Raw genomic sequence first — 57,671 nt, 5'->3', positions numbered from 1 at the left:
GTGGTTGGTCTAAAAGTATCAAAATCGGAGCAGTGGTTTTAGTGGCTGTGGTTATCTTGGCAGCTGGTTATTGGTTTTCTATTAAAGCCAAACAAGAAAATCTCAAAAGCCTACAACGCACTGAAGTTGATCTGAAAAACACCTATGAAGTTAAATATCAAAAAGCCGCGCAATTAGAAGCCTATGAAGCGCAATTGAAGGAGATGGAAATTATTTTGCAATCCATGTTACGTCAGTTGCCAAGTAAAAATGAAATGTCCGATCTGATAGTTGATGTTTCTCAGACGGCGTTAGCCAGCGGCATTGAAAATGAATTATTTGAACCCGGTGCTGAAACCTTAAAGGGGTTTTATGCAGAAAAGCCCATTACTTTGAGAATGAAAGGTAATTACCACCAGTTCGGTAACTTTGTCAGTGGCGTCGCTTCATTACCTCGTGTGGTTATTTTAACCATGCACGACATTTCATTAAAGCCCATTGGAGAAGCAACACAAGGTGGACGACTGATTTTAGAAGGTACTGCCAAAACCTACCGTTACTTAGATGACAATGAAATGCAAACCCAGACAGATTCAACGGGGGGTGGCCAATGAAAATAGTTTATTTATTAATTATGGTGACATTTTTGGCAGGCTGTCAAAATAGTTTGGATGACTTAAATGAGTTCATTGACAGACAAAAATCTAAACCTGTTAAACCCATAGAGCCATTACCCGAGATAAAGCCACAGGTGGTGTTTGAATACCATGAAAATGGTTTGCGAGACCCTTTTAGCAATGACTTAGAAGTGGCTGATAATAATGAAGGTGATCAGCAGATTATGCAATCTGAAGATGGCGAGGGTCCAGATTTAACACGGCGTAAAGAGTATTTAGAAACATATCCTTTGGATAGTTTAGTAATGGTCGGAACCTACCAACAGAAAGAAGATTATTGGGCGTTGGTTGAAGATCCAGATGGCACCATACATCGGGTTTCCGTCGGTCATTATTTGGGCCATAATTATGGTGAAGTTGTTGCCATCAGTGAGAGTGAAATCCAAATAAAAGAATGGATTAATGATGGGTTAGGGGCATGGCGTGAACAATCTGCAGCTATTGCTTTAAAAGAAGAGTAATTGAGAGTAATTTTATGAATATGCAAATTTTTAACTCAACCACGACAAAATTTTTAATTGTGTGTTTGGTTATGTGTTTTCTTGTAAGCCAAGCCAATGCCCAATCTGCCATAGAAGACGTCAGTCTTAGCTCCGGTGAAAATGGTGTGGTAGAAATCAGTTTTGAGTTTTCCGGTCCGGTTGCTGAGCCCAAAGTGTTTAGTACCAATCTGCCGCCGAGGCTCGCTTTGGATTTTGAAAACACCAAAAACAACAGTGATATGGATAATCAAAGTATTGGCATTGGACAAGCCAAAGGTTTACGGATTGTTTCTGCAGGCAGTAAGACCCGTGCAGTTATTGATTTAACGGGCCCTTCTGAGCATTCCATCAAAACAGAAAACAATGTTGTCGTTGTTACGGTGATGCCAGGTGATCGTTATGTTCAACAAAGCCGTCAACAAGCAGTTGTGATTAATGACATTGATTTTCGGCGAGGAGAAGATGGTCAGGCGGTTGTGCAATTAGGTTTAACTGATCCCAATGCCATCATTAATATCTCTGAGAACATGGATAAAGTCGTTATTGAAATTGCCAATGCCAATTTAGAAGAATCATTGGATCTAAAAATGGATGTCATCGATTTTGCAACCCCCGTTAAATATGTTGATGCCAGGCAGCGTGGTAGTGATGTCAAAATTGAACTGGAAGCAAAAGGTGCTTTCGATAAAATGGCTTATCAAACCGGCAACAGATACACGGTTGAAATTTCTGAAAAACAAGTCGATACAGAAAGTAAGTCACGTTTATTAGAGGATGAAATTGAATACAACGGTCATTTGGTTTCATTTAATTTCCAAGATATCGCTGTGAGATCACTGTTACAATTGATCGCGGATGCTTCACAGCTTAATATTGTTGTTGCAGATAGTGTGCAAGGCAGTGTGACCTTACGTCTTAATAATGTGCCATGGGATCAGGCTCTTGATATTGTATTGCGCAGTAAACAATTAGATCAAAGGCGCCGTGGTGATGTTATATGGGTGGCTCCAGCCAGTGAAATTGCTGAATTAGAGCAAAAGAAAATGGAAGCTTTTAGCAAAAAACAAGAATTAGAGCCCTTAGATAATATTTTCATTCAAGTCAATTACGCTAAGGCGGAAGATTTAGCTAATTTGATTAATGGAGAATCAGCCGGTCAAGGTGGCGGTGGATCAGGTGGTAATAAGCTCTTATCTGACCGTGGCTCTGTGGCTTTTGATGAGCGTACAAACACCTTGTTAGTTACTGATGTTCCTGATCGTTTGCGTGTCATTCAAAACCTTGTTGAAACCTTGGATCGGTCAGTGCAACAGGTGCAAATTGAATCACGTATCGTGGTTGCCTCGGAGAAATTTGGTGATGAATTGGGTGTACGCTTCGGTGTCACAGGCTCTCATGAAGATCGTTACGGTAATATTATTAGTACCGGAGGCAGTGCAGCTGCCTTAGATCGTATGAACAATGCAGCTTTAGTCAATCGTTATAATTCACCAAGTGGATCTGGCTTACCGACGGTTACACCTGATGACGAGTTATCTTCCCCCATTGCCGGTCCACCGATGGGAGAACGCTTAAACGTTAATTTGCCGGCAGCGGCTTCATCTGCAGGCCGTTGGGCCATGAGTATCTTAGCAGCTGATTATTTATTAGATCTTGAATTATCAGCTTTGGAATCAGAAGATCGTGGTGAAGTAATTTCATCTCCACGTGTGATTACTGCCAATCAAACCCAAGCAGTCATTCAACAGGGTGTTCAGATTCCTTATGAAGAGGCAACATCAAGTGGTGCCACCTCGATTCAATTTAAAGATGCCACTTTATCTTTAGAAGTGACACCGTTAATTACGCCGGATGATCGGGTTGATTTAACACTGAGTGTTAAGCAAGATGCCATTGGTCAAGAAGTTTCCACAGCCTTGGGTGGCAGTGTACCGTCCATAGATACCCGTTCAGTTCAGACCCGTGTTTTGGTTAGTAATGGCCAAACTGTCGTGCTTGGTGGTATTTATGAGCAAGTAAGAAGAACCACGCGTTCTAAAGTACCGGTATTAGGTGATATTCCGGGGTTAGGGGCTTTATTTAGAAATAAAGCAGTCCAAGATGATAAGGCTGAGTTACTGATTTTTGTAACGCCAACAATCATTAAAGAAAGTTTATAATTTAAAAATAATAGGTTAATTATGTTTAGATATACCAAACAGTTTTTACTTCTCGCGTGGTTTGCTTTTGTGTTAAGCGCTTGTGGTGGCAGTAGTAATAGCGGCGGAACGTCCACCGGACCTGCGGCTAAGAATTTGAAAATCACATTAACTCCGGTTAAAAATTCAATACCGGCCAATACAAATAATTTCCCAATCATGTCTGGTTCGCCGTTTATGACGCAGCTAAATGTTCGGGTTACTTATGACAATGGTACAGCGATTCCAAACGGAACTGAAATACAGCTCAGAACATCTAATGTTAATGTGGCGCCAATTTCTACTTTGGATGACCCTGAAACCACAGATGTTAATGAGTTCACCACCATGTTTGGTTCAATTTTTAACGAATCTGCAGGTGGTGAAGCCACATTTTTTATTCATGGTGGTTCTGAAAGTGGCACAGTCAGTTTATCAGCATCTGCTGTTGACCCGCAAACCAACAGAACATCCAATGCGTCTATTCAGTTTACAGTGACAGAAGGGCCTGAACCTTTTGATCGGTTAACCGTGGAAGCGGCAAAAACCACCTTGCCGGCCAATGTTTTCAATTTAAGTCCTGAGCAAGCTTTCGGAACTGCCTATATGACTGAAGCTGTTATTAGTTTTAGAGATCCTTTAGGTCATTTCACAAATCCCGGTGGTGAAGAATCCACAGTGGGTGTTTCCATCAATCCCGTCACGGTAGCCGCTTTCTCAACATTGGATGATCCAGAAACAGAAGATGTTAACGAGATTTTTGTGTTAATGGGCAGTGCACCTGTTGATATGGTTGCCGGCAAGGGTACCATATTTATCTGGGCCGACCAACCTGGAATCGCCACAGTAACGGTTAGTGCCTTAGATCCTTTTACCGGCGCTGAAATCACTCAACAATTAGAAATTGAAGTTCGATCTGGTGGTGTTGAATTCCCTGACTCCATACAATTACAAGGATCAGGTAGTAACTACATTAATGGTTCAGGTGGACCACAATCTCAAATCATTCAAGTTAATGTGTCCTCCTCGGGTCAGCCCGTTCCTGACCCCAATGGCTTTAATAATGTCATGATTGACATTTCCACAGATGGTAATAACAGTGGTGAGTTTGTATCTGGCGTTGATGTTAACGGCAACACAGTTCAAGGTCAGTCCATCAAGATTGATACCAGCAATGGTATCGCATCCTTGAAATTACACAGTGGCAATCAATCCAATACGGTGATTGTTACTGCCACAAGTGATCGTGCTGATAATAATGTCGATAATGGTATTCAAGATCCAATCTCAGCCACGCGAAGTTTTGTTATCAGTGATGGCGTTTTATTTGGTTTGGACATCACGACACCTAATCTTAATAGTTTATTTATTAACCATGTAGATGGCAGTGTCGTCAATGAATCTGGTATTGCTAATTTAGATGGTTCGTATTCTATCACTGTCAGTGCCATTGCGACTGATAAAGGCGGAAATCCTGCCTTACCTCAAACCATTCAATTTGGTTTGATTGATAGTCCGATTACAGGCTACCCTGACAATGGTCCGGGTGTGTTTGTTATTTCTGGTGATGATGGTGACCCGCAAGAAGGTGGCAGCCAATTTAATGCACCGACTGGCCAGTTTTTAACTGCCGCTGGTGGCGTTCAACCCAATGATACCTTATTGGTATTCGGTGAAGAAATTTTGGGTAATGAAGATTTGGAAAGTTCTGAAACCGTGTTATCCGTTCAGTCACAATCCAACTTAACTATTCGCGAACGTTTTAATAGAAATGATTTAACCGGAAATATTGTCAATGACTTGGATATTTTCCCATATATTATTGGACGTGCAGTAGATGGTAATATTCATGCCACAGCAACCATCGACAGTAATGGTGTGGCCAGTACAGAATTAAATTATCCGGTATCAAAATTAGGTAAGATAGCGGCCATTTATGCCAAGGGTAAAGGTGCCGTTAATAATGGCTATGTTCGCGATGTGACTGATGTGGAGTTAATGCTGTATGCTGGTGCGGCTAGTGTACCTGGTACTGATTTAGCACCCATATTACAAGCATCTCCGGGAATAATACCTGCTAACCAACCAACTCAGATATCTGTGTGCTTTTATGATGCGGCCTTACATCCGATACAGGGTGCAGCTATTGATTGGGCCTATGTAGGTGGGAATGGTACCGGTTCTATTGATGGATCTAATGGTTCAGGAACCATGACAAACCGCACCGGTGCAGATGGATGTGCAATTGGTATTGCTGAAGCATCCGGGGTGGTATCAGCAAGTGATGATAATGGTTTTATTTTCACATCTGGTAATACATCATGCTTAGTTGATGATATTGACTCATCTGTTTGTATTGCTATAGGAAATCCAGGAGTAACCTATCTAACAGCCACACCAAATAGTCATCGTGGTAGTGGAAGAAGATTTAGCACACTATCTATTTTTGATGGAAATGGAACTCCGCTTCCGAATGTACTGTTTTTTGGTGAATGCTCAACAAGTGGAGGAGGTAATTTGTCAATAGTTAAGGGTATAACTCCGAGTGATAATAATGGTAATTCAGAAGTAGAATTTAATGTTAATCTTGATGGATATGGTAATGCATATACTGGTCAATGTACCATTTCAACATCTGAAGGTTCACCATCCGTAATTATCAATTTCGTAGGTGTTGATCTTTGTTCTTTCCCAACTTCTCCTACACCACCAGGTTGCTGACCTTAAACATTTTAACCATATTTCAAAAACCCCGGATTTTCCGGGGTTTTTTATTGAAATCACAAAATTCATAACCATATTCATTAAGCGTGTTAATGATTAAAAGTCAGATCATTAAACTAACTTAAACTTATACAACAGGAGAACATTATGGGCGTATTAGTCGGTAAAAAAGCACCCAATCTAAAAGGTGCAGCCGTATTGGGAGACGGGACAATTGTTGATGATTATAATTTTAGAAAGGCCACTGAGGGTAAAGTAAAGGTGGTATTCTTTTATCCTCTAGATTTCACCTTTGTTTGTCCCTCTGAATTAATTGCTTTTGATAAGCGCATGGATGAATTTAAAAAACGAGGTGTTGAGGTTGTTTCTGTATCAATTGATTCACAATTTACACACAATGCCTGGAGAAATACGCCCATAAATAAAGGTGGCATTGGTCCAGTCAGATACACCATGTTTGCTGACGTTACACACAAAGCATGTCGTGCTTATGACGTTGAAACCCCTGATGGAGCAGTTGCTTATCGTGGTTCATTTTTGATTGATAAAAATAATATTGTGCGACATCAGGTTGTCAATGATTTACCTTTAGGTCGTAATGTCGATGAAATGTTGCGTATGGTTGATGCTTTGGCTTTCCATGAAGAGCATGGTGAAGTTTGCCCGGCTGGCTGGCAAGAAGGACAAAAAGGTATGAAGGATTCACCTGAAGGTGTGGCTGATTATTTGTCAAAAGAAGCTGATAATCTGTAACTTTGTAATACTTAATGAAGGCTTTATGATTCGTTCCTAAAGCCTTCTTCTATCATGACTCATATTACAAATACCTATATTAATGAATCTTTTCATCGAATACTAAATGAATTGTTCTTATTGGTTCCATCAAATGAATGGAAAATTTTACCGAGAGGCCATCGATTAACCCGTTCTAAAACAAAATATGGAATGGCTGATTCAACAGGTATCATTCATATCAATCAGTTATTTATAAATACTGATTATCGCCAACTATTCGAAGCCGTTTTACGTCATGAATTTGCACATCTTTGTATTGGTTTAAATGAAGGTCATAATGAGATTTTTAAAAATTGTGAACTGCTTTTCAAAGGCCATTTAACTGTAACATGCCGAGAACAGGCAAAACTATATTCACAACTGATTGCATATAAGTATCAGTTGCTTGCGGTGCTAGATAACGGTCGAGAAGTTGCTGTTAAAAATGCCCACAGAAAGCATCGTAAATACACGCATTACGCTCTTCAAAACCGCATTAAGTATTATTACCAAAAAAGTCAGGTACAAGCCTTTAAGTACATTATTATAAATAAATCTTTATAAGAGACCTTTTAATTATTCGTGAATCGAGTTAAAACAAAAAAGTAGATGCTTTGGTAGGCAGTCAAAATTTCACCACTCGGCGTTAGAAAGCTTGCTTTTAACGGCATATCAGACTACATTTTCTACCTCGTCTCGTGGTGCCTACTGTTGGTGACTGCTGAAATTTTAGCTGCTTTAGAAAGTGTTACAGTTGGCTTTGCCCACCGACCCATATTAATTCAAGGGTCTTTATAATGCGGATGTAAAATCTTTTCTCGAGATTAGGTGGGCACCCATTGTCTTTAAGTGTGGGTTATATAACTGACAGTCGAGATACGTAATGCCTATGGATTCAAGGTAAGCGCATAATGCCACCATGGCTAATTTAGACCCATTTTTTTCTACGGAGAACATCGATTCACCACAGTAAACTCGTCTGGTTTTGACGCCATACAGGCCACCAACTAGCTGGCCATTTATCTCAACTTCGATAGAAAACGCGAAACCTAAATTAAATAAGTTCTGATAAGCATCAATCATTTCGTCATGAATCCATCTTCCGGGTGTTTTCCTGGTGATGTGAGCGCAAGTTTTAATGACTTTGTCAAAGTGTCTATTTAAATAAAAATGGGGTTTGTTTTTTTCAATGGTTTTAACGAGACTTCTACTTATATGTATCTCATTTGGCTTTAATACCATGCGATTGGTAGGTGACCACCAAAGGATTGGTTCATCTTCGTTATACCAAGGAAAAATACCCTGTTGGTAGGCTGTTATTAATCTTTTGGGGGATAAGTCACCTCCCATACAGATTAGACCATCCGGTTCGCTCAAAGCATTATTAACGGAAGGGAATTCTTCGCACTGTGATAAATCTGGTAAAAAGATGGGCATTTTAATCATAGAGCCGGTTAATAACCGGCTCTATATTTGAGATTACATAGATGCCAATGAATCTATATACTTTTCGGCATCCAAAGCAGCCATACATCCTGTTCCGGCTGAAGTAATGGCTTGACGATAAATATGATCCATAACGTCACCGGCAGCAAATACACCCGGAATTGAAGTTTGGGTTGCATTACCTTGCTGCCCTGAGTTAACAGTAATATAACCGCCAATCATATCTAACTGACCGTTAAAAATTTGGGTGTTAGGAGAATGGCCAATGGCAATAAATACACCTTGTACATCTAAGGTTTGAATGGTTTCATTTTTTACGTTCTTAATACGTAAACCATTTACGCCACTCGCATCACCAATTACTTCATCGACTTGATGATCCCACATCAATTCCACGTTGCCATTTTTAGCTTTCTCGAATAAGCGATCTTGCAGAATCTTTTCGGAGCGTAAAGTGTCGCGACGATGAACCAGATATACTTTAGATGCAATATTAGAAAGATACAGTGCTTCTTCAACAGCAGTATTGCCACCACCAACAACCGCTACCGGTTGATCACGATAGAAAAATCCATCACAAGTGGCACATGCTGAAACGCCCTTACCCTTAAATTTTTGTTCAGATTCAAGCCCTAAATACTTAGCACTGGCTCCTGTAGCAATAATCAATGAGTCACACGTGTATGTTCCTTGATCACCACTTAGTGTTAAAGGCTTTTGTTTTAAATTAACTTCATTGATGTGATCAAAGATGATTTCGGTGTTAAATTTCTCAGCATGTTTTAACATTCTGGCCATTAACTCCGGGCCTTGTAAATCGCCCGGATCACCTGGCCAATTTTCAACTTCGGTTGTGGTCATTAGCTGTCCACCTTGCTCAAGGCCGGTAATTAAAACCGGATGTAGATTAGCCCGAGCGGCATAAACCGCAGCGGAATATCCGGCAGGACCTGAACCTAAAATAATGACTTTATGGTGTTGTGAGTTCATGGTAAAGTAAATTGTAAATGGTTTATTATAGTGATTGATAAGTTATTGTAAATGATTATAAATTGTATACATTAATCGATTGAATGAATGGATAATTAGGTATAATTATATTATTCTTGAAATACGACAAATAATAAAAATAATATGTTCGTCCAGGTTTTATTAAAAGAGAGGATATTTCATTACTTGAAAATGTCACAAGCACCCGGACCGGTGCTTGTATGATTATATCCTCTGTGCATCGCTGGATTTTATTTTTTGCTCTGTGTTTAATTAATAACACCTGTTATTCAGTTGCATCCAAATCTGTGGATCTGCAACTGAGGTGGACGCCCAGTTTTCAGTTTGCCGGCTTTTATGCCGCTCAACAACAAAATTTATATCAGCAAAATGGCTTACAGGTTTCCATTCATTCAGGTTTTAATGAAGACGGGGAATTTGTATCTCCGATAGACTCAGTCAGGTCCGGTGAAGCTGTATTCGGCGTTGATGATTTACACTTATTAGAGGCCATAGATGACGGTGCTGAACTTGTTATATTGGCACCAATAATGCAACATACAGCCGCCGCTCTCGTTACGACCGCTGACAATCCCATTCATAAAATCCATGACTTAGTGGGTAAAACCCTTAAAACCGGAAATAACCATCACTTGGTCAATGAATTAAAAGTGTTATTAGCCGCTCACCAAATCAGTCAAAATGACATTAAATTTAAATATGGCGACCTATCGCTCAGTGATTTGGATTCAGGTGATGCTGACGTTTTGTTAACTTATGGTGTAAATGCTGAATTCAATACCATAAGACAACAATTTCCAATATCGGTGACTTATCTATCGGACATAGGCAGTGCCTTCTATGGCAATGTATTATTCACCCATCAATCAACAATTAATAAATATCCGGACAAGGTTAGAGAATTTTTAGAGGCAAGTATTCAGGGTTGGCAATATGCATTGACTCACGAACAACAGTTAATAGATTATATTGGACTTTTGGATAACCACAAAGTGGCGGTTGAAAACCGTGACGCTTACAATCTTCATTACGCACAACAAATGAAGAAATATATGCAGTGGCCCGATGTGGCCGTTGGTAGTTCATCCACCAATCGTTGGCATCAGATTTATAATGATTTACAAAACAATAATCTGCTCAATCGTCAATGGAACATTGAGGACTATTTGTATTCACCCAAGCTGAGTGTTCAAAAGTGGGGTGTATATATAATAATATGCATTATCTTTGTTTTGGCAATTTACATGGCCATTCAATTTCACTTTTTAAATGAATACCGTTATGTTTTTGTTATTGGTTTATTGGTTATTGCGGTGCTCTACATTCTCACTGAATATAACATGCGTCAACGCTATGGTGAGATTTTACGTTATGAAGCACTCCAAACGGCACAAGATTTAAACACTGATTTAGCAAACCGTCTTAATAACAATGTCATTTTGTTAAAAAATTTAGCGACTTATATTGCTTTTAATCCATCTCTGAGTGACGCTGAATTTTCGGCGTTTTGTGGTGAGGTTTTTGAACAAGGTGAGTCCCTTATTAACCTGGCAGCCGCACCAGACTTAATCATTAAAATGGTCTATCCATTGCATGGAAATGAAGCTATTTTAAATGTCGATTATAGGAATGTTAAATCACAAAATAAATTAGTTATGCGGGCTCTGACTGAACAAAAAACTGTTTTTAGTAACCCGTTGCAATTGATTCAAGGTGGTCGCGGTTTAGTGATTAGACAAGGTGTTATGACATCTCAGACCCATGATCCTTGGGGTGTTGTTGCCGCAGTTGTTGATATTAACCAAATGTTTAAACAAGTGGGTGTTTTTGAGGCATCTAAACGCTTTAATATTGTGATTAAATCAAACGATAATCAACAAGTTAACTACGTAGTCTACGGTAACCCCTATAACGATAAACATGGGGACTCTCTATCAGTCGCGATGAATGTTATTGATAACAAATGGAATTTACACATTAGCCCGATAGATGGCTGGACATTGGCATCTGAACAAATATGGTTGTTTCGTTTATTGGCGGTTTTGTTTGTCTTAATTTGGTTCTTTCGTGTTCAGTTTTTATTAAGAAGAAAACAATACCGAAACTTAATTCAGCAAGAAGTAAAAACCCACGAAACATTGTTACATGAAGTGGGCGCCATTGCCAAAATTGCAGCTTGGCGTGTTAATGAAAAAGGTGATATTTTACAATGGACAGCCAAAGGCAACGACATAATAGGTCATTATGTTCCGCATAAAATTACCCATGTAGATGATTTTTGGCAACTATTCAACAATGAACTGACTGAATCATTTAAAACTGACATTATAAAAGCCGGTTTATATGGTGAAGGTTTTGATGTGGAAGTGCCCTATCATGATGATGAAGGTCAGCGACGTTGGTTACGGGTGGTGTCTGCACAAACCATTGACACCGCACACGGGAAAGAAATTATCGGAGCCATTCAAGACATCACTGAATATAAAGATATCAGTGAATTAATCCAATACCAAGCAACCCATGACAACTTAACTGGTTTATACAATCGGTCAGCATTTGTTCAACAAACAAAAGAATGTTTAAAACTCGCTGAAAAAAATAATGCCATGGTTGCGCTTATATTCATTGATTTGGACAATTTTAAGAATATCAATGACAGCCTGGGGCATGGCTGTGGTGATCAAGTATTGGCTGAGTTTGCAAATATAATTAAAACATTAAGTGATCACCGAGATGTTTTGAGTAGGTACAGTGGTGATGAGTTTGTTATTTTGACTTCTAACACGGCTTATGGATTATTGAAAAGCAAAGTGAATACGCTGTTAGAAAATTTGAATCAGCCATTATCTATTCAGGGTCAGTCAATTTTTATCAGTGCTTCAATTGGGGTTTCTGTTTATCCCGATCATGCAATTTCTGCGTCTGATTTGATGGTTTGTGCTGATTTGGCGATGTATGAAGCCAAAAAAAGAGGCAAAAATAATGCCTGTATTTTTAATGCTGATATGCAAAAGCATGCGCAACGTCAGATTTATTTAAAAAATACGCTACAACTGTCTGTAGAAAGCAACAGCATTGAGGTGTACTATCAGCCAATCATAAATACAGACAATAATAAAGTCATTAAAATTGAAGCATTAATGCGCTGCCCTGATCCTGAAGGTGGTTTTTTTAATACTGAAGAATTGATTCAAATATGCGAAGAAACCAGTACCATTTTTGAAATTGATATCGCTGTAATAAAACAGGTTTTTACAGACCTTGATTTAATTAAAGCCCAATGTAACCAAACAGAACTGGGGATTAGCTTGAATGTGTCACCTAATATCTTCAGCTGTCAAACTCATTTGTTAAGTGAATGGTTATATTGGTTGTATCAACTAGCCGCAAAAATCAGTATCACATTAGAAATTACTGAGCGTGCGCTGCTTAATAACAGCTCAACAACTTTGTCAGTATTTGACGACTTTAAAGAACGGGGTATTGATATTGCCATTGATGACTTTGGCGTTGGTTATTCTTCTTTAAGCACCTTAGTTGATTTTCCGATTACCATGATAAAAATTGATCGTTCCTTTATTGATAAATTGGAAGAAAATGATTTTCAATATAGGCAAATAATTAGTTCTGTCGTCAATTTGGCGGGCAAATTGAAATTAGAAGTGATTGCCGAAGGGGTAGAAACGGTATACCAGGTTAATGAATTAAAACATTATGGTTGCCATAACTTGCAAGGTTATTATTTTTCCAAACCACTCGATAAACAGGCTGTTATTGACTTTATTAATAATCCGCAGTGGCTCAATCGTGATTCTTGAGTTACTTATGACGGCTTTTCAATGACAAGGACGGTTGGTTTTTAGTATCATAAGCCTTTATCAATACCAGTTCGTAAAAACACCTAACGCTGTTAATTTTTAAGCGTTTTTTTTAGACATTATTATGAGGATTTTGTGCTATGAGAATTGGCATACCTAAAGAAATAAAAAACCTGGAAGGCCGCGTTGCCTTAGTGCCTGATGCAGTTTTGGATCTAATAAAAGCCGGTCATGAAGTCCATATCCAGAGTGAGGCGGGTTTACTCAGCGGTTTTAATGACAGTGATTATCAGGCAATTGGTGCCATTATTGAGCCGGATGCAGAGCATTTGTATGCCAGTAGCGAGATGATTGTTAAGGTTAAAGAGCCGGTTGCAGATGACATTAAATACTTGCGCGAAGATCATTTACTGTTTTGCTATTTGCATTTGGCCGCAGAGCCTGAATTAACTGCTTCGTTATTGGACATTGGATTAACGGGTGTGGCATTTGAAACAGTGGAGTTAGACGATGGTACTTTACCGTTGCTGGCACCGATGAGTATCATTGCCGGTAGAATATCTACTCAGGTTGGTACTCATTTGTTACATCGTCCGGCTGGTGGTAAGGGTCTTTTACTGGGTGGGTTGCCCTCTACTGAACGTGGTAATGTGGTGGTGTTAGGTGGTGGTGCTGCCGGCGGACAAGCGGCCTCACTGGCGGCAGCCATGGGTGCTAACGTCGTGGTGTTTGATAAGCGCCAAGATCGTTTGGCTCAGATGATGGCCTTAGGGGCCAATGTTACCGCACTGTATCCCTATGAACAGCTGGTGGCAGACACTGTGGCACAAGCTGACCTGGTTGTAGGTGCTGTTTTAATTCCAGGGGCAAAAGCGCCGCATGTTGTTTCAGAAGATATGATTAAGTTGATGGAACCGGGTTCCGTTGTGGCCGACATTTCCATCGACCAAGGCGGCTGTATTGCAACATCAAAAGCCACGACTTGGAGTAACCCCACTTATGAAAAGCATGGTGTGGTTCATTTTACCGTATCAAATATGCCGGGCGCTGTACCCAGAACAGCCACCACAGCCATTTCTGCTGTGATTTTACCTTATGTGCAAAGATTGGCCACTGCTGACTGGTATCAGGTAGAAGCGTTACAACGGGGTGTGAATGTGAAAGCAGGCCAAATTATTCACCCAGCGCTCAAAAACTTATAACAGTGTCTGACAACCTAAAGGTAACACCCTAACGTGAACGCTGTATCTAAACAAACCCGCCACAGAATTAAAGAAAGTTTGGTATTTATTCTGCTGCCTGTGGCGGGCTATTTATTATTGGCGTTAATTACTTACAGTCCAACTGATCCGGGTTCTTTCGCCTCAACTGATAGTAACCAAGTGGCTAACTTAAGTGGCGTGACAGGCGCTTATGTGGCAGATTTTTCTCTGCATTTTTTAGGTTATTTCGCCTACTTTATTCCGCTTGGATTGATGTATTTAGCCTGGCGTATCTATCACCGTCCTGATAATGAAGATTTATCTTGGCTTGATGCGGCGGTTAAAATTTTAGGTTTTTTAGCGGCACTTTTAGCAGGTTGTGGTTTATCGGACTTGTATGCCGATACCGGCTCTTTGCCTTTCTCAGGTGGTGGTATTATAGGTGATTTGGTCGGCAGTTCAGTGTTGGCCGGTTTTGGTGTTATTGGCACCACCTTATTGCTTTCTGCTGTGTTTCTGGCGGGTGTAACTTTATTTACCGGACTGTCTTGGCTGAAACTCTCAGATGCCACTGGACGACTAACCATCCGATTTTTACGCTGGCTATATAGCCAATGGCAGCGTTTTAACGATTGGCGGGCAGGTCGAGCGGCAAAAAGTGAGCGAGAATTAATACGTCAAAAAGATGCCGATGTGCAACTAAAAAGACAACCCATTGTTATTGAGAAAACAGAAAAGGATCCAAGCCCAAGCAAACGTGCAGATAAAGACAAGCAACTTAATTTGTTTCATAGCTTACCTGCCGGTAAACTGCCACCTTTATCATTACTGGATGATCCGCCAAATCAAACTTCCGGTTATTCCAATGATGAACTAACCGTGTTGTCAAGACAATTAGAACACAAGTTGTCTGACTTCAAAGTTAAAGCAGAAGTGGTGGGCGTATTTCCGGGACCTGTTATCACCCGCTTTGAGGTAAATCCTGAAGCAGGTACCAAGGCCAGTAAAGTCACCGGCTTAGCTAAAGATTTGGCACGCGGATTATCGGTGCCAAGTGTCAGAATTGTCGATGTTATACCCGGTAAGCCTTATATCGGTATCGAAATTCCGAATAGTAACCGAGAAATTGTTTATTTGAGTGAAATTTTACGCTCTGTTAATTTTGATAAATCAAAGTCTCCCTTAACCATAGGACTAGGCAAAAGCATTGGAGGTAATCCGGTAATTGTGGATATTTCTAAGATGCCGCACTTATTGGTGGCTGGTACCACCGGCTCCGGCAAATCAGTGGCTGTCAACTCCATGATCATCAGCTTATTGTACAAAGCCAGTCCGGAACAGGTGCGGATGTTGATGATTGACCCAAAAATGCTGGAGTTGTCTATTTATGAAGGTATCCCGCATCTTTTGGCGCCGGTGGTAACTGATATGAAGGAAGCAGCAAACGGATTGCGGTGGTGTGTTGCGGAAATGGAGCGGCGTTATAAATTAATGGCTGCTCTGGGCGTAAGAAACTTAGCGGGCTATAATCGCAAAGTTCAAAAAGCCATTGATCAAGGACAGCCGCTAAAAGATCCATTGGCCGATCAAAGTATTGGTGCAGATGATCCTGAGAGCTTAAGTCCATTACCATTTATTGTGGTGGTGATTGACGAATTCGCTGATATGATGATGATTGTCGGTAAAAAGGTGGAAGAATTAATTGCTCGGTTGGCACAAAAGGCACGTGCTGCCGGGGTTCATTTATTGCTGGCCACGCAGCGGCCTTCGGTTGACGTGATTACCGGTTTAATAAAAGCCAATATTCCAACCCGTATGGCATTCCAGGTTTCTTCAAGAATAGACTCGCGAACCATTTTGGACCAAGGTGGTGCAGAACAATTATTGGGCCATGGTGATATGCTATATTTACCACCGGGATCAAGCCAGCCGGAGCGGGTGCATGGTGCTTTTGTTGATGATCACGAGGTTCATTCAGTGGTGAATTATTTGACAACCCATTACGAAGCGGATTATCAAGAAGGTATCTTAGATAATTTACAAATGACTGACGATGGTCAAATAATGGGTGAAACCGGTTTACCCGAAGCGCCGGATTCAGAACAAGATGAATTGTATGACAAGGCTGTTTTTGTGGTCACTGAATCTCGTAAAGCATCGATTTCTTATGTACAAAGACGTTTGCGCGTTGGTTATAACCGGGCAGCCACCATGGTTGAACAAATGGAAGCTGCCGGCGTGGTTTCGGCACCGGCTCATAATGGTGCCCGAGAAGTATTGGCACCACCACCAGTCAAAGATTGATTCAAGGCAGATTCAGCCTAAATTCTTTATAATGACCGTTATTACAAATGAGATGATTACCATGAAAAAAGCTCTGATACTATTAGTTTGTGTTTTTGCGGCTGGTTTAACACTGGCTCAGTCTGATAATGACAACGCCATTGATAACAAGGCACAAGATATCTTGTCGGAATTGAGACAAGATTTAAGTGCATTACAAGCTGAGTTTAAACAATATGAATTAAGCCAGGATGGACATGCCGATGATAAAAACAGTGGTACTGTTTGGATGCAAGCCCCGGATTTTTTCAAATGGCATTATAAAGAGCCTTTCGAACAATTAATTGTGGCGGATGGTGAGCAGGTCTGGGTCTATGATGAGGACTTACAACAAGTGACTGTCAAGCCTCAGAACAACAATCTAAACCCAATTTATGTGATTATCAACGAAGAGTTGTCAACACGGTATTACCACATAGCTTATGAAGGTGAACAACAAGATTTATCCTGGGTAAAACTAACACCTAAAGAAACTTCTGACGAAGTTAAGAGTGTCATGTTGGGAATTAAAAATAAACAACTGCATCGCATACATGTTAACAATCAGTTAGATCAAACCTTGGTTTTTGAGTTTAGCGACTTAAAACGTAACCCAACTTTAAGTAAAGATACGTTTCAATTTACCCCTCCGGAGGGCGTTGATGTGGTGGAAGCCATCGAGTAAACATGGTTGTTGTTAAACACCAACCGCTGGCGGATAAACTCAGACCCACCACACTCGATGAGGTGGTGGGTCAGCAACACTTGGTGGCGGCCAATAAACCCTTACATCGTTTATTAGCCAATAATTCTCTGCATTCCATGGTATTCTGGGGGCCGCCCGGTACCGGTAAAACCACCCTGGCACAAATTATTGCCGACAGCTTAGATGCAAATTTCATCCAAATTTCAGCGGTTTTATCCGGTGTTAAAGACATCCGTGGCGCCATTGAACAGGCTCAAGTCAATCTGCCCAACATCACTGTCTTGTTTGTGGATGAAATCCACCGTTTTAATAAATCCCAACAAGATGCCTTTTTACCGCATCTTGAGAGCGGTTTGATTACCTTAATTGGTGCCACCACCGAAAACCCGTCTTTTGCGCTGAACAATGCCTTATTATCGCGCCTAAAAGTCTATATTTTGAAATCATTGGATGATGACAGTGGCGGTCAATTGTTAGACAAAGGTGTGCAATCTTTTGACCCGCCGATGGTTTTAACGGAAGATCAACAGCAGGCCCTTATTGCCGCTGCAGATGGTGATGGCAGAAAGCTTCTAAATTTAGTCGAAATTCTCCAGGACTACAGCAGCGGCGGCCTGGTTAAAGATGAAGACGTTGCCTTGGTTACCACCGGACAAACCCGTCGCTTTGACCGGCAGGGTGATGTCTTTTATGACCAAATTTCGGCGTTGCACAAAAGCGTGCGCAGTTCTAATCCTGATGCGGCGTTGTACTGGTTGGCGAGAATGCTGGATGGTGGTTGCGATCCTTTATATGTTGCCAGACGGGTGTTGCGCATGGCCAGTGAGGATATCGGCAATGCCGACCCCAGGGCTTTCAGTATTTGCTTAACCGCGTGGCAAACCTATGAACGCCTTGGTAGCCCTGAAGGCGAACTGGCATTGGCGCAAGCGGTTGCTTATTTGGCCAGTTGTGCCAAGAGTAATGCCATCTATGTGGCTTTTAAAGCTGCCCGGCAAGACGTCAAGAAATATGGATCTTTAGAAGTGCCGATGCATTTACGTAATGCCCCGACACAATTGATGAAAGACAATGACTTTGGCAAAGGCTATCAATATGATCATGATTACGAAGGCGGTATTGCCTACAGCCAAACCGGTTTTCCTGATAAAATCGGTGAACAGGTTTATTATCATCCTGCAGACCGCGGTTTAGAGCGACAAATAGCCGAAAAATTGAAACACATCCGCCAACAACGATCATGATTAATTCCATCTTAGCCGTCATGTTGGGAGGGGCTTTCGGTGCCCTGGGTCGTTTTGGCTTGAATATGCTGTTTAAACAATCCGGGCTGGCCTTATTCTGGGCCACCCTCAGTGCCAACGTGTTGGGGTGTTTAATCATCGGCTGGGTGTATCAATGGTTCAGTCAACATGCCCATATCTCGGAAAATCTACAGCTATTTGTTATGGTCGGTATCCTCGGTGCCTTAACCACCTGGTCCACATTCTCCATGGAAACCGTGTTGATGATGGAACACGGCGAGATACTTAAAGCCCTTGCTTATACATTAATCACCGTTGTGGCTTGCTTCACGGCTTTTTGGGTGGGTATGAAAATCAGTTAATGCGCTCGTAGCTCAGTCGGATAGAGCAATTGCCTCCTAAGCGATAGGCCACAGGTTCGAATCCTGTCGAGCGCACCATTTTATTTATAATGATGTTTTATCCTCAATAGGCTATGGGGCACTTAAGGTTTGTTGTCTATAGTTCTGACTTATCTAAGTTCGAAGTATACTTATTGAATTTAGATAAAAATTCGAAAACCCTTCATCATTTCATGACAATTGTCATGGGTGATTGATGACAATCCTCTGTTAGATTTTAGAAATGAGAATTGCATAATTAAACTTTCATTGAAGTTTAATTATTATGTCAATTGCAGCAATCATCGAAGCCAAAAAAGTCAGTAAATCCTTTGGGCAGTTTAAAGCATTGGATCGGGTTTCATTGCAGATACAAGCCGGTGAGATTTTGGCTTTGCTGGGTGCCAATGGCGCAGGTAAAACCACCCTCATTAATTTACTGTTGGGTCGCATGCGCAGCGACAGTGGCAGTCTGTCCGTGTTGAATTATCCTGCCGGACATATTAAGGCCCGCAAGCGAATCGGAACTATTTTGCAATCAGCGCAAATGCCAGGTACTTTAAAAGTGGCTGAGCACATCGAATTATTCAGCAGTTATTACGACCAACCTTTAAGTCTTCAGGAAACCCTGGAGAAATCGCAGCTCACACAGCTTAAAGACAAACGTTTTGATCAGTTATCTGGTGGCCAGAAACAACGGGTGTTTTTTGCTTTGGCGATATGTGGTAACCCTGAGGTGGTGTTTTTAGATGAGCCCACGGTGGGTTTGGATGTCGATACCCGTCGTCAACTGTGGCGCTGTATCCGTGATTTAAAAGACCAAGGCACTGCGGTGCTATTGACCACACATTATCTGGAAGAAGCCGATATGTTGGCGGATCGCATTGTGTTGCTTAGCGATGGCAGAATCACTGCCGAGGGCAGTCCCGAACAGATTAAAAAACGTTTGGGCGGTAAAATTATTCGCTTCAAAAGTAATCTTACAGCTGCGCATTTATCGCAGCTCACCGCGGTTGATGACTACCAAGCCAAAGGCAATTACCACGAATTATTATCTCAACAAACCGAAGCCACTTTGCGGTCCTTACTTAACGTCTGTACTGACATCCAAGATTTAACCATTTCACAAGTGACTTTAGAAGACGCCTTTATTAATCTCAGCGAACACCAAACGCATGAAAAAATTGAACAGGAGAAATCAGCATGAATACCTCAGCTAACTGGCAGCGCTCGCTCAATATCTATTATTTGGAAGCCAAAACCGAGTTCCTTAAAGCCTTTAGAATGCCGGCCTTCACCATTCCCAGCTTATTGTTTCCGCTGATGTTTTATGTGTTTTTTGCGTTAATTTTTAACCGTCAAGGCATGAACGGTCAAATGCCCGCCTATATGATTGCGACGTATGGTGTTTTTGGTATTATTGGACCGGCCTTGTTTGGTTTTGGGGTTGGTGTGGCGATTGAAAAAGACCAGGGTTGGCTGGCTGTTAAGCAATGCAGCCCGATGCCAATTTCAGCGTATTTTATGGCAAGAATTCTAACCGCCATGCAGTTTGCATTGCTGATTATCTTGAGTTTGTTTATCACCGGCGCACTATTTGGTGATGTGGTGTTGACCACAGGTCAATGGGCCGCGACTTTATTGGTTTTGTTGATTGGAACACTGCCATTTTGTGCACTGGGCTTGTGGCTGGGCCTGGCTTTAAAAGGCCAAAGTGCGCCGGCGGTGGTTAATTTGATTTATTTGCCCATGTCATTCTTATCGGGATTGTGGATACCCATCGAATTATTCTCATCGGTTTTACAGTCTTTTGCCTGGCTGTTGCCGCCTTTTCATTTGGCGCAATTGGTGTTGAAAATTCAAGGTTTAGACTTAGGCCATCCCTGGTTTATCCATGCCGGTATTTTAACCGCCATGAGTCTGTTATTCCTGCTATTGGCACGTAGGTCATTTAAACGTATTTCTGAAGCAAAATAACGGAGAACAGGCATGAAGTTTTTAATATATAGTTTAGTATTTGTGGCGATTTTAACCGGTTTCATATTTTTATTGCCAACGCCGGCTGTCGAAAACCCACACCATAAGACAACAATAGGCAATGCCACAGATAATACCTTTGTATTAACCAATGTCACTGTGTTTGATGGCCAAACCTGGCATCAGGACAGTCAACTGGTGATAAATAACGGTCGCATCAGCACTGATGCTGGCAGCAGTGATGAACTTCCACGGATTAATGGGGGTCAGGGTTTTGTGATACCGGGTCTGATCGATGCCCATACCCATACTTGGGGCAATGCATTACAACAGGCTTTGCAATTTGGTGTGACCACTGAAATCGATATGTTTACCGCACTGAGTTTTGCGCAACAGGCAAAATTAACACGTCATTCGGAGGCTAAAACCAACCAGGCGGATTTTTTCTCAGCCGGTACTTTGGTGACCAGCCCGGGTGGTCATGGCACCCAGTATGGTTTTCCGATTCCGACCATTAACTCAGTCGATGAAGCCGATGAATTTGTCCAGGCCCGTATCGATGAAGGTTCTGATTTTATTAAAATCGTCTATAACCACGAGCCTGATTACCATGGGCTGACAACCATTTCAAAACAAACGCTCGCTGCCGTAATCAAAGCCAGTCATGCAAGACAGAAACTGGCGGTGGTGCATATCAGTAACCATCAGTCCGCAGTGGACGCTGTGACGGCCGGTGCCGATGGTTTGGTGCATACCTTTGGGGACCGGATAATCAGTGATGAATTGTTGACCGCAATGCGGGAAAAGCAGGTCTTTGTTATTCCCACTTTATCGGTTATTGCCTCCATGGCACAAAGTGATCACAGCGCTGCATTAAGTGTCGATAAGAACTTAACCCGTAAACTATCGACATCAATGCTTGCCGAGATTAAAAATGGCTTAAAACCTTTTCACGGTTTACCCAGTCGCCCCGATCTGCTGGCCACAGCCATTGAAAACACCCGTATTATGCATGAACATGGCATTATTATATTGGCCGGTAGCGATGCACCCAATCCCGGGACAGCCCATGGCATCAGCCTGCACGGAGAATTGGAACTGCTTCAGCAAGCCGGTTTAAGCCCGACCGAAGTGTTACAAGCCGCCGGATATTTAACCGCTCAAGCGTTTCCGATTGGTCGTCGGGGTGACTTAAGCCCCGGTGCCAAAGCTGATTTTATTGTGCTGTCTGCAGATCCCAGAGAACACATTAAAAATACCCGAACAATTGTCAGTATTTGGAAAAATGGCTACCCAATTACGTCTGAAGATACGACCAATACCGATTCAATTGAGCCAATTGATGAACAGCCCAATACGCTTATCAGTCATTTTAATCAGGACAGTTTAAAATCATTTTTCGATTCTGACTATAAGGTCACTTCTGATCAAATGATGCAAGGTAACTCCACCGCTGCGGTAAGTTGGACCTCAAATGCTTGTGATGGTGGTGGTATCGCTGTAAAAGGCCATATAAAGAGTGGTTTTAACTATCCATGGTCAGGGGTCTTCCTGCCATTTTCAGCAAATATGAATAAGACGCGATCCCTGACAGCTTATCAAGCCATTGAATTTGAAGCGGCGGGTGATGTCGGCGTTTATCAACTGATGGTTTTTACTGTCAACAATATGCAGCCTGTGCAAATACCCTTTAAAATAACGGAACAATGCCGGCTGCTAGCAGTGACACTGTCAGACCATCCGTCAGTCAACTGGGATGCGGTCACCGGCTTGGCTTGGGTGGCTGATGGCAGTCGATTAAAACCAGAACTTGCATCTTTTGCTTTCAGCTTAGACAATGTGGTCATCAGATAATAACTATGAAAACCATTAATCAAACGCCTGTCATACCCGGTTGGCTTAAAAACCTCCACCATAGGTTGTTGCCACAATCAGCTGATGTCGGCTTTATGCCGTATATCTGGTTGGGTTATCTATTGATGTATTTCATTCCTTTTGTGTTTAATGAATTCTCCACCCAACAGTATATTTACAGCTTCGCCGGTATTGCTGTTTTTTTAGTCCTGTACTTCAGGGCTTATTGGGTTGCTGATAGACAATTGTTTTATTACATCACAGGTATATGGGCCATTGGTTTTGTGCTGGCATTACTCAATATGCCGACTGCCGGGGTGTTTACTGTTTATGCCGCGGCATTCTGCGCACAATTTAACAGCGCAAAAAACGGCTTTACAACCTTAGGCATCATGCTTGCCATGACTTCAGTCGCCGCTGTTGGTTTTGGTATTTCAGCCTACATAATTTTCCCGGCTTTGTTTTTTGGTGCAATCATCGGTGTCAGTAACATTTATCTGGCTCAAATGGCCAAGAAAAATCAAGTGATTAAAGCCAGTCAGGAAGAAATTAAAAACATCGCCACCGCTGCCGAAAGAGAACGCATCGCCAGAGATTTGCATGATCTGATTGGCCATACGTTTTCAGTGATTAACATTAAGTCACAACTGGCACAAAAGCTTGTCGGCCATGACAATAAAAAAGTACAACAGGAAATTCGGGAAATCGAAAAAATCAGTCGCGAATCTTTAGCCGAAGTCAGAGAAGTTGTCAGTGACTATCGGCAGCGGGATTTGGCCACGGAACTGGTACAGGCCAGGGTGCTGTTAAATTCATTAGACATCGAGGTGACAGAACATATCGCGGCCATTGAAGATTTGCAGCTGGACAGTGACACCAATACCGCCATGGCTTATATGGTTCGTGAATTAACCACCAATATAATGCGCCATTCAAAAGCCACAGAGTGCATGCTGAAACTTGAAACAGACCAGCAACACATCACGTTAATCATAAAAGACAACGGTCAAGCCAATGACTTTAAAACCGGCAGTGGGTTAAAGGGCGTCAGTGAACGGGTGGCTCAACTGAACGGCCGAGTTGATTTCAATATTGACCAGGGGTTTATGGCCACCATTACATTACCAATATCGAATCAAGTAGCGCATGAATGAAAAAATAAAAATACTGATTGCAGAAGATCAAAGCATGCTGCTTGGTGCTTTGGCCGCTTTGTTAAACTTAGAAGATGATTTCGAAGTGGTGGCACAAGCCAAAAATGGCCAAGAGGCTTTAGATAAGGTGCGACAGTATCAACCTGATTTGGTGTTAACTGATATCGAAATGCCGACCATGACTGGTATTGAGCTGGCGCAAGAAATTAAAAATCAGGATTTGCCTTGTGAGGTTATTGTGTTGACCACTTTTGCACGCGCCGGATTTTTAAAACGAGCCATGGCTGCCGGTGTCAAAGGTTATATGCTGAAAGACACGCCCAGTGAAGAATTGGCGACGGCCATCAGAACTGTTATGAAAGGCGGTAAAGTCATTGATCCTGAGTTGGTGATGGAAACCTGGCATGACATGGACCCACTAACCGATAAAGAACGACGCGCTTTACAGCTGGTGGCAGATGGTTTAAGCACCGACAAGATTGCCGCACGATTATTTTTATCGCCTGGTACCGTCCGAAACTACTTGTCCAATGCAGTCTCAAAACTGGGTGCCCATAACAGCATCGAAGCGGCCCGAATCGCACGTCAAAAAGGTTGGTTGTGAAAATGTAAGCGACAAATAAATGTTATTTGCAAACATTAAAAAAGCCAGTTCAGATGAAACCGGCTTTATGGTTTGTTTTGAGCTAAGTGTTTATTTTAAATTGTTAGCCACAAAATCCCAGTTAACAATGTTCCAGAAGTTCTTAATGTAGGCACCGCGGTCGTTGCGGGTATCAACGTAATAGGCATGTTCCCAAACATCACAGGTTAACAGAGGGTGGTAGCCATCGGTCATGGGGTTGCCGGCATTGAATGTGTTAACGATTTTTAGATCGCCGCCTTTGTCTTGTACCAGCCAGACCCAGCCAGAACCAAAGGTAGCTAATCCTGTTTCGTTGAATTTTTTAACAAAATCATCAAAGCTACCGAAGGCTTTTTTGATTTTATCGGCCAGTTCACCTTTAGGTTCGCCACCACCATCCGGAGAAAATCCATTAAAATAAAATGTGTGGTTCCAAATTTGTGCCGCATTGTTAAAAATACCGCCATCTGATTTAAGGATAATGTCTTCTAAGGACATATTTTCAAATTCAGTGCCTTTAATTAAATCATTAAGCTTATTCACATAGGCGTTATGGTGTTTACCATGATGGTAATTTAAGGTTTCTTCAGAAATATGGGGTGCCAATGCGTCTTTGGCATAGGGTAAATCAGGTAATTTAAAAGACATGGTATTCCTCCAAAGTTATGATATTAAAAGATTTAATGAGACCTGAGTATTAATCTGAAACCATTAAACTTGTGACAGCCCTCTTGGGCTTTCTGTTGGTTTTTACTCGATTCATGATTAATGCAAAGGAATCTTTATGACTTCCATTTAGTATATGGCCAAATAATTGCTTTAAAAGGTTTATTGTCTAAATTATGTCACACACTTTCGGGTTTTTAACACAGTTTTAATCTTTAGCTGTTTTTGAGGTCATTTGTTTGCCAATCAATCGTGTAATCGATTAATGGCATCGATTTATGAAGATATTTTGCTTATAATCGGCGCTTTCTTAAAATAACGAGTATGCAATGAGCGATTTTCGTATTGAAAAGGACAGCATGGGTGAACTTCAGGTTCCGGCTGATGCTTTATACGGTGCACAAACGCAACGTGCCGTTAATAATTTTCCGATGAGTGGTTTAACCATGCCGCCGGCGTTTATTAAAGCCCTGGGGCTGGTAAAAAAATCAGCGGCACAAGCCAATGAGGAATTGGGTTATTTGTCGCAGGTGAAAAGCGAAGCCATTCAACAGGCAGCGGATAAAGTGATAAGCGGCGAAATGGATCAACATTTTCCGATTGATGTTTTTCAAACCGGTTCCGGAACCAGTTCTAATATGAACTGTAATGAAGTCATTGCCCATTTGGCATCCACCGATGAACTAACGATACATCCCAATGATGATGTTAACATGGGGCAAAGTTCAAATGATGTGGTGCCCACCGCCATCGCTGTGAGTAATGCCTTGGATGTTACACAAAATTTGATTCCGGCCATGCATGGTTTTGTGGCGTCTTGTCAATCAAAAGCCAAACAATTGGATACCGTGGTGAAAACCGGACGCACACATTTAATGGATGCCATGCCGGTAACCTTTGGTCAGGAGCTCAATACTTGGTCCAGTACTGTGCAAAGTAATGTCGATCGCTTAACAGATAGTTTAAAACGGGTTTGTCAACTTCCTCAAGGCGGTACTGCTGTCGGAACGGGCATTAATGCCGATTCCCGGTTTGGTGAAATTTTTGCAACAAAAATGTCTGAATTGACCGGTTTAAACTTTACCAGTATGGCCAACAAATTTGATGGTATCAGTACGCAGGATAATATCGTTGAACTGTCCGGGCAACTTCGGGTGTTGGCGGTTACTTTGATGAAAATAGCCAATGATTTGCGTTGGATGAACTCAGGGCCACTGGCAGGAATTGGTGAAATCGAATTGCCAAGTTTACAACCGGGAAGCAGTATCATGCCGGGCAAAGTGAATCCGGTTATACCTGAAGCGGTTACCATGATTTGTGCTCAAGTGATAGGTAACGACAGTACTGTTACTGTCGCCGGTCAGTCAGGTAACTTTCAGTTAAATGTGATGCTGCCGGTGATAGTTTATAACACCTTACAAAGTATCGATATTTTAACCAGTGCATTACAACAAACAGCCAAACAATGTATTGATGGTTTCATAGTTAATCACGATAAAGTGTCTGAGAGTGTTGATAAAAACCCGATTTTAGTGACTGCTCTAAATCCGGTTATCGGTTATGAGTTAGGTGCCAAGATTGCTAAAAAAGCCTATCAGGAAAAGCGCTCGGTTATCGATGTCACCAAAGAAATGACTGATTTAAGCGAACAAGAAATTAAAGAAATATTAGACCCCATTAAATTGACCCGTGGTGGTTTGGAGAAATAACATGAAAAAAATATTACTATTGGCTTTATTTATAACGACCGGCTTGGCAGCTAAAGAACTACCTTCATGGGGTATGACTGAAGACCAATATAAAATGCCGAATTTTGTCACAAAAATGAAAAAAATTGGCGACCAAGCTGTGTCCAATGATTGGCTCCTGAAAATTACCGCACCCAGAGACTGGCACGGTAAAATCAGATCAGCTCTCAGTGATGGCGGTGCTAAAAACGTACAAATTAACTTTAAAGATTCTCTTTACAAAAGTATAGCCATTACGGCGACCCCGGGTATGGCGCTCAAATCAACCACCACAGAAGTTTCACAACCGGGTATTGTAAAGAAACAGGTTGTAATCGAAAAACCCGAGATGGATACTGAAATTGAAGCGCCGGAATTTGATAACAGCAGTTTCAAAACAGATGATTTACTAAAAGACATTGGTCAAATAGAGCTGGAATTACCCACCAATGGCCATACTGAAAAAAAATCAACTAAAGCCAAAGATTCACAGTCAGCTACGGTATCTGAAACCACAGTTGCTGAAGAAATTCGTGAACAGTCTGAAGCGTCAACACAACAAACTGAACAGGAGGCTCTCAAATCTGTGAGAGAAAACCTGAGAATGCGTTATGCACGAGGTAAAACAGTTGATAAGAATATTAATTATACCAACATCACTGAATCCGATGACTTATACGTTGATGGTGAAGTTGTTTTGGTTAAACGCTATGTTAACCGAGGTGTGGCGATTTATTATTGGATGGCCGAAGCCTATGATCCTGTTAAGCATCAGTTGATAGAAAAAGGCAGTGGTAAATATGTGAAATCAGCTACCTATACTGATGATTCAGTTAAAACAGCCACTCCAGCAACTGACACTGATGTTGCCACTAAACCAATGGATGCGCCAAATGATGATTTTTTTAATTTTGTGGCAGTGACTGATAATAATGATGTTCAAGATCAATTGCGTCGTGATTACATTCGTAATAAAGGTGTTAACAGCAGCCTTAAAGCATCCCAGTTAAAATCAAAAGATATTTTGTATGTATCCGGTCAGACTGTATTGGTAGAACGACCTTTGGGTAATTCCCGCAGCGCTTATTATTGGTTAGAGGGAGACACCGATATTCAACATGCCATAGAGCATAAAGGTCCGCAGAAATTTGTTCTTAAATAAGTGGGATATCGCTATTCTCATATTCAACTGATAAGACTGGCTGGGTTGATAATATGGCTCAGCCTGTCGGTTCCTTTAGTACTACATTATGAAGGAATAAGTAAACCGTTTTTGGTTTATGGTTTAGCGCACATAAGTTTCGGTCTGGTTTTTTGGCTGGCCACGCTGAACTTCAAAAATAGCCGTTATAATGCCAGCGGCTGGTTGGCGGTAATCTTAATGGTGTTTTTTGTGCTGGTCATCAATCACATGACCGATAGTGCCACCGGTATCTTTTATGCCTTGATTATCTCTGTTTTGTTACCTTGGTTATTCCCGGTGGCCATCAGTTTAGTGGTGTTGGCAGCTTATAACTTATTGATTGGTATCCAATTTGGTTATATCGGCGCAGAATTAAATAACCCGACATTTCAATATGTATTGTTTTTTGTCTACTTGGGTGTTTCTGTGTTTTCTTTTATTATTTCTTTGGTGGCCTTCAAACAGCAGCATGACAAAGAACAACTGAGGTTGTTAAATACCGAATTAAAAGCCACTCAGGTGTTATTGGCGGACAGCTCGCGAATCAGCGAACGGTTACGCATTTCACGTGAGTTGCACGATTTAGTGGGCCATCATTTAACGGCATTGACATTAAATTTGGAGGCAGCCAGTCATTTAACAGAAGGTAAACCACAGCGTTATGTGAAGAAGTCGCAATCCATTGCGCGACTTTTGTTGGCAGATGTAAGAGAAGTTGTGGGTCAATTTAGACAAAGCGGCACCCTTAATCTTGGCCAAGCCATTAATGAACTGTTGTCGGATTTGCCGGGTTTAAAGGTTAATAAAGACATCCCGGAAAATTTATTGGTGGAAGACCCCAGACTGGCACAAACCATATTGCGCTGTACTCAGGAATTGATTACCAATGTCTTAAAACATGCAAAAGCACATCAATTATGGGTTAAGCTATCCTCGCAAGAGGATCAATTATTACTGACAGTTAAAGATGATGGTCGTGGTCTTGGTAATAAAGAGTTTGGCAATGGCTTAACTGGCATTCAAGAGCGGGTGGCTATTATGAATGGCACATTTGAAATAAGTGATCAACAGGGCGCGTGCGTGCGTCTAACCTTTCCGATATAAACGGGAGTATTCTTATGATAAAAGTATTATTGGTTGATGACCAAAACTTAGTGAGACAAGGGGTTCAAGCCTTATTGGAATTGGCCGATGAAATTGAAGTTATTGGTGAAGCAAAAAATGGTCAGGAAGCCGTAAAATTAATCCCTGAACTATTGCCGGATGTGGTTTTATTGGATATGCGGATGCCCGGCATGTCAGGATTAGATGTACTGCACGAGTTGGCTAAAAGTAACCAATTGCCACCAACCATCATTTTAACCACTTTTGACGATGAGGAATTAATTCTCGCCGGTGTTAAAGCCGGTGCCAAAGGTTATTTATTGAAAGATGTGCCTTTAGAAGAACTGGTGGATGGTATTAAACAAGTGGCGGCCGGTAAAACCATTGTCCGACCACAAATCACTGAAAAATTTATGCAGCATGTGGAAGGTTTAAAGAATGACTTCATGAGTTTAGAGCGGCCAGATCCTTTAACTAATCGAGAAACTGAAATTTTGCGATTAATGGCCGGTGGTTACAGTAATAAAGAAATCGCCAACTCAATTTTTGTGGCCGAAGGAACGGTCAAAAACCATGTTTCTAATATTTTATCGAAACTGGGTGTCAGGGATCGCACCCGAGCAGTTCTAAAAGCCTTAGAGCTTGGATTAATTTAATTATTTAACAGTATGAACAATGAATTTGAATTGCGGGCCAACACATCTTCTGAATGGGTAAAAGTGGCCTTATCTGATTTTGATGCCTTTTTAAAAGACCACGCCGCCTGTGAACGCAAAGCGGCGGCCCTGGCGATGTCGATGGTGCAGCATTATCCGGATAAACCGGATTTGATTCGCGGCATGATTGATTTGGCGATGGAAGAAATGGCCCATTTTCGAGAAGTCATTAAAATTATGCTGGCTAAGGGGTTGCAACAGGATAATGATGAAAAAGACCCATATATCAAAGCCTTATTAAAACATATGGGCAAAGGTAAAAAAGCCTATCTATTAGACCGTTTATTGATTTTTAGTATTGTTGAAAAACGCGGGCATGAACGTTTTCATTTAATCGGTGAAGCCCTTGAAGAGGCTAAACTGAAAGACTTTTATCAACGTTTGGCCCGTGCAGAATATCGACATTACACCTTATTCATGGATTTAGCTCTGCAGTACTTTGATGAAGACGTTGTGAGGGCGCGATTGGATGAACTGTTGGATGCTGAAGCTGAGATAATTAAAAACTTACCGCTAAGAGCCGCCGTTCACTAACGGTGGAATCCTCCGTTCAGTCTTACCTTGCTAACTACGGACATGCCGTTGATTTGCCGAGTAACTGTAACCAAGATTGGCATCATGTGCTAATCGTACCCATTTGTGGCGAGGTTTCTGAAAGTTTGCAACAACTTACCGAGGCTATTAAAGATCAGCGTTATTTAATCATCGCTTGTATTAATCGTCCGCATAATCACCCGAAAAGCCACCAATGGCGACAAGCTAATCAAGGCTTAATCACAGAATGGTGTCAACAAGCCCAAACCGTCAAACCGCTGACACAAGGCTATTTCTTGTCATTTGCAGCTTATGATGTGTGGTTGCTTAATTATAATGATCAACCTTTTCATCACAATCAAGGCGTTGGTTTAGCCCGAAAAATAGCCGCGGACTCCGCTCTGAAATTGATTCACTCTGGTGTTGTCAAAAGTCCTTGGATTTACAGCACCGATGCGGATGTGAAATTGCCGGCTAACTACTTTTCAGTGACTGACAATGCGGCTAATTACGTGGCTTTAAGTTTGCCGTTTCAGCATATAACGGATACTACTGAGCTAAAACATTTACAAGCGCTGTATGATTTTAAATTGGCTTATTATCAACAAGCGATGCGCTATATCGGTACGGTTTACGATTATGTTCCATTGGGTAGTTGTTTGGTTATCGCGGCTGAAGCCTATGCCAAGGTGCGGGGGTTTCCGGTTCGAAGCGGCGGTGAGGATTTTTACCTGTTGAATAAGTTGGCCAAAATAGGGAAGATCGCTCAGCCTAAAAAGCCCATTATTCAAATACAAGCCAGGTTTTCAGAACGTGTTCCCTTTGGAACCGGCCCCGGATTGTTGAAAATAAAAGAATCCGCTTCACCAATACATTTTTATCACCCACTAATATTCGTTGAAATAAAAACCTGGTATCAACAACTGTGTGATTTTTTTAAAAGTCAAAGAATTCCGGATAATCAAGTTATCAATGATTTTTGGGATATCGAACCGCTGATTGAAAAGACCCTAAAACAAACCAAAACAAATGACCGCTGGCAACAGTTTGTATTGGAGTGGTTTGATGCCTTTAGGATTTTAAAAACGGTGCATGCGTTGGAGGCGGAATTTCCGAGATTGGGGCTTGAAGAATTAAGAGAGCTGGCGTTTTTTCGTGCGATGACTAAAGGGTTGCTGGTGCCGGAATAGGATGGTCAAATCGCATCAGATGCTCGATCTCTCGAACAGTCAATTCAATAAGCTGCCTTTGGCAGAAATTTAATGGCGGTGAGAGAGGGATTCGAACCCTCGATAAGCTATTAACCTATACACACTTTCCAGGCGTGCTCCTTCAACCACTCGGACACCTCACCGCAAGGGTTGTGGATTTTACCTGTTTTCGATGGTAAATGGAACAGTGATTGTTAAATGTTAGGGCTTTTGATTTGAGACTTGTTACAATTTAGTCAATTCAAGTTTTTTTGACTGTCAGTGTAAACGTTATTAAGGGAGTTTTCCTTGATGAACTATGAAAGTTATGTCGAGAGAGATGGATCAAATACGTCCTGTATTTGCCCCTTCGGGCGCCTGCGGCGTCAATTTTTGTTCCTGACAAAAATTTCGAACCCTCGATAAGCTATTAACCTATACACAGGCTAAGGTGAAAATTCATCGCTTCTTAAATCCTCCGGATTTAAACCGCAATGATTTTTGATGTTATTGTCTAAACGACCCCCAGGCGTGCTCCTTCAACCACTCGGACACCTCACCGCAAGGGTTGTGGATTTTACCTGTTTTCGATGGTAAATGGAACAGTGATTATTAAATGAAAGGTGATTTGGTTTTTAAGTTTGTGTTGTTGGGTGTTATTAGTGTGAATTTTGCATTGATGGTCAGGCGACACCTGGCGTTCTACTACAACCATTCTGATAAAAGGTTGTCGGTATGGTTTTAAGATTATGGTGAACTTTATTTATTCGAATGACTTAGTATACCTATTTACGGCGTATTTTTTAAGCCTTCACGCAGACGGCTGTTTCCCAACACTTCAGAAGCTTCAATGACCACCATAATGGCTTCGGGATCAATGGTTTTAACCAGTTTTCTTAATGCCGGCAGGCGACGGGCGTGAACCACCACAAACAGTATTTGTTTGTTTTGTTGTTGATCAAAACTGGTGCCCGGCAGCAAGGTGCCGTCGCGGTGTAGTTGTTGCTGAATGGCTTGACTAATGGCTTGATATTGGTCGGAGACGATATGAACAATTTTTTCACTTACCGCACCGGTTAATAATTTATCAATGACCTGAGCAGTGACATATATACTTATCATGCTCCAGAGTAGTTGCTCCATATTACGAAAAATAAAGCCCACTGCCATCAATATCATTAAGTCCATAAACAAAACTGTTTGAGCCGGTCTGATACTGGTATATTGACTCAAAATACGTGCCACAATGGAGGTGCCGCCGGCAGAGGCTTGGGCTTTAAGCACCAAAGCAATGCCGATACCGGCTAAAATCCCGCCGTAAAGCGTGGAGAGTAATAAGCTGTGCAATTCCGGAAAGGGTACAAAAGCTGCTGTCACATCGACTAAAACTGCGGTGATTATCATGGTAATAATACTTCGAATGGCAAAGCCTAAATCAACAAAATGAAAACCGGCAATAAGTAATGGAATGTTGACCAATAACATGGCCACACCCATTGAGATATCGCTGAGGAAATAGATGATCATGGCTAAGCCAGGGGTGCCACCTGTGATGATTTTTGCAGGTACCAAAAACAGGGAAATAGCGACCGCCATAAGTGCCGATCCAAGCAAAATTTTGAGCAGGTTTTTTGTTTCTTCAATCCAGTTAATTCGCTGACTAATCATAATGGGTGTTACCTGGCTTTAGTTTTATCCCACATGCGCATCAATCCTTGTTGTGCGGTAGAAGCCACCAACTGACCGTTTATATCAAACACATGGCCGGTGGCAAACCCACGGGCTTCTGAGGCACTTGGGCTGTCACAATCGTAAAGTAGCCAGTCATCAATTTTCAAAGGTCGATGAAACCACATGGCATGATCCAAGCTGGCAAATTGTAATCGTGAATCTAGGTAAGAAATGCCGTGGGGCAGAGTAGCGGTCGATACCAGATGATAATCTGAAACAAAGGTCAGTAAAGTCCGGTGTATCACTTGATCATCGGGTAGGGGTGATCGCGCTCGAAACCAAATACGTTTAATGGGTTCTTTCGGAGTTTCATCAAAAGGGTCCACATCATTAACAAATCGAAACTCAAAGGGACCTTGGGTGGTTAAAGTACGGCGCATTCTTGGTGAAAGTTGACGTATTTTATCAATCGGTATTAAGGTTTTTTCAGTGAGTTCATCGGGGCCCGGCACATCCGGCATGTGTGTTTGATGTTCAAAACCGGTTTCGTGTTTTTGAAATGAGCATGACATAATTAAGATGGCCTTACCATTTTGAATCGCGGATATTCTGCGGTTACTAAAAGTTCGACCGTCTCGTACCCGCTCTACCTCAAAAATAACCGGTTTTTCACAATCCCCTTCACGGAGAAAATAAGCATGTAAAGAATGGACCTCATGATTGTTTGTGGTTAAGTAGGCAGCTTTTAAAGATTGAGCCAGTACTTGCCCGCCAAAAATACGTCCGGTACCAATGTCCAGAGATTGACCTCGAAATAAATTAACTTCTAAAATTTCTAAATCAAAATAATGCAGAAGTTTTATAATATCATTTTGTTGTTTTGTCATAATTTTTGGCATGTGTTCCAATATTAATTAAACGGGTATTTTCCATCACAGTTTGCCACGGAAATAATGGGCCCGGATCAATCTTTCGTGCCACGGTTAAACGGCTATCATTATCCGCAGTGACTCGACTTTGATCTAAATCCTCATGGCCAACAATATGTTTTAAATTGGGCAGTTCTCGACTCAGATGGCTAATAAGCTTAATCAGTGCGTTGATTTGAGAGTTGGGGTAGCGTTCGCTGGGTATTTGGTGCCTACTGTGATACCAGTGAGGAAAACGACCTAAATTCACCAATTCGATACCAATACTATTTTGGTTATGGTCTTGTACATGATGCGCTATCCGATCTAAGCTTACCCATTGTTGCGTGCTACCATCGCGGTCGATGTAAAAATGGCCACTGTTACCGGTGCCACTGGGGTACAGGATTTTTTCACCAAATTCGCGGGCAGTGGATAAGTCCGGTAATTCAGTGCAATGAATTACCAATAAATCAATACTTGATAGCGGTCGTTGTGTTAATAGTTGCTCGTAAGCTAACTTTTGTTGAATAAGTTTCACGCCGCAAGTGGTTTAAAAACACAGTATTTTAGCAAAATTGTTCATAAAGTGACATAATAACCAGGCTTGTACTTGGCTGATGTAAAATTTTGTTTTAGAATTTGCAATAACGTTTAAAAACCTTTAGAATCCGCCCGCTATGGCTCAGTCACTTCCAGAATCCATTGATTTAAATGCTGCGGTTAGAAACCGCTGGCAGTTTTCAGGTCAAATCAAATTAGCTGATTTGCAAAGAATGCCGCACGAGTTGTTGCATAGCGAAGACTCGTTGATTGATTATGACATTCAGTTTTACGCTTCTCAAGCAGTGTTAGGTGAAGCCCTTATTAAGGTTAAAGGCCAACTTGAATTAATCTGCCAACGCAGTTTGGAGCCTTTTACTTATGACATTGAAAAACAAAGCACAGTGGGTTTTATCAGTGAAGTGGAAGATGAAGATAAGTTGCCGCCGGATGTGTTAGCCACTTGGGTTGAAGATATGTTGGTTGATCCGCAGGCACTGATAGAAGATGAAATTTTATTGTTGATTCCGGATTATCCCAATAAGGCCGGAGCAGAATTAGACAGCAAATACCTCAGCGATGGCTCTGAGGAAGCGGAAAGCGAAGATGATAATCCGTTTTCCGTTTTAAAAGATTTAAAATAAATTTGGAGAACCTAAAATGGCAGTACAAAAAAGTCGAGTAACCCCCTCTAAAAGAGGCATGCGTCGCGGTCATGATAAACTAAAAACCCGCGCTTTATCCGTTGAAGCTGAAACCGGTGAAACACATTTGCGTCACCACGTCAGCCCTGAAGGTTTTTACCGCGGTAAAGAAGTCATTCAATTTGAAACAGTGGTTGTTGACGAATAATTGATTGACCGACTGTGGCTTTATGAGTCATCTTTAGAGGCTCATCACAGGCAAAAATCATTTAAGGGCGAATCATCGATTTGCCCTTTTTCATTTTGGGTGACGAATAAGTGGCTTCTATAGCGATTGATCTAATGGGTGGTGATGCTCCGGTTTCGCAGCGTTTTGATGCGACGCTTAAATTTGCCAGGAAAAACCCGGGTATAGTTGTTTTGGTGTTTATGACTGAATCATTTGCACACCATATTAAAAAATACGCCAATCGAATGCCTGATAATTGGGTGACTGAAGTCTGTGCCACACATATCGCTATGTCCGAAAGCCCGTTAGCGGCACTTCGAAACAAACAAGACAGTAGCTTATCGCTTTCTGTTAAGGCGCTTAAAGAAAAACGTGCAGATGCGGCGTTATCAGCCGGCAACACCGGTGCTTTAGTGGCATTTTCAAAACATTGGTTAAAGTTAATCAGCCCCATAGATCGTCCTGCTTTAGCCACATTATTGCCAGGAAAACCGAAACCAACCTTATTGCTTGATGTAGGTGCGAGTTTGGAATACCGCGCACAAGATTTTCTTAATTTAGCTGAGCTTGGCGTGCAAATGGCACCGCGATTGATAGCCGGTTTAAAAAATCCTGAAGTGGCTTTACTGAATGTTGGCACAGAACATATAAAAGGCCATGACACCATTCAGCAGGCTGATAGATTGTTACAGCAGTCAAACCTTAATTATGGTGGCTTTTGTGAAGGCAGTGATTTGTTCAATGGCCGCCATGATGTTATATGTTGTGACGGATTTGTCGGTAATATCACTTTAAAAGCCTGTGAAGGGCTCATCAAAAATCTGCAACACAAAAATTCTACTTTCAATTGGCGACGATGGATACCGGGAATAAATACTGTTAAATTGAATCCGGCTCAATATAATGGTGCCTTGTTGCTTGGCTTAGATGGTTTGATTATAAAATCACATGGCCATTCAGATGCGGTGGCTTTTTACCATGCATTACAACGAACCGCTGATTATATAAGCACCTTTAAGAATCAATAATAATCAAGAGACCACGCATGAGAATTTATTCAAGAATAAAAAGTACCGGCAGTGCTTTGCCCGAAAAGATATTAACCAATGCCGATTTAGAAAAAATTGTGGATACCGATGATCAATGGATTAAAGATCGCACCGGCATTGAACAACGGCATGTGGTGGTAGATGGTGAAACCACCTCTACCTTAGCAATCCAAGCGGCCAAACAAGCGCTAAAACGGGCGGGTATGTCGGCAGATGAACTTGATTTGATTGTGGTCGGTACCACCACCCCCGATTTGGTTTTTCCAAGCACCGCCTGTTTAATTCAAAAACAGCTGGGTTGTCCGGGCATCACGGCCTTTGATGTCAACGCGGCCTGTAGCGGTTCAATTTATGCCTTAGGTGTTGCGGATAAGTTTATTCAATCGGGTCAACATAAAAAAGCTTTGGTGATTGGTGCCGAAACACTCACCCGTATGGTCGATTGGACAGATCGATCAACCTGTGTATTATTCGGTGATGGTGCCAGTGCCATTATTTTGGAATCATCACAAGAACCCGGTGTTTTATCGACGCATTTGCATGCCGATGGTTCCCATGATGACTTGTTGAATGCCACAGTTGGGGTTTCTGCCGGTTTAAAAAATGCACCTAATGGTGGCTTAAAAATTCGTATGAAAGGCAATGAGGTCTTCAAAACCGCGGTTCTCACCTTAGGGAAAATTGTCACCGAGACATTAAAAGCCAATAACATGAAGAAAAGTGATGTGGATTGGTTAATACCGCATCAAGCCAATTTACGCATCATAAAAGCCACGGCTAAAAAGCTAAATATGAGCATGGAACAAGTGATTGTTACCGTTCATAAACATGGTAACACGTCTGCTGCCTCTGTGGGTTTGGCTTTGGATGAAGCGGTCAGTACAGGCAAAATAAAACGCGGAGAGGTGTTGTTGTTAGAAGCTTTTGGTGGTGGTTTTACCTGGGGCTCGGCTTTAATTAAGTATTGATTTAACAGGTTTCTGATAAGTTTTATTCAATTTTGGAGTTTAGTATGAAATTAGATCAACAAGTGGTTTTAGTCACCGGAGCCAGCCGTGGTATTGGTCAAGCCATCGCAAAAACCTTAGCTGAAGCCGGTGCCATTGTAATTGGTACAGCCACCAGTGAGCAGGGCGCACAAGCCATCAGCGATTATTTAGCCGAGCACAATGGCCAAGGTCGGGTACTGGATGTGACCAGTGATGACAGTGTGCAACAGCTCGTCGATGATTTAAAAAATACGGTGGGCATGCCACAGATTTTGGTGAATAATGCGGGCATCACCGAAGACAAATTATTATTAAGAATGTCAATCACTGACTGGCAGCGGGTATTGGATACTAATTTGTCGGCCATTTACCGCATGAGTAAAGCATTTATCCGAGGTATGATGAAAGCCCGCAATGGTCGCATAATAAATATTGGTTCAGTCATTGGCTCTATGGGTAATGCCGGCCAGAGTAACTATGCAGCCGCCAAAGCCGGATTGATTGGTTTCTCAAAAGCCTTGGCTCAAGAAGTGGGCGGGCGTGGGATTACAGTTAATGTGGTGGCGCCGGGTTATATTCAAACCGATATGACCGCTGATTTACCGGAAGATCAGAAAACCGCTTTACTTGAAAAAATCCCGCTACAAAAGCTTGGTGAGACCGAAGACATCGCACAAACCGTACTGTTTTTAGCTGCAGATTCAGGTCGTTACATCACCGGAGAAACCATACATGTCAATGGTGGCATGTATATGAATTAAGAAGTACAAATAACAATGGCTGAAACGGACGTTTGATATAAATATCCTTTTTAGCGTTTCGAGGCGCATTTATTGGTGGAAAAATCGGTAAAGCTTGCATACAATAGTCCTTTTGACACAGGTAATGAACACATGAGTGACATTGAAAATAAAGTAAAAGATATTGTTGTTGAGCAGTTGGATCTTGATGTCAGTGCATCAGAGTTGAATAACAGCGCTTCATTTGTGGATGATTTAGGTGCTGACTCATTGGATACGGTTGAGTTGGTGATGGCTTTAGAGGAAGAATTTGAGTGTGAAATTCCTGAAGAAGATGCTGAGAAAATCACCACCGTGCAACAAGCCATTGACTATGTAACTGCTAACGTTTAAATATAAATTGTTTGATGGTTTAGAATTTAATTAAAGCCGCGTTTCACGTGGCTTTTTATTTGCGGGTAATTTAAGTTTTCATGGGGACTGATATGCAAAAACGTCGAGTCGTGGTAACCGGTATGGGAATTGTGTCGCCGGTGGGTAATCAACTGGCAACAGCGTGGGATAATATTCTCAAAGGTGTGAGCGGTATTGGGGCCATCACCCATTTTGATACCACTGACTTTACCGCTAAAATTGCCGGTGAAGTGAAAGATTTTGATGTGTCTGATTATTTATCGGCCAAAGAATCAAAAAAAATGGATCCGTTCATTCATTATGCCATGGCGGCCGGTATCGATGCTTTTGAAGATGCGAAGTTGCAAGTCACTGAAAATAATGCGGAACGTATTGGTGTCTATATAGGTGCCGGTATTGGTGGGATTTTAGGTATTCAAGAAACCACGGAAACATGGTTGAATAAAGGACCAAGACGGATTTCACCATTTTTTATTCCGAGCACCATTATTAATATGGCGTCCGGAAATTTAAGCATTAAATATGGTTTAAAAGGCCCTAATTTGGCCATGGTATCAGCCTGTAGCTCGGCCACCCACAGCATTGGTATGGCGTATCGCAGCATTCAGTATGGTGATGCCGATGTCATGATATGCGGAGGTGCCGAGTACGCATCAACCCCCATTGCCATTGGTGGCTTTTCACAATCAAAAGCCTTATCAACCCGTAATGATGAACCAGATAAAGCATCACGGCCCTGGGATCAGGAGCGTGATGGTTTTGTATTAGGAGATGGTGCCGGCGTATTGGTACTCGAAACTTTAGAACATGCCCAAGCCCGAGGCGCCCGAATTTATGCTGAAATAGTTGGTTTTGGTATGAGTTCCGATGCCCATCACATGACAGCACCGTCACCTGGAGGAGAAGGTGCAGCGCGCTGTATGGTTAATGCCGTTAAAGATTCAGGTCTGGATTTGCAGGATTTCGATTACATTAACGCCCATGGCACTTCAACACCTCAAGGTGATGTCGGTGAAAGTGATGCCATTAAAACGGCTTTTGGATCACATGCCTATAATTTGGCAGTCAGTTCCACAAAATCCATGACCGGCCACTTATTAGGTGCTGCAGGTGGTATTGAGGCCATCTTTAGTATTTTAGCCATTCGTGATCAGATCTTACCGCCCACCATAAATTTAGATAATCCTGATCCTGCCTGTGATTTGGACTACGTACCGCATAAAGCCAAGTCAGCCAATATAAATGCGGTCATGTCGAACTCTTTTGGTTTTGGTGGTACTAACGGCTCCATCGTTTTTAAAAGAATCCCTTGAATTAATCGTACATCATGTTAAAAAGTTTAAAAATTCATTTTTCCATAGATGTAGATTTCTTCAAAGGACTCTTAAAAGAATGAATGACTAAATCACCTGCGTCGATGATTAAGACGCTTGATTATCAACCGTCATTAATTAAGCTGGCAGCGGCTGATAAAACATTTTTTCCGGGTTTATTGGAAAGCCAGGTGGGCGTTGGAAAAAATGCCCGTTATGATATTTTATTTGCTGAGCCGCAAGAAACCTTACTGGCTAAAAATCATAAAGAGCTAAATCATTTGCTGTCTGCAGTAGATAATCAGCCCGCTCAGCAAACACAGCCACTGCCATTTGAGCGAGGTTGGTTGGTGTACCTATCCTATGAGGCGGTCAATTGTTGGCAACCAAAATTATCACCACTCACTGAAAAACAGCTGTTGGCAGCCGCCATCCGGTGTGCCGGAGCCATAGTCATCGATCACGCCACCAACAAAACCTTTTTGTGTGGCGAAACCCAACAGGTCATTAAGAATATTGAACAACGCTTAACCGACTATGCTGACTATCAACTGCAGCATAATCATTTTAGATTTGAGCGGGTTGAATCTGGGCAAATTTTTCAGCATGGTATTAAAAAGTGTCAACAATACATTCTTCAAGGTGATATTTATCAGGCTAATTTATCCCGTCGTTGGCATTACCACAGTGATGACACTGATATCAATGCCGCCAGTTTATTTTCACGCCTTAAAAAAACCAATCCCGCACCTTTTGCAGGTTTATTCCAATACCATGACTGGGCCATTATCAGCTCATCACCGGAACGTTTATTTGATATTGCTGAAGGTATGGTGAGTACCCGGCCAATTGCCGGTACCCATCCGCGCGGCCATGATGTTGATGCTGATCAATTACAAATTAAGCATCTTATCTCTGATGATAAAGAGCAAGCGGAACATATTATGCTGGTTGACTTAGAGCGTAATGACATCGGCCAAGTCAGTGTTCCGGGAACAGTCGACGTGAATGAGCTGATGGTGGTAGAAAGCTATCCTCATGTACACCACATTGTGTCCAATGTTCAAGGTAAGTTGCACTCTGATGTCATGATATCTGATGTCATTAAAGCGTTATTTCCGGGTGGTACCATCACCGGATGTCCTAAAATACGCTGTATGCAAATTATCGCTGAAATTGAACAGCGGCCACGTGGTGTCTATACTGGCAGTATCGGCTACATCAGTCACCGTGGTCAAGCTGATTTTAATATCCTCATCCGCAGTTTATCTCTTCAAGGGCAATCTCTGCAATTTAATGCCGGTGCTGGTATTGTTTATGATTCAGATCCCATTAAAGAAACCGAAGAAACTGAACACAAAGCAGAGGGCATGATTCGGGCCTTGGTATCATGATTTTAGCCAGTTCCTTTGATACCAATGACATTAAAATGTGGCAAAACCGTGGCTTCATGTATGGTGATGGTGTCTTTGAAACCATGCGCTGCGTCAATCAAAAGGTGCCATTATGTACTTGGCATCAACAACGCTTATTACAATCATTAAAATACCTGAAAATTGAACCGCCGGATATGGAGTTCATCAAACATATTATTAAAGAACAACTGAGTGAGCCTGATGCAGTACTCCGGTTGACTGTGTTTCGACGGCAAGCTGAGCGCGGTTATCAGCCCCTTAGTCGCCATTGTGATTGGTTGTTGAGTCAATATCCGTTCCAGCAAAAACAGCGACCACTCACATTGACCATAGCAAAACAACGGCTGTCACCACAACCACTGCTTAAAGGCATGAAACATTTAAATCGACTACCACAAGTGCTTATTGCCCGTGAACTCAATGATAATGATGCCGATGACTTATTGGTGCTTAATCAGCAGGATGAAGTGATAGAAACCACTTGTCAAAATCTACTTATTATTAAAGACAATCAGGTATTTACACCTGATATGCAAGATTGCGGTGTGGAAGGTGTTGCTTTGGCGTGGTTAAAACAACACATAATCATAAAAACACAAATCCTCCGACTAAATGACATTAAAAACGCGGATGGGATAATAACTGCCAATGCAGTTCATGGCTTTCGACAGGTTAAAACCATTGAAACTTTGGGTAGTTTTCAGTTAAATCATTTAATTTACGATAGAATATCCAAACTTTGGCAGCAACAAATTAATTTGATATGAAATCAATTTTTCTTAAAACAATGGCAGTGCTTGTCTTGGTTATTTTGTTGTTGGCTGCTGTGATCTATTATCGTTATGAGCAATTTCTTCAAACGCCTGTTTTTAGCGCTGAGGAAACCCGACTTGAAATACAGCCTGGTAACTATTACAGCCAGTTGATTAATCAAATTAAAAACAAAAACGGTGCAGGTGCTCAATGGCAATGGCAACTGCTGGGTCGTTGGCATGGCTACCAAAGTCAAATTAAAAGTGGTGAATATGCGTTCTCGAATCATGACACCCCGCGCAGCCTGTTGGATGCCATCGCTGCTAATCGAGTCATTAGTTATTCATGGACCATTGTTGAAGGTCAAACATGGCAACAAATACAGCAACAACTATCGCAATTAAACCTGCAAAAGCGTTTACTTGCGGATAAGACAGAAGCACAGATTATTGAGATGTTATCAATAGATGCGCCAGCCATGGAAGGTCAACTGTTACCTGAGACTTATCAATATACCGCACAGGATTCAGACTTGGTATTATTAAAAAGAGCACACAAGTCTTTACAACGTGTTCTACAAGAGTCCTGGGTTAATCGACAATCTGAATTAGCGTTACAAACACCTTATGAAATGCTCATTATGGCTTCCATAATCGAAAAGGAAACCGCGGTGGCCTCTGAACGAAATATCATATCAGGTGTCTTTAACCGGCGTTTAAAAAAGAATATGCGACTACAAACTGACCCCACAGTTATTTATGGCGTCGGGGATGCTTACGCCGGAGATATCACGTACAAACATCTGCGAACTGATACTCCTTATAACACCTATACACGACACGGCTTACCGCCTACACCAATCGCGATGGCCGGTGCCGATTCGATTTATGCGGCCGGTCAACCCAATCAAGGTAATGAGTTGTTTTTTGTTGCCAGTGGTGATGGTGGTCATGTGTTCAGCGAAACATACGTACAACATCAACAAGCGGTTAACAACTATTTAAAGAGGCACCATGACAATTAAAGCCCGCTTTATCACATTAGAAGGTTCTGAAGGTGCTGGTAAAACCACTGCCTTAAATACCATTAAAAATCAATTAGAACAGTGGCAAGTTCCTTATATCGTGACCCGTGAACCCGGCGGAGAGCCCAGTGCTGAACTAATTCGAGATATTTTATTACATACAGAACACCTGGAGCCCCTGACTGAGCTGTTGTTAATGTTTGCAGCTCGCAATGAACATGTGAAAAAAGTGATTCATCCAAGTTTAGATCAAGGTACCTGGGTTATATCTGATCGTTTTGTCGATGCCAGTTTTGCTTATCAGGGTTTTGGACGGGGTATTGATTTGGACTTTATTGGACAATTGGATCGGTTAACAGTTGGTGACACTCAACCCGATTTAACCTTGTGGTTGGATGTGGACCCCGATATTGGTTTAAAGCGGGCTTCTGACCGATCAGAAAAAGACCGCATTGAACAAGAAAACGATGCTTTTTTTAAGCGTATTCAAAGCGGTTATGCCCACCGTCAGGCCGCTGATCCAGATCGCATTAAACGCATTGACGCCAACTTATCTGTGTCAGCCGTTCAAGAACAAATTGCTCATTTAATTGAGACTTATGATTATTGGATGAAACCATGATTTACCCGTGGTTACAGCCGGCTTTGGATCATTGGCATAAACAACTGGCTGACGGCCGACAACCTCAAGCGATGATTATTCATGGTCTTGAGGGCATTGGTAAGACGATTATGAGCCAAGCCATTGTGGCTGAGTTACTGTGCCGCAAACCGCAACCTGAACCGTGTGGCGCGTGTCAGAGTTGTCGTATTTTCGCGTCCGGTCAGCATCCGGATTTGATGTCGGTAGAAGCAGAAAAGAACCTAATTAAAGTGGCTGCAATTCGATCACTGGTTGGCTTTTTTACCGCCACTGCTCACAGTGCACCCCATAAAGTTGCTGTTATTAAACAGGCTGATAAAATGAACCTGGCTGCGGCCAATGCGCTGCTTAAAGTATTGGAGGAGCCGCCTGCTGGCAGCCTTCTGATTTTAGAAACCGACCGCATGCATCATTTGTTGCCGACCATTCGATCTCGTTGTGTGCAGTTAAGACTGACATGTGATGCTTCTCAGTATGACGTCGTCAAACAATGGTTACAGCAACGTATTTCAAATGTACCATCACAACAAATAGCGCAGTTATTAGCAATCAGTCCGGGACGTCCCTTGTTGGTGGCAGCTATGGCTCAGGAAGATATGGCTTCACAAATTGAGTCACATTTAAATGAATTATTGGCGTATTTAACAGATCAAAAGTCTTTGGTGATGGTATCTAATTACCTTGAGCAAAATGTGGACAGCCAACAATGGCAACTGTTGCAAGCAATTTTCTTACACTGGATTAAGGCTAAATATGGTGGTGATGATATGAAACTGGCATGGCCACATGCGATGCAACAATGGTTACAATCGCAATCCAAACCCGAAGACTTGATATTAAAAATTTGCCAATTAATTAATACGATTATGGTAAACTTAAATAACCAAACCAAGACGCGGTTATTAATTGAATCGATGTTAGTCGAAGTTAAATAAACCGCCAATTTTTGGAATGTTTTACACACACAGAGGTTAGCAATTATGGCATTTTCAGCCGGTATGGCCAAAAAAGGCATATTGTCACTTAATATCCAGGGTGCCGCGCAATTACATCAACACTACATGCCTTTTATCGATAATGGCGGTTTGTTTGTTAAAACCAATAAAAATTATCAAATGGGTGATGAAGTGTTTCTGATTTTGACTTTAGATGATGACGAGCGTATGCCGGTCACTGGTAAGGTTGTTTGGTTAACACCTAAAGGAGCACAAGGTTCCCGCGATCAAGGCATCGGTATTCAGTTCAATGACAACAGCGATATGGATACCATAAAAACTAAAATTCACAGCATATTAGCGCCTTATAATGGGCAAGATATCGCATCCTTAACGCTGTGATGGTGAAATGACTGATTTATTAAACGGTCATGAGTTATCCCGTCTTGAAGAAGAAATTCGACAAACTGATCAAGTATTATACGTACAAAAAAATAACATTAATGGCCTCAACAATAGTTTGAAATCCATCACCCTTAAAACCGGTTGGGCGGTTTATGTCTGGGAAAATACGCGTGGATTAGTGAATATTAAAAGTTCAGAGCCGCCGCCACCAAGAACGAACCAATTTAAAGATGCTGTAAAGTTTGCATTAGCGCGTAAACATTTTTCAGTGTTTGTGTTTCCGGTTTTGGATAAAGAAAGTTGGTTACAATGTAAAATATTTTTTAATGAAAATAAACTGGAGTCAATACATCCGGTGAAGTTTTTATTTATATTGCCCCATGACAAAAACCATTCCTTTTTCCAGGACAAAGCCCATAAAGTGACTTTTGATACCGGCCTTGATGGTAACTTCGTGCTACGTGATGGCCGCTGGGTGAGTGCTGATGAGCTCACTTAATAGACGCATTGTCATTGCCTGTTCAGATAAGCAGGATAGGCTGAAATTCTTTAATTTTTTTGATGCGCTTAATGTTGAGAAAATTCTCACAGCCAGTGATTTACACCAAATGATGGAGTTGTTGGCATCAGTTAATGCCGCCATCGATGTTTTGGCCGTGGAGGTATCGAGCCAATGGATTAAAAGTACACAACAATTAGAACAGTTGCGTCATCAATATCCTGAGTTGAAAATCATTGGCTTGGTGAGTGACGATGTTCGATTCAATTTCACAGAGTATCAACAAATTAAACGTTGGGCGGCTAAATTGGTCTATTCACCGCTTAGTGCTAATCAACTGGTGCCTGCCACGGAATTATTATTGGCAGAGCCGCACACTGACAGTGAGCTGGACAGTTATATAAACGGCGCGTTTCAGGCCGGCAGTATTCCATTAATTTTAGTGCACGCTAAAAGCCATAAAATTGTGCAGGTTAATGAATCTTTCTTAAAGCAATTTAATATTTATAAGGACAAAATTGTCGGCCAAAAATGGTCGCAGTATCTGGCACAAGAACAACAGAAAAAAACAAACCAATATCAGTCCCACTTAAACGAAACAGGCCGTTTAGAAATTCAATCGAGGTGGTCAATTAATGCGCAGTCATTTCCGGTAAAATTGTGCGCATTTTATCTCAGTTTTAATGGTGTACCTTATTATTTGCTTGAACTGCATGACCAAAGTGATCATGTGTTTAGACAAAAAATGCTGTATTTCTTAGATAAAATTAAAGCCATCGACTTTGTGTCCAAGCGTTCTGAGGAATTATTAAAGCAAATCATCACTTGGGCCGGATTTGATTTTTGTTTTATGCTCACAAAAACCAAAGGTGAACGTTACAATAAAATCATATTTGATCATTCAACCGGAAATCAAGCCAAGCATTTTGTTGAAAGTCGCCATGATTTTATATTCAGAAAGCTGAAAAGTATGTCCATACTGTCATTACATGAAGATGCGAGTAAGCATATTCCGGCTGATGATTTTATCACCGCCAACAATGTTCAGTCGATTATGGTTTTCAACTGTCGTGTCAATAAACAACACCAGGCCATATTGGTGTTAGGTGGATCACGAACCTATGAGCGTTGGAACCAGTTAAAATTATTATTCAGTAAATTAGTTGAACATTACCGTGCAAGTATGGCTTTCAAATTATTAAAGCACTCGCATGAGTCAGAAAGCCAATATGATGTATTGACCAATTTATTAAATCGTCGATATATTATTAAGCATATAGAGAAGTCCATTGAACAAGCGGCGAGGACCAAGCAGTCACTGGCAGTAATCTTTTTGGATTTAGATCGATTTAAAGTAATTAATGATTCTTTGGGTCATGATGTCGGTGATCAGGTTCTGGTTAATGTGGCAAATATTCTCAATGAGCATGTTCAGGGTTATGGGGTGGCAGCCCGTTATGCCGGTGATGAGTTTTTAATGTTACTGAATCGTCATGTGGATTTGGATACCATTAAAAAAGTCGCTAACGATATTCTAAAATCAGTGGCCCAGCCCGTTATTTTAGATGACGGCAGTGAAATCAAGCTGACCATATCTTTAGGTATTGCTGTCTATCCAGATCATGGAAAGATGGTGAATTCTTTGATTAAGCATGCCGATGTGGCTTTGTATGACGCTAAATTAAATGGCAAGAATCAATATTCTATTTACCGAATAGAGCTGGATGGAGAGCAAGCCAAACAAAGCGAAGAGATGGTAAAAAATTTAGAAAACGCCATTGATTCGGATGAAATTGAAGTCTATTATCAGCCCAAAATTGATGCTAAGTCAGAAGATATTATTGGGTTTGAAGCGTTGGTCAGGTGGCAACACCCGGAATTGGGTATTATCAGTCCCGGTTTGTTTATTCCACTGGCAGAACAGTCAGGCTTAATTCATAAAATTGGTTTATTGGTGATTGAAAAAGCCGCTCGTTGTTTAAAGAAATGGCAAACTAATTACCAGTTGCCGTTAACCATGTCAGTCAACTTGTCCCCGATACAGCTGAATGACAATCGCTTAATTGACCGTATTCGTTATGTGATTAATCAAACAGATATCCAGCCAAAATATTTGGATTTTGAAATCACTGAAAGTGAGAAATTTAAAAGCGTTAAAGATGCGCTTGTTATGTTTAAACGTATTGTCGAACTTGGATGTACATTATCCATAGATGATTTTGGTACCGGCCATTCGACTTTGGATTATTTGCGTAAAATTCCAGCAAAAACCCTTAAAATTGACCAGGTGTTTGTTAAAAACATTGGTTTAAGCCCTGACGATGAAGCGATACTGGATGCCACCATAGATATGGCTAAGCGGGTGGGGCATGTAATTGTGGCCGAGGGCGTTGAAACCGAAAGCCAACGTCAGTATTTAACCAATAAAGGCTGTGATTATTTTCAAGGTTATTTATTCTGTCGTCCTTTACCACCAAACAAAATTGAGCAAATTCTTGATCAGCGGGCACAAATCTTAAAAAATCATTAAAGATAATGAACTTATTCATACAGTAATGAGTCCAACCAGGCACATGAATGAAGCAAGACGATAACAAAAAAATGTCCGAAAAAACCCTCGATGCAGAATTGGTAGAACAGGCCAAACAAGGGCATATGCCAGCCTTTGAGATGTTGGTTAATCGTTACCAGCAACGGGTCGCTAATGTCATTGCGAAATTAGTGAAAGATCGCAGTGAAATAGAAGACGTTGCACAGGAAGTGTTTATTAAAGTTTTTCGTGCATTACCAAGATTTCGCGGTGACAGTTCTTTTTATACATGGGTCTATCGGATAGCCATCAATACCGCCAAAAATCATTTGGTTGCTAAATCAAGACGCATCCAAAATAGCCAATTAGAATATGAAGAAGCGGAATCATTTGGCAGTAATGAAGACCATCGGAACTTAGATACGCCGGATGCGGTCTATGCCCGTGGAGAACTTGAACAGGTGATGACCAAGGCCATTAGTCAACTTCCGGAAGACCTTAAAACGGCGATTATTCTGCGAGAAGTGGATGGTTTGAGTTATGAAGAGATTGCTGAAGAAATGGCATGTCCCATCGGTACTGTTCGATCACGGATTTTTCGGGCCCGTGATGCCATTGACCAAGCCCTAAGACCCTTATTAGACAGAGAGCACAATAGTAAAGACCATGTCAGATCAATCTAAACAAAATATATCAGAATTAATGGATGGTGAGTTATCCCGTGATTGCAGTCGCTTTTTATTAAAGCGGATGAACCATGATGATAAGTTCCGACAAAGCTGGAATCATTACCACATTTTGCGTTCTGCTGTGCAACAAGACGGCCAAGCGCCGTTGATGCTTGATTTGGGGAGTCGGGTGGTACAGCAGTTACAACGAGAATCAGTACCGGAAGCGCGTACATTAAAGCAAAATCGAAGTTGGGTAAAAGCCATCACCGGATCAGCCATTGCTGCGTCAGTGGCATTAATCGCTGTGTTGTCATTTAATCAGAATGACATCACATCGAATGGCCTTGATGTCATGGTGCCCGAATATGCCAAAACCGCAAAGCAATTGATTAACCCGCCTAATGCCGTCACCGCACGGGTTGAGGAAAGACAGCGTTACACCCGCTATCCCGATTTAACGCCACAGGTGCAACATTACATTATGGACAAAAACACCCAAACGGTGGTGCCGATATACTACCGTGTACAACAAGTTGGGAATCCATTGCCGGTTCAACAAACTATTCAGAATCAATATAACCGTTATACGGACTGATGATACGTTGGGCCACCATTGTGGCGAAGTCGCCACAATGGGTGGATTTAAAACTTATTCAACAATCACCTTGTCAGGGGTGCACGGGCCAGTGTCACCGGCCGCTGTTTAAACTGTTTTCTGTTCAAGAAAATAGTTTTCGCGTATACAAAAACCATTCAAATCTTAAATTAAATAACAGTCAGTTGTTATTTGGAGATGACTCGCACGGCCGCCAAGTCGGTCAGCAAGTCGGTTTGCAAATCCAGGACAGTGACGTTTTGGCCGGTGGTTTTCAGTTTTACGTGGTGCCTCTGTTGGCCATTATTGTTGCCATGATATGTGGACATTTTTTGGCTGTCATAATGCACCAACCGCAGGACCTTTTTGCTTTTTTAGGTTTTGTTTTGGCATTGATATGGATTTTGTTTCGCTATCGAATGAAGCGCCAGTCAAAAACAGTAACCCTGCCAAAAGTAACTATTTTATAAATGAGAGTGCTTTATGGGCACTTGTCTTTTAAAAATCAGTCTATAGATTCAAATACTTACTATCTAAGGAGAAACACATGAGACAAAAAATAATACCTTTATTTGGTTTGATTTTGGTATTTCTGACGCCAAACCTATTAGCCGCCGGTTTGCCTGATTTTACTGATTTGGTAAAACAATCTTCTCCGGCAGTGGTTAATATCAGAGCCCGAGAAAATGCCGCTGATAACGCACAATCCCAACAAAACATACCCAATGAAGAATTATTCCGATTTTTTGGTATTCCTAATCCCGGTTCACCGCCAAACAGAGATCGCGTGTCCGGTGGTACCGGTTTTATTATTTCAGCTGATGGATATATTTTAACCAATCGACATGTGGTTGATGGTGCAGATAAAATCACCGTAACCTTGAGAGATCGCCGTGAGTTTGAAGCTGAAATAATTGGTGAAGATGAAGCCAGTGATGTTGCTGTTTTAAAAGTGGACGCGAAAAATTTACCAACCTTAAAATTTGGCTCGGTTACAGACCTTGAGATTGGTGAGTGGGTCATGGCGATTGGTTCACCGTTGAGTTTCGAAAACTCAGTGACCAAAGGCATCGTCAGTGCCAAAGGACGTAATATCAGAGGCCAGCAATATATTCCCTATATTCAGTCAGATGTGCCCATTAATCGCGGTAACTCAGGTGGTCCGTTAATTAATATGGATGGTGAAGTGGTGGGTATTAACACCCTGATATTCTCCAATACCGGTGGTTACATGGGGATTTCGTTTTCTATTCCCATTGATATTGCCATGAATGTGGCTGATCAAATACGCAAAAACGGCGTGGTTAAGCGCGGATTATTAGGTGTTGGTATCGAAAATGTCACCCAAAAAATGGCTGATTATATGGAGATGAAAACACCCAGAGGTGCCTTAGTCAATCAAGTATCAGAAGGCAGTGCAGCCGCTAAAGCCGGTATCAAAGTGGGTGATGTCATCATTCGATTTAATGGTCAAGATATCTCTACTGCTGATACTTTGCCGCCTTTAGTGGGCATGGTTCAACCCAACACCAAAGTCAACTTAGAAGTTTTTAGAGACGGTAAAACTAAACGTCTAACCACAGAATTAGACGCCCTCGATGAAAGTCTCGCAGGTTCAGAAACTGATGATACGGATTCTGTTAAAGCCGGTATTGGATTCTCGGTGAGTAAATTATCAGAACAAGATAAAAATAGAACCGGTGAAGACAAAGGTGTCATCGTCAGTGATATCAGCGACCGAGAAGTACAGCGTGCGCAATTGCGGGTGGGTGATGTCATTAAGGAAGTGAACAAGCAACCCATTGAAGATTTGTCCGATTTTAGTGATGCGATTGATGCATTAAAAGAAGGTCAACCATTGGTTCTACTGGTTAAGCAAGGACCGGCAAATCGCTTTATTGTGATTGAACGCTAACCCAATTGCGTATAGAATACACAACAAATCCCATGCAATCGATGGGATTTGTTGTTTCTGGGAATCTAAGCCAAATATTTCATGTCATCGGTATGAAAGCCGTTGCAAGTAAACACATCATAAACAAATGAAATTTTTGAGAAATGAGCGTTTGTACCTGAATGGTTTGCTACAGCACTTCTCTGTGCTGTCTTTCTTTTCGGGCAGCAGAGCTGGGCAAAACATTCCAGATGTTTTAGTTATGACAAAATGGCTGTATAACTTACATAAAGATATTTGGGTTTAATCATCACGCGAGGCTATTAACACACCATGAAAAATATAAGGAATTTTTCAATTATTGCGCATATTGACCACGGAAAATCGACCCTGGCGGACCGCTTTATTCAGTTTTGTGGTGGTTTAACCGAACGTGAAATGGATCAACAAGTTTTAGACAGCATGGACATTGAGCGTGAACGTGGTATTACCATTAAGTCACAGTCAGTGCGTTTAAAGTATCAAGCCGATGACGGTCAAGAATATCAATTTAATCTCATTGATACCCCGGGTCATGTCGATTTTTCTTATGAAGTATCTCGCTCATTAGCCGCTTGTGAAGGGGCTTTATTGGTGGTGGATGCGGCCCAAGGCGTTGAAGCCCAGTCAGTGGCCAATTGTTACACAGCCTTGGATATGGGGTTAGAAGTCATCCCAGTCATCAATAAAATTGATCTACCATCTGCGGATGTGGAACGGGTAAAGTCCGAAATTGAAGATGTGATTGGTATTGATGCCTCTGATGCACTGTTGGTATCTGCCAAGACCGGTCAAGGTATTGAAACGGTGTTAGAAGCGATTGCCGCACGTATTCCTGCGCCGAAAGGAGACCCTGAAGCGCCGTTACAAGCCTCGATTATTGATTCTTGGTTTGATAATTATCTGGGTGTGGTGTCTTTGGTGCGAGTTTTTAACGGTCGATTAAAGGTCAAAGATAAAATCGTCATCATGTCACTTAAAGACCAACAATTGGTTGATGGTTTAGGTACATTTAACCCCAAAAGAACCCCTAAGGACAGTCTAGAGTGTGGTGAAGTGGGCTATGTTAATGCGTCCATTAAGGACGTACATGGGGCACCGGTTGGTGATACCATTACCACCGTAAAAAATTCAGCGGCTAAACCCTTAGCAGGCTTTAAAAAGTCTCAACCACGTGTGTTTGCAGGTTTATTCCCAACATCAGCAGATGATTATCAGGATTTGCGTGAAGCCTTGGAGAAATTGCAACTCAATGATGCCTCTCTGGTGTATGAACCAGAATCTTCCACCGCTTTGGGTTTTGGTTTTCGCTGTGGGTTTTTAGGTATGCTTCATATGGAAGTGGTACAAGAGCGAATTGAGCGTGAATTTGATGTGGATTTGGTGACCACGGCGCCTACGGTTGTTTATGAATTAGTTAAAAAAGACGGTAGCAAGTTGATGCTTGATAACCCCGCTGATTTACCGGATATGTTTGAAGAAATTCGGGAGCCGATAATCAGCGCCAATATCCTACTACCACAGGATTACGTGGGTAATGTCATCACTTTATGCATTGAAAAGCGCGGTATTCAGAAAAATATGGTTTACTTAGGTCGACAGGTACAATTAAAGTTTGATTTACCTTTAAGTGAAGTGGTGCTTGATTTCTTTGACCGTTTAAAATCGGTAAGTCGTGGTTATGCCTCGTTTGAATACGAGTTCAGCCACTATGAAGCGGGACCATTTATTCGCTTAGATGTGTTAATCAACGGTGAACGGGTTGATGCGCTTTCAATTCTGACTCATCGAGACAATGCCCAACAACGGGGAAGAAGCCTCACTGAACGGTTAAAAGATCTTATTCCAAGGCAAATGTTTGATGTTGCTATCCAAGCGGCCATTGGCTCACAGGTAATTGCCAGAACCACGGTTAAAGCCTTACGTAAGAATGTCACCGCAAAATGTTATGGTGGTGATGCCAGCCGTAAAAAGAAATTATTAGAAAAGCAAAAGGCCGGAAAAAAACGCATGAAGCAAATCGGCCGTGTTGAAGTACCGCAAGAGGCCTTTTTAGCGGTACTGAAAGTAGATGATTAGAGGAATTTATCCGTGAATGAAATACATTTAGATTTTGAAGCATATTTAACCCTAGCAGTCTTGTTAACGATTGTTCCATGGTTTTACGTTAAGTTCAAATATCGGAAATCAGATAAAACTCCGGAAGGGGTGGCTGGCCATATTTTAAGCTTCGCCTACTCTTTTTTCCCGGTTTTTTTCTTTGTGTTATTGGTCAGAACCTTTGTTTTTGAGCCGTTTAGAATTCCATCCTCATCAATGATGCCGACTTTACTCACCGGTGATTTTATCGTTGTCAGTAAATATTCGTACGGTCTTAAACTACCTGTGTTGCATGATACAATTATTGAAATAGGCCATCCGAAGCGTGGTGATGTAGCTGTATTTCGTTATCCGCTAGATCAAAAACTCGATTATATCAAGCGGGTTATTGGGTTGCCCGGTGATGATGTTTTTTATGATGTCAGAACCAAGCACGTATATATCAACGGCGAATTGATTGAGCAGGATAAAATAGGTGTTTATGAAGGGTTTTTAGATGATTTACAAGCCCGCAATCGGGTCATTGAGAAAACCGAACAATTGGGTGACCAAAGCCATCGTATGTTAACGATAAATGGTGCTGATATTCAGAATTTCCAGTACACCCGTTTGAAAGTACCTGAAGGGCATTATTTCGTTATGGGTGATAACCGAGATAACTCTGCCGATAGTCGATATTGGGGTTTGGTGCCTGAGCGAAATTTGGTTGGGCGGGCTGAATTTATTTGGATGCACTGGCGAACGCCGCACTTTTTCGAAGGTTTGAAGAGAATTGGTAGTAAGATAATTTGACAAATGCCTGTTTTTGCACAGATAATTTATAATAATCGTTTTAATTAGAGAGCTCCCATGAAATCGTTAAAGAAAGCCCAAGGTATTACACTCGTTGGTTTTATCATAATGTTGGCCTTTTTAGGGGTCGCTGCTTTTGCCGGTATGCAAATTGTACCGGTTTATTTAGACCACCATTCGGTGGTTAAAGCCATGAAAACAGCAGCCAATGAATCAGCCAATCAGACGCCCGCTGAAATAAAAACTCGTATTGATAAATTGCTGTATATCAGCTATGTGGATGTGGTTAAACCCAGTGATTTCAAAGTGGTTCGCGGTAATGGCAGAGAACTGAAAGTTGAATATCAAGTGGAAAAGCCGTTCTTAGGGAACTTATTTTTCGTGATGAAGTTTGATGAAACAGTGCCCTTGAAATAGTTTTGAAAATCTTAGGCCAATCTATTGTTGTCAGTGATTCGTCGTTACTGCAACAAGCATTAACCCACCGCAGCAAAGGCAAAAATAATAACGAACGTTTAGAGTTTTTAGGTGATTCGGTATTATCTTTGGTGGTTTCAAAATATCTTTATGACCATTTTCCTACGTTGACCGAAGGTGATATGTCACGCTTGCGTGCACAGCTTGTTAAAGGAAAAACACTGGCTGAAATTGCCCGACATTATGGTTTGGGTAACCAAATTAAATTGGGTCCCGGAGAGATTAAATCTGGCGGTGTTAATAAAAGTTCTGTGTTGGCTGATGCGGTTGAAGCTGTTTATGGTGCCATATTATTAGATCAAGGTTATCAAACAACCAATCAGTTTATTTTGGCAGTGATGGAACCTTGGTTAGCAGACATTGATCCCAATGAAATTGGCAAAGATGCTAAAACAGGTTTACAAGAGTTTTTACAAAAACAAGGGTTACAATTGCCCGCCTATGAAACTGTTGCTGTAGAAGACTCGGATAATGACCCAACTTTTGAGGTCACCTGTCAAGTCATTGAACTACAGAAAATAACCAAAGCTGTTGGTAAAAGTCGTAAAAAAGCCGAACAAATTGCTGCCGCTAAAATGATGGAATCGATCACTAATGACTAAAAAAGAACAATTCAAAGCCGGTTATGTGGCTGTTATCGGTCGACCTAATGTGGGCAAATCAACCTTGATCAACCAAGTGTTGCAACAAAAGCTCAGTATTGTCAGTCATAAGCCTCAAACCACAAGGCATCAGATTTTAGCCATTTATCATAATCCCCGAGGTCAAATTGTATTTCTGGATACCCCGGGAATCCATAATCAAAAGAAAACAGCTCTTAACAAACAGCTTAATCAAACAGCCCGCAGTTCAGCACAGGATGTGGATGTGGTATTACACTTAGTTGAAGCCGGTCAGTGGCATGATGAAGATCGCCGAGCCGCGGATATAACAATGGCCACTCAAGCCAGTAAAATTTTGGTGATTAATAAAGTGGATTTAATGGACAACAAAAGTGATTTATTACCGTTTGTTGAAAAGATCTTAGGTGATTACCACTATGATGAAGTTTTTTATATCAGCGCCTTAAAAAACAAACAGGTGAATCATTTGGTGGATGGATTGTTTAAGTTATTGCCCGAATCAGCACCGCTATATGAACCATCTTATATTTCTGATCGATCAACCCGCTTTTTTGTATCTGAATTAATCCGTGAACAGTTAACCTTACGATTTCATCAAGAGTTACCATATAGCTTGACGGTGACCATTGATGCGTATGAAGTTAAAGATAATATGACACATATTCATGCCACAATTTGGGTAGAAAGAGAGCAGCAAAAACGCATTATTATCGGTCGCGGTGGTGATGCCATTAAACAAGTGGGCATATTATCCCGGGCAGAAATTGAAAATTTTATTCAATCACGTGTGAATTTGAAATTATGGGTTAAAATAAAATCATCTTGGACCGATGATCAACAAGCCTTAGATGGATTGGGTTACCGAGAACCGTAAGTTTAATGGTTACCGATGATGCTTTTGTACTGCACAAAATAAAGTATAAAAACAGCAGTGAGATTATCAAGCTTTTAAGTAAGAATCATGGACGTATTGATGCCGTGGCCAGAGGTAGTCGCGGTGCTAAATCTGCTTTTAAAGGCCACCTACAGCCGTTTATTAAAACCACAATCAGCTATCAAGGCAAACAAACTTTAAAAACCTTAACACAAGCCGAGCAAACGGGTTTATTTAGTCCCTCAAATTATTTGAATCAAGTCGCCATGCTCTATTGCAATGAGCTGTTGTTATTATTAAATATGGATGAGGAACAAAGCACAGCGGTTTATCCGGAATACCAGAATTTGATTACGCATCTAAACGGCGCTAAATCTGTTTCTTTATACTTGCGCTATTTCGAACTTACACTTTGCCAGCTGAGTGGTTATGCATTGAGTATAGACAACCATATTCCTGATGATACGGCCTTGGTGTTTCAGCCTGACCTGGGCTTGGTGGCCAGTCAAACCGATAAAAACTGTCATGCCGGCACATTTAGACAGTTTATTCAGAAGCAAACCCTCAACAGTGAACAAATAAACAGCATCAACCGTTTATTCCGTCCGGTGGTTAATCACCTGGTAGGCGGTCGTGTAATTCGTAGCCGTGAACTATTGCAAAAATAACTTCTGTTGCTTTGACACTTGTGGCGTACGCTTTTCGCATTTATCACTCGTAATCAATTCATGGTTGTCTGAGGTATTCGAGCGTGCCAATTTGGGCTTTCTTTGCGACAATCAGTTATAATGGCTGTTCTTTAAATATACCCTGATTAGATGTCGATTAAAAAAATACTGATTGCCAATCGTGGTGAAATTGCGGTACGCATTATCGAAACCTGTCGCCGTTTAGGTATTCGCACCGTGGCCGTCTATTCCGATGCCGATCGTTATTCCAAAGCTGTAAATATGGCTGATGAAGCGGTATATTTAGGTGGTGTCAGCTTATCGGATTCATACCTAAATGCTCAAAAAATCATTCAGGCGGCACGTGACTGTGACGCTGATGCCATTCATCCCGGTTATGGTTTTCTGTCTGAACAGGCTGATTTTGCTGAGCAAGTTGATCAAGCCGGATTGATATTTATTGGCGCACCTGCAGAGGCCATGCGTTTAATGGGTTCGAAATCAGCCGCAAAACAAACCATGTTAGCTGCTGGTGTTCCTTGTGTCCCGGGGTATCAGGATG

At 41.6% G+C, this 57,671-nt stretch carries 54 protein-coding genes, 2 tRNA genes and 1 pseudogene (2 of these 57 cut by a window edge); 50 read left to right on the top strand and 7 right to left on the bottom strand.

Annotated features, from left to right (window positions below; translation table 11 throughout):
• The 6 genes from OS173_RS04800 to OS173_RS04775 form a co-directional block, all read left to right on the top strand.
• On the top strand, window positions 1–593 hold the 3' portion of the coding sequence (locus tag OS173_RS04800; RefSeq protein ID WP_267183137.1) for a type IV pilus inner membrane component PilO. The gene continues 46 nt to the left of window position 1, outside the view; the window shows 593 of its 639 coding nt (coding positions 47–639); its start codon lies off the left edge, out of view; its stop codon occupies window positions 591–593.
• Window positions 590–1,117 carry a pilus assembly protein PilP gene (locus tag OS173_RS04795; RefSeq protein WP_267183136.1) on the top strand — a complete coding sequence of 176 codons (528 nt, stop codon included), beginning with the start codon at window positions 590–592 and terminating at the stop codon, window positions 1,115–1,117. The genes OS173_RS04800 and OS173_RS04795 overlap by 4 nt, the downstream gene beginning before the upstream one ends.
• Window positions 1,118–1,188: 71 nt before the next feature.
• A complete protein-coding gene (gene pilQ / locus OS173_RS04790) occupies window positions 1,189–3,297 on the top strand; it encodes a type IV pilus secretin PilQ (RefSeq protein WP_267183135.1) in 2,109 nt (702 codons plus the stop codon).
• Window positions 3,298–3,318: 21 nt separating this feature from the next.
• The gene (locus tag OS173_RS04785; protein WP_267183134.1) at window positions 3,319–6,036 is read left to right on the top strand and encodes a hypothetical protein; all 2,718 of its coding nucleotides are present in this window, start codon (window positions 3,319–3,321) and stop codon (window positions 6,034–6,036) included.
• Window positions 6,037–6,186: 150 nt separating this feature from the next.
• Window positions 6,187–6,792 (top strand): peroxiredoxin, encoded by a 606-nt coding sequence (locus OS173_RS04780; protein ID WP_267183133.1) that lies wholly within the window; start codon window positions 6,187–6,189, stop codon window positions 6,790–6,792.
• A gap of 54 nt (window positions 6,793–6,846) precedes the next feature.
• Window positions 6,847–7,377, top strand: coding sequence for a hypothetical protein (locus tag OS173_RS04775; RefSeq protein ID WP_267183132.1), 531 nt, complete (start codon window positions 6,847–6,849; stop codon window positions 7,375–7,377).
• Between the two features lie 228 nt (window positions 7,378–7,605).
• Here OS173_RS04775 and aat read toward each other — a convergent pair whose 3' ends face one another.
• Complete coding sequence (gene aat, locus OS173_RS04770) at window positions 7,606–8,259, bottom strand: leucyl/phenylalanyl-tRNA--protein transferase (protein WP_267183131.1); 654 nt, start codon at window positions 8,257–8,259, stop codon at window positions 7,606–7,608.
• 33 nt (window positions 8,260–8,292) lie between these two features.
• Window positions 8,293–9,249, bottom strand: coding sequence for a thioredoxin-disulfide reductase (gene trxB / locus OS173_RS04765; protein ID WP_267183130.1), 957 nt, complete (start codon window positions 9,247–9,249; stop codon window positions 8,293–8,295).
• A 221-nt stretch (window positions 9,250–9,470) separates the two neighbouring features.
• Here trxB and OS173_RS04760 point away from each other — a divergent pair, with 221 nt between their 5' ends.
• The 12 genes from OS173_RS04760 to OS173_RS04700 all read left to right on the top strand — a co-directional run bounded on the left by OS173_RS04760 (window position 9,471) and on the right by OS173_RS04700 (window position 24,531).
• Entirely contained in the window at window positions 9,471–13,088 is a 3,618-nt protein-coding gene (locus tag OS173_RS04760; RefSeq protein ID WP_267183129.1) for an EAL domain-containing protein, read from the top strand.
• Window positions 13,089–13,228: 140 nt separating this feature from the next.
• Window positions 13,229–14,290, top strand: a complete 1,062-nt coding sequence (gene ald, locus OS173_RS04755; RefSeq protein WP_267183128.1) for an alanine dehydrogenase — start codon at window positions 13,229–13,231, stop codon at window positions 14,288–14,290.
• A 33-nt stretch (window positions 14,291–14,323) separates the two neighbouring features.
• Window positions 14,324–16,594, top strand: a complete 2,271-nt coding sequence (locus OS173_RS04745; protein ID WP_323373170.1) for a DNA translocase FtsK — start codon at window positions 14,324–14,326, stop codon at window positions 16,592–16,594.
• 61 nt (window positions 16,595–16,655) lie between these two features.
• On the top strand, window positions 16,656–17,297 hold the full coding sequence (lolA, locus tag OS173_RS04740) for an outer membrane lipoprotein chaperone LolA (protein WP_267183127.1): 642 nt from the start codon (window positions 16,656–16,658) through the stop codon (window positions 17,295–17,297).
• Window positions 17,298–17,299: 2 nt separating this feature from the next.
• On the top strand, window positions 17,300–18,562 hold the full coding sequence (locus OS173_RS04735) for a replication-associated recombination protein A (protein WP_267183126.1): 1,263 nt from the start codon (window positions 17,300–17,302) through the stop codon (window positions 18,560–18,562).
• The gene (gene crcB / locus OS173_RS04730; RefSeq protein ID WP_267183125.1) at window positions 18,559–18,924 is read left to right on the top strand and encodes a fluoride efflux transporter CrcB; all 366 of its coding nucleotides are present in this window, start codon (window positions 18,559–18,561) and stop codon (window positions 18,922–18,924) included. Before OS173_RS04735 ends, crcB begins: the two co-directional genes overlap by 4 nt.
• A 1-nt stretch (window position 18,925) precedes the next feature.
• A tRNA-Arg gene (locus OS173_RS04725) sits at window positions 18,926–19,002 on the top strand.
• A gap of 226 nt (window positions 19,003–19,228) precedes the next feature.
• A complete protein-coding gene (locus OS173_RS04720) occupies window positions 19,229–20,149 on the top strand; it encodes an ABC transporter ATP-binding protein (protein ID WP_267183124.1) in 921 nt (306 codons plus the stop codon).
• The gene (locus tag OS173_RS04715; RefSeq protein ID WP_267183123.1) at window positions 20,146–20,919 is read left to right on the top strand and encodes an ABC transporter permease; all 774 of its coding nucleotides are present in this window, start codon (window positions 20,146–20,148) and stop codon (window positions 20,917–20,919) included. The genes OS173_RS04720 and OS173_RS04715 overlap by 4 nt, the downstream gene beginning before the upstream one ends.
• 12 nt (window positions 20,920–20,931) lie before the next feature.
• Window positions 20,932–22,773 carry an amidohydrolase family protein gene (locus OS173_RS04710; RefSeq protein WP_267183122.1) on the top strand — a complete coding sequence of 614 codons (1,842 nt, stop codon included), beginning with the start codon at window positions 20,932–20,934 and terminating at the stop codon, window positions 22,771–22,773.
• Between the two features lie 5 nt (window positions 22,774–22,778).
• Window positions 22,779–23,927, top strand: coding sequence for a sensor histidine kinase (locus OS173_RS04705; RefSeq protein WP_267183121.1), 1,149 nt, complete (start codon window positions 22,779–22,781; stop codon window positions 23,925–23,927).
• The gene (locus OS173_RS04700) at window positions 23,920–24,531 is read left to right on the top strand and encodes a response regulator transcription factor (protein ID WP_267183120.1); all 612 of its coding nucleotides are present in this window, start codon (window positions 23,920–23,922) and stop codon (window positions 24,529–24,531) included. The genes OS173_RS04705 and OS173_RS04700 overlap by 8 nt, the downstream gene beginning before the upstream one ends.
• A 90-nt stretch (window positions 24,532–24,621) precedes the next feature.
• Here OS173_RS04700 and OS173_RS04695 read toward each other — a convergent pair whose 3' ends face one another.
• Entirely contained in the window at window positions 24,622–25,200 is a 579-nt protein-coding gene (locus OS173_RS04695; protein WP_267183119.1) for a superoxide dismutase, read from the bottom strand.
• Window positions 25,201–25,547: 347 nt separating this feature from the next.
• Here OS173_RS04695 and OS173_RS04690 point away from each other — a divergent pair, with 347 nt between their 5' ends.
• From OS173_RS04690 to OS173_RS04665, 6 genes are all read left to right on the top strand, one after another.
• A complete protein-coding gene (locus OS173_RS04690; RefSeq protein ID WP_267183118.1) occupies window positions 25,548–26,927 on the top strand; it encodes a class II fumarate hydratase in 1,380 nt (459 codons plus the stop codon).
• 1 nt (window position 26,928) lies between these two features.
• A complete protein-coding gene (locus tag OS173_RS04685; protein ID WP_267183117.1) occupies window positions 26,929–28,107 on the top strand; it encodes a hypothetical protein in 1,179 nt (392 codons plus the stop codon).
• 219 nt (window positions 28,108–28,326) lie between these two features.
• Complete coding sequence (locus OS173_RS04680; protein WP_267183116.1) at window positions 28,327–29,232, top strand: sensor histidine kinase; 906 nt, start codon at window positions 28,327–28,329, stop codon at window positions 29,230–29,232.
• 14 nt (window positions 29,233–29,246) lie between these two features.
• A complete protein-coding gene (locus OS173_RS04675; RefSeq protein ID WP_267183115.1) occupies window positions 29,247–29,888 on the top strand; it encodes a response regulator in 642 nt (213 codons plus the stop codon).
• A gap of 12 nt (window positions 29,889–29,900) precedes the next feature.
• The gene (miaE, locus tag OS173_RS04670; RefSeq protein WP_267183114.1) at window positions 29,901–30,482 is read left to right on the top strand and encodes a tRNA-(ms[2]io[6]A)-hydroxylase; all 582 of its coding nucleotides are present in this window, start codon (window positions 29,901–29,903) and stop codon (window positions 30,480–30,482) included.
• 2 nt (window positions 30,483–30,484) lie between these two features.
• On the top strand, window positions 30,485–31,672 hold the full coding sequence (locus OS173_RS04665; protein WP_267183113.1) for a glycosyltransferase family protein: 1,188 nt from the start codon (window positions 30,485–30,487) through the stop codon (window positions 31,670–31,672).
• 73 nt (window positions 31,673–31,745) lie between these two features.
• Here the strand turns inward: OS173_RS04665 and OS173_RS04660 are convergent.
• The 4 genes from OS173_RS04660 to OS173_RS04645 all read right to left on the bottom strand — a co-directional run bounded on the left by OS173_RS04660 (window position 31,746) and on the right by OS173_RS04645 (window position 34,792).
• A tRNA-Ser gene (locus tag OS173_RS04660) sits at window positions 31,746–31,836 on the bottom strand.
• Window positions 31,837–32,461: 625 nt separating this feature from the next.
• Entirely contained in the window at window positions 32,462–33,340 is an 879-nt protein-coding gene (locus OS173_RS04655) for a YitT family protein (protein ID WP_267183112.1), read from the bottom strand.
• A gap of 8 nt (window positions 33,341–33,348) precedes the next feature.
• Entirely contained in the window at window positions 33,349–34,230 is an 882-nt protein-coding gene (locus tag OS173_RS04650; RefSeq protein WP_267183111.1) for an acyl-CoA thioesterase, read from the bottom strand.
• Window positions 34,211–34,792 (bottom strand): N-acetylmuramoyl-L-alanine amidase, encoded by a 582-nt coding sequence (locus OS173_RS04645; protein ID WP_267183110.1) that lies wholly within the window; start codon window positions 34,790–34,792, stop codon window positions 34,211–34,213. The genes OS173_RS04650 and OS173_RS04645 overlap by 20 nt, the downstream gene beginning before the upstream one ends.
• A gap of 139 nt (window positions 34,793–34,931) precedes the next feature.
• On the opposite strand from OS173_RS04645, the gene OS173_RS04640 reads away from it, so the two are divergent.
• The 26 genes and pseudogenes from OS173_RS04640 to OS173_RS04515 form a co-directional block, all read left to right on the top strand.
• Window positions 34,932–35,438, top strand: a complete 507-nt coding sequence (locus OS173_RS04640; RefSeq protein ID WP_267183109.1) for a YceD family protein — start codon at window positions 34,932–34,934, stop codon at window positions 35,436–35,438.
• A 16-nt stretch (window positions 35,439–35,454) separates the two neighbouring features.
• Window positions 35,455–35,646 carry a 50S ribosomal protein L32 gene (gene rpmF / locus OS173_RS04635; protein ID WP_267183108.1) on the top strand — a complete coding sequence of 64 codons (192 nt, stop codon included), beginning with the start codon at window positions 35,455–35,457 and terminating at the stop codon, window positions 35,644–35,646.
• Window positions 35,647–35,756: 110 nt separating this feature from the next.
• A complete protein-coding gene (locus OS173_RS04630) occupies window positions 35,757–36,695 on the top strand; it encodes a phosphate acyltransferase (RefSeq protein ID WP_267183107.1) in 939 nt (312 codons plus the stop codon).
• A 17-nt stretch (window positions 36,696–36,712) separates the two neighbouring features.
• Window positions 36,713–37,684 carry a beta-ketoacyl-ACP synthase III gene (locus tag OS173_RS04625; RefSeq protein WP_323373169.1) on the top strand — a complete coding sequence of 324 codons (972 nt, stop codon included), beginning with the start codon at window positions 36,713–36,715 and terminating at the stop codon, window positions 37,682–37,684.
• Window positions 37,685–37,728: 44 nt separating this feature from the next.
• The gene (gene fabG / locus OS173_RS04620; protein WP_267183106.1) at window positions 37,729–38,466 is read left to right on the top strand and encodes a 3-oxoacyl-ACP reductase FabG; all 738 of its coding nucleotides are present in this window, start codon (window positions 37,729–37,731) and stop codon (window positions 38,464–38,466) included.
• Between the two features lie 132 nt (window positions 38,467–38,598).
• Entirely contained in the window at window positions 38,599–38,838 is a 240-nt protein-coding gene (gene acpP / locus OS173_RS04615) for an acyl carrier protein (RefSeq protein ID WP_267183105.1), read from the top strand.
• 92 nt (window positions 38,839–38,930) lie between these two features.
• On the top strand, window positions 38,931–40,172 hold the full coding sequence (gene fabF, locus OS173_RS04610) for a beta-ketoacyl-ACP synthase II (RefSeq protein ID WP_267183104.1): 1,242 nt from the start codon (window positions 38,931–38,933) through the stop codon (window positions 40,170–40,172).
• 83 nt (window positions 40,173–40,255) lie between these two features.
• Window positions 40,256–41,566, top strand: coding sequence for a chorismate-binding protein (locus OS173_RS04605; protein WP_267183103.1), 1,311 nt, complete (start codon window positions 40,256–40,258; stop codon window positions 41,564–41,566).
• Window positions 41,563–42,354, top strand: coding sequence for an aminodeoxychorismate lyase (gene pabC, locus OS173_RS04600; protein WP_267183102.1), 792 nt, complete (start codon window positions 41,563–41,565; stop codon window positions 42,352–42,354). Before OS173_RS04605 ends, pabC begins: the two co-directional genes overlap by 4 nt.
• A complete protein-coding gene (gene mltG / locus OS173_RS04595; protein WP_267183101.1) occupies window positions 42,351–43,364 on the top strand; it encodes an endolytic transglycosylase MltG in 1,014 nt (337 codons plus the stop codon). Before pabC ends, mltG begins: the two co-directional genes overlap by 4 nt.
• On the top strand, window positions 43,354–43,986 hold the full coding sequence (gene tmk / locus OS173_RS04590) for a dTMP kinase (protein WP_267183100.1): 633 nt from the start codon (window positions 43,354–43,356) through the stop codon (window positions 43,984–43,986). Before mltG ends, tmk begins: the two co-directional genes overlap by 11 nt.
• Entirely contained in the window at window positions 43,983–44,942 is a 960-nt protein-coding gene (gene holB, locus OS173_RS04585; protein WP_267183099.1) for a DNA polymerase III subunit delta', read from the top strand. The genes tmk and holB overlap by 4 nt, the downstream gene beginning before the upstream one ends.
• A gap of 45 nt (window positions 44,943–44,987) precedes the next feature.
• Entirely contained in the window at window positions 44,988–45,344 is a 357-nt protein-coding gene (locus OS173_RS04580; protein WP_267183098.1) for a PilZ domain-containing protein, read from the top strand.
• A 7-nt stretch (window positions 45,345–45,351) separates the two neighbouring features.
• Window positions 45,352–45,846, top strand: a complete 495-nt coding sequence (locus OS173_RS04575) for a hypothetical protein (protein WP_267183097.1) — start codon at window positions 45,352–45,354, stop codon at window positions 45,844–45,846.
• The gene (locus OS173_RS04570) at window positions 45,833–48,376 is read left to right on the top strand and encodes a putative bifunctional diguanylate cyclase/phosphodiesterase (RefSeq protein ID WP_267183096.1); all 2,544 of its coding nucleotides are present in this window, start codon (window positions 45,833–45,835) and stop codon (window positions 48,374–48,376) included. Before OS173_RS04575 ends, OS173_RS04570 begins: the two co-directional genes overlap by 14 nt.
• Before the next feature lie 47 nt (window positions 48,377–48,423).
• Window positions 48,424–49,059 carry an RNA polymerase sigma factor RpoE gene (gene rpoE, locus OS173_RS04565; protein WP_456085697.1) on the top strand — a complete coding sequence of 212 codons (636 nt, stop codon included), beginning with the start codon at window positions 48,424–48,426 and terminating at the stop codon, window positions 49,057–49,059.
• A complete protein-coding gene (locus OS173_RS04560; RefSeq protein WP_267183095.1) occupies window positions 49,043–49,642 on the top strand; it encodes a sigma-E factor negative regulatory protein in 600 nt (199 codons plus the stop codon). Before rpoE ends, OS173_RS04560 begins: the two co-directional genes overlap by 17 nt.
• Window positions 49,642–50,112: a SoxR reducing system RseC family protein gene (locus OS173_RS04555; RefSeq protein ID WP_267183094.1), complete on the top strand. Its 471-nt coding sequence runs from the start codon at window positions 49,642–49,644 to the stop codon at window positions 50,110–50,112. The genes OS173_RS04560 and OS173_RS04555 overlap by 1 nt, the downstream gene beginning before the upstream one ends.
• Before the next feature lie 77 nt (window positions 50,113–50,189).
• On the top strand, window positions 50,190–51,557 hold the full coding sequence (locus tag OS173_RS04550; protein WP_267183093.1) for a Do family serine endopeptidase: 1,368 nt from the start codon (window positions 50,190–50,192) through the stop codon (window positions 51,555–51,557).
• 312 nt (window positions 51,558–51,869) lie between these two features.
• A complete protein-coding gene (lepA, locus tag OS173_RS04545) occupies window positions 51,870–53,654 on the top strand; it encodes a translation elongation factor 4 (protein ID WP_267183092.1) in 1,785 nt (594 codons plus the stop codon).
• 12 nt (window positions 53,655–53,666) lie between these two features.
• On the top strand, window positions 53,667–54,467 hold the full coding sequence (lepB, locus tag OS173_RS04540; RefSeq protein ID WP_267183091.1) for a signal peptidase I: 801 nt from the start codon (window positions 53,667–53,669) through the stop codon (window positions 54,465–54,467).
• A gap of 57 nt (window positions 54,468–54,524) precedes the next feature.
• Window positions 54,525–54,884, top strand: coding sequence for a DUF4845 domain-containing protein (locus tag OS173_RS04535; RefSeq protein WP_267183090.1), 360 nt, complete (start codon window positions 54,525–54,527; stop codon window positions 54,882–54,884).
• Window positions 54,885–54,886: 2 nt separating this feature from the next.
• Window positions 54,887–55,546, top strand: a complete 660-nt coding sequence (gene rnc, locus OS173_RS04530) for a ribonuclease III (RefSeq protein ID WP_267183089.1) — start codon at window positions 54,887–54,889, stop codon at window positions 55,544–55,546.
• Window positions 55,539–56,441, top strand: coding sequence for a GTPase Era (gene era, locus OS173_RS04525; protein ID WP_267183088.1), 903 nt, complete (start codon window positions 55,539–55,541; stop codon window positions 56,439–56,441). Before rnc ends, era begins: the two co-directional genes overlap by 8 nt.
• Window positions 56,442–56,446: 5 nt before the next feature.
• Entirely contained in the window at window positions 56,447–57,109 is a 663-nt protein-coding gene (gene recO / locus OS173_RS04520; protein ID WP_267183087.1) for a DNA repair protein RecO, read from the top strand.
• 150 nt (window positions 57,110–57,259) lie between these two features.
• Window positions 57,260–57,671, top strand: a pseudogene (locus tag OS173_RS04515) (acetyl/propionyl/methylcrotonyl-CoA carboxylase subunit alpha) (its annotated part continues 1,409 nt past the right edge of the window); the annotation flags it as partial.

Origin of the sequence: Marinicella gelatinilytica, assembly GCF_026410405.1 — a bacterium.
Taxonomy (GTDB): Bacteria; Pseudomonadota; Gammaproteobacteria; order Xanthomonadales; family Marinicellaceae; genus Marinicella; species Marinicella gelatinilytica.
Note: the sequence above shows the minus strand (reverse complement) of the source record. Positions and strands in the feature narration are given on the sequence as shown.

Coding starts and splice junctions, on each gene's coding strand:
- OS173_RS04795 (WP_267183136.1), top strand. CDS start 590: ATGAAAATAGTTTATTTATTAATTATGGTGACATTTTTGGCAGGCTGT.
- pilQ (WP_267183135.1), top strand. CDS start 1,189: ATGTGTTTTCTTGTAAGCCAAGCCAATGCCCAATCTGCCATAGAAGAC.
- OS173_RS04785 (WP_267183134.1), top strand. CDS start 3,319: ATGTTTAGATATACCAAACAGTTTTTACTTCTCGCGTGGTTTGCTTTT.
- OS173_RS04780 (WP_267183133.1), top strand. CDS start 6,187: ATGGGCGTATTAGTCGGTAAAAAAGCACCCAATCTAAAAGGTGCAGCC.
- OS173_RS04775 (WP_267183132.1), top strand. CDS start 6,847: ATGACTCATATTACAAATACCTATATTAATGAATCTTTTCATCGAATA.
- aat (WP_267183131.1), bottom strand. CDS start 8,259: ATGATTAAAATGCCCATCTTTTTACCAGATTTATCACAGTGCGAAGAA.
- trxB (WP_267183130.1), bottom strand. CDS start 9,249: ATGAACTCACAACACCATAAAGTCATTATTTTAGGTTCAGGTCCTGCC.
- OS173_RS04760 (WP_267183129.1), top strand. CDS start 9,471: ATGATTATATCCTCTGTGCATCGCTGGATTTTATTTTTTGCTCTGTGT.
- ald (WP_267183128.1), top strand. CDS start 13,229: ATGAGAATTGGCATACCTAAAGAAATAAAAAACCTGGAAGGCCGCGTT.
- lolA (WP_267183127.1), top strand. CDS start 16,656: ATGAAAAAAGCTCTGATACTATTAGTTTGTGTTTTTGCGGCTGGTTTA.
- OS173_RS04735 (WP_267183126.1), top strand. CDS start 17,300: ATGGTTGTTGTTAAACACCAACCGCTGGCGGATAAACTCAGACCCACC.
- crcB (WP_267183125.1), top strand. CDS start 18,559: ATGATTAATTCCATCTTAGCCGTCATGTTGGGAGGGGCTTTCGGTGCC.
- OS173_RS04720 (WP_267183124.1), top strand. CDS start 19,229: ATGTCAATTGCAGCAATCATCGAAGCCAAAAAAGTCAGTAAATCCTTT.
- OS173_RS04715 (WP_267183123.1), top strand. CDS start 20,146: ATGAATACCTCAGCTAACTGGCAGCGCTCGCTCAATATCTATTATTTG.
- OS173_RS04710 (WP_267183122.1), top strand. CDS start 20,932: ATGAAGTTTTTAATATATAGTTTAGTATTTGTGGCGATTTTAACCGGT.
- OS173_RS04705 (WP_267183121.1), top strand. CDS start 22,779: ATGAAAACCATTAATCAAACGCCTGTCATACCCGGTTGGCTTAAAAAC.
- OS173_RS04700 (WP_267183120.1), top strand. CDS start 23,920: ATGAATGAAAAAATAAAAATACTGATTGCAGAAGATCAAAGCATGCTG.
- OS173_RS04695 (WP_267183119.1), bottom strand. CDS start 25,200: ATGTCTTTTAAATTACCTGATTTACCCTATGCCAAAGACGCATTGGCA.
- OS173_RS04690 (WP_267183118.1), top strand. CDS start 25,548: ATGAGCGATTTTCGTATTGAAAAGGACAGCATGGGTGAACTTCAGGTT.
- OS173_RS04685 (WP_267183117.1), top strand. CDS start 26,929: ATGAAAAAAATATTACTATTGGCTTTATTTATAACGACCGGCTTGGCA.
- OS173_RS04680 (WP_267183116.1), top strand. CDS start 28,327: ATGGTGTTTTTTGTGCTGGTCATCAATCACATGACCGATAGTGCCACC.
- OS173_RS04675 (WP_267183115.1), top strand. CDS start 29,247: ATGATAAAAGTATTATTGGTTGATGACCAAAACTTAGTGAGACAAGGG.
- miaE (WP_267183114.1), top strand. CDS start 29,901: ATGAACAATGAATTTGAATTGCGGGCCAACACATCTTCTGAATGGGTA.
- OS173_RS04655 (WP_267183112.1), bottom strand. CDS start 33,340: ATGATTAGTCAGCGAATTAACTGGATTGAAGAAACAAAAAACCTGCTC.
- OS173_RS04650 (WP_267183111.1), bottom strand. CDS start 34,230: ATGACAAAACAACAAAATGATATTATAAAACTTCTGCATTATTTTGAT.
- OS173_RS04640 (WP_267183109.1), top strand. CDS start 34,932: ATGGCTCAGTCACTTCCAGAATCCATTGATTTAAATGCTGCGGTTAGA.
- rpmF (WP_267183108.1), top strand. CDS start 35,455: ATGGCAGTACAAAAAAGTCGAGTAACCCCCTCTAAAAGAGGCATGCGT.
- OS173_RS04625 (WP_323373169.1), top strand. CDS start 36,713: ATGAGAATTTATTCAAGAATAAAAAGTACCGGCAGTGCTTTGCCCGAA.
- fabG (WP_267183106.1), top strand. CDS start 37,729: ATGAAATTAGATCAACAAGTGGTTTTAGTCACCGGAGCCAGCCGTGGT.
- acpP (WP_267183105.1), top strand. CDS start 38,599: ATGAGTGACATTGAAAATAAAGTAAAAGATATTGTTGTTGAGCAGTTG.
- fabF (WP_267183104.1), top strand. CDS start 38,931: ATGCAAAAACGTCGAGTCGTGGTAACCGGTATGGGAATTGTGTCGCCG.
- OS173_RS04605 (WP_267183103.1), top strand. CDS start 40,256: ATGACTAAATCACCTGCGTCGATGATTAAGACGCTTGATTATCAACCG.
- pabC (WP_267183102.1), top strand. CDS start 41,563: ATGATTTTAGCCAGTTCCTTTGATACCAATGACATTAAAATGTGGCAA.
- mltG (WP_267183101.1), top strand. CDS start 42,351: ATGAAATCAATTTTTCTTAAAACAATGGCAGTGCTTGTCTTGGTTATT.
- tmk (WP_267183100.1), top strand. CDS start 43,354: ATGACAATTAAAGCCCGCTTTATCACATTAGAAGGTTCTGAAGGTGCT.
- holB (WP_267183099.1), top strand. CDS start 43,983: ATGATTTACCCGTGGTTACAGCCGGCTTTGGATCATTGGCATAAACAA.
- OS173_RS04580 (WP_267183098.1), top strand. CDS start 44,988: ATGGCATTTTCAGCCGGTATGGCCAAAAAAGGCATATTGTCACTTAAT.
- OS173_RS04575 (WP_267183097.1), top strand. CDS start 45,352: ATGACTGATTTATTAAACGGTCATGAGTTATCCCGTCTTGAAGAAGAA.
- OS173_RS04570 (WP_267183096.1), top strand. CDS start 45,833: ATGAGCTCACTTAATAGACGCATTGTCATTGCCTGTTCAGATAAGCAG.
- rpoE (WP_456085697.1), top strand. CDS start 48,424: ATGAAGCAAGACGATAACAAAAAAATGTCCGAAAAAACCCTCGATGCA.
- OS173_RS04560 (WP_267183095.1), top strand. CDS start 49,043: ATGTCAGATCAATCTAAACAAAATATATCAGAATTAATGGATGGTGAG.
- OS173_RS04555 (WP_267183094.1), top strand. CDS start 49,642: ATGATACGTTGGGCCACCATTGTGGCGAAGTCGCCACAATGGGTGGAT.
- OS173_RS04550 (WP_267183093.1), top strand. CDS start 50,190: ATGAGACAAAAAATAATACCTTTATTTGGTTTGATTTTGGTATTTCTG.
- lepA (WP_267183092.1), top strand. CDS start 51,870: ATGAAAAATATAAGGAATTTTTCAATTATTGCGCATATTGACCACGGA.
- OS173_RS04535 (WP_267183090.1), top strand. CDS start 54,525: ATGAAATCGTTAAAGAAAGCCCAAGGTATTACACTCGTTGGTTTTATC.
- era (WP_267183088.1), top strand. CDS start 55,539: ATGACTAAAAAAGAACAATTCAAAGCCGGTTATGTGGCTGTTATCGGT.
- recO (WP_267183087.1), top strand. CDS start 56,447: ATGGTTACCGATGATGCTTTTGTACTGCACAAAATAAAGTATAAAAAC.